Source organism: Superficieibacter electus (assembly GCF_002915575.1).
Lineage (GTDB): Bacteria > Pseudomonadota > Gammaproteobacteria > Enterobacterales > Enterobacteriaceae > Superficieibacter > Superficieibacter electus.
This window is the reverse complement of sequence record NZ_PQGD01000017.1, coordinates 1-55,884: the sequence shown is the minus strand read 5'-3', so window position 1 is coordinate 55,884 and position 55,884 is coordinate 1. Positions and strand designations below refer to the sequence as shown.

The window sequence follows — 55,884 nt, the reverse complement described above, 5'->3', positions numbered from 1 at the left end:
TCACCTCGTGCCCGGCCTTTTTGTACGCTTCTGCCGGTGAGGTAAATTCTGAATCTTCAAACTCGTCGGTGATCAAGACCGCTATTTTCTTGCCCATGTTTCCTCCGTTGTCTGGCTTCAGATCATTTTCTCTGGATATGGTAAATACTTACCGTAGACGTTTAAGTGTGGTGCAGACCTGCGAGATTGCAACACGGACAAATCCGCATATCGGAAGGAGAGAACAATGAGTCAGGTTTTACTGACCGGTGCGACCGGGCTGGTGGGCGATCATCTGTTGCGTATGTTACTTCAGGAAGCGCGGGTCACCGGTATCGCTGCGCCGACGCGACGCCCGCTTAACGATATTTCCGGCGTTTTTAACCCGGTTGATCCCCAGTTGACCGATGCGCTGGCGCAGGTGACCACGCCGGTGGATATGGTGTTCTGCTGTCTGGGAACCACCCGACGGGAGGCAGGTTCAAAGGAAGCATTTATTCATGCGGATTATACATTAGTGGTGGATACCGCGCTTACCGGAAGACGTCTGGGGGCAACGCATATGCTGGTGGTCAGCGCGATGGGAGCCAGCGCCAGTTCACCGTTTTTCTACAATCGGGTGAAGGGGAAGATGGAGGAAGCCCTGATTGCGCAACAGTGGCCGCGCCTGACCATCGCCCGTCCCTCCATGCTGCTGGGCGATCGTGAAAAACATCGGGTGAATGAATCATTGTTGGCCCCGATCTTTAAACTGCTGCCGGGTAATTTGAAATCGATTAACGCCAGAGATGTCGCGCGGGCCTTGCTTTCTGAGGCCCTGACGGAGGAAGGTGAGCCGGTGCGCATTCTCTCGTCGTCCGCATTACGGGAAATTGCTGCACGTAATAACGATTAATAATTTCCATAAATATTTTGACCAGCGTACTATGCCCCGGTTTCTGTAAAACCATAATTATCTCCGGGGAATGTTATGACTGGTCAGTCTTCATCTCAATCGGCATCATCACATCAGTGGTGGAAGCCCGCGCTTTTCTTTCTCGTTGTTATCGTCGGCCTGTGGTATGTGAAATGGCAGCCTTACTATGGCAAAGCCTTCACGGCGGCTGAAACGCACAGTATCGGTAAATCTATTCTTGCCCAGGCGGATGCCAGCCCATTACGCGCGGCATGGGATTACGCGCTGGTCTATTTCCTCGCCGTATGGAAAGCGGCTGTGCTGGGCGTCATTCTGGGTTCGCTGGTACAGGTGCTGATCCCGCGTAACTGGCTGCTGCGTACCCTGGGCCAGCCGCGCTTTCAGGGCACGCTGCTGGGGACGATTTTTTCTCTGCCCGGCATGATGTGCTCCTGCTGCGCGGCACCGGTCACGGTCGGGCTGCGCCGTCAGCAGGTATCAATGGGCGGTGCGCTGGCGTTCTGGATGGGTAACCCGCTGTTGAACCCGGCCACGCTGGTGTTTATGGGGTTTGTGCTCGGCTGGCAGTTTGCGCTGGTGCGGCTGGTCGCCGGGGTGGCGATGGTATTGATTGTCGCCACGCTGGTGCAGCGTCTGGTGAAGGACTCCGTACCACCGGCAGCGGTGGATATGGTTGAAACGCCGGTGCAGGGGAGTTTCTTCTCCCGCTGGGGGCGGGCGTTGTGGACGCTATTCTGGAATACGATCCCGGTTTATATTCTGGCGGTGCTGGTCCTCGGCGCAGCCCGGGTCTGGCTGTTCCCGCATGCTGATGGTGTGGTAGGTAATACCTTCTTCTGGGTGGCAGCGATGGCCGTTGCAGGCTGTCTGTTTGTGATCCCAACCGCCGCTGAAATCCCGATTGTGCAGACCATGATGCTGGCGGGTATGGGAACCGCTCCCGCGCTGGCGCTGCTGATGACGCTACCGGCGGTCAGTCTGCCGTCGCTGGTGATGCTGCATAAAGCGTTTCCGGCACAGGCGCTGTGGCTGACCGGTGGATTGGTGGCCATAGGCGGGATCATTGTCGGAAGTATTGCGCTGGCATAAGAGGGGCGGCTGACTGTCGCCGCGACGGCGTCGTTGTAATGCCGGGTGGCGCTGCGCTTACCCGGCCTGCATTCTGGCGTTATTCGACCTTCCAGGCCCGGTAAGCGCAGCGCCACCGGGCAGGGAGGGCACGGCGCATCATACATTCGCCGTGCTACAACTTACTTAATAAACGTAAACGCGGTGGTAACGTGTTTCACGCCACTGACCCGGCTGGCCATATCCGCCGCCGCTTTGGCTTCGGTATCCGTCACCAGACCCATCAGGAACACCTCGCCATTTTCCGTCGTCACCTTCACATTCGACGATTTCACCTGATCGCTTGCCAGCAACTGGGAGCGGACTTTGGTGGTGATCCACGTATCGTTGGACGCGGTGCCTAAACCAATCGGGCTTCCCTGACGGATTTCATTAAACACTTCGGTTGCGCCATCGACGCCCATGGCAATCTGCTTCGCACGGGAAGACAAATCGCTGTTCGGTGCCTGACCGACCAGCAGTACCTTGCCCTGGTAAGCGGTGACGTTAATGCGCGTCTCTTTCTTAATTTGCGCGTCTTTAGCCAGCGCGCTGTTGACGCGGAGTTCGAGCGTTCCATCGTCCACCTGAGTGCCCACGGTGCGAGGATCGGTTGCCGCTTTGGTGCCTACCGCTGCTGTACCGACAACCGCCGCAGCAACGCAACCCTGCAAGAGCAGTGCGGAAATAAGGACTGCGAGGGGCGAAAATGCCTTCATGTGTACTCCTTAATCGTCCTGGTGAGGAAATAGCGTGTTATCAATCAGATCGCATAAACAGTTGACCGTTAACATATGCATTTCATGGATGCGCGCGCTGCGATGAGAAGGGATGCGGATCTCAACGTCCTGTGGCCCCAGTAGGCCAGCCAGTTCGCCGCCGTCATAGCCGGTCAGTGCAACAATGGTCATATCACGGGTGACTGCCGCTTCTACCGCTTTCACGATGTCCCGGCTATTACCACGCGTTGAAATCGCCAGCAACACATCACCGGCATGGCCCAGCGCCCGCACCTGTTTGGCATAAATCTCATCATGCAAACGATCGTTAGCAATCGCGGTTAAGACCACGTTATCGGTATTAAGTGCCATTGCCGGTAAACCCGGACGCTCGGTCTCGAAACGGTTAATCATGCTGGCAGCAAAATGCTGTGCGTTGGCGGCAGAGGTTCCATTGCCACAGCAGAGAATTTTGTTACCGTTAAGCAGCGACTGCACCAGCGTCATTGCCGCACGGGAAATGGCATCTGGCAGCGCTTCCGCCGCAGCGATTTGCGTCTGGATGCTTTCGGTGAAGCACACTTTAATTCGTTCGAGCACAGTATCCCTTAACTATCAGGTTTATTCGCCAAAGGCGTTTTTAAGCCATTCGATGTGGCTGCCGTCGCAGGCTACCACATCAAACCGGCAATCCACAGTATCAAAACTCCCATTCTGACGGGCGAGCCACCAGCGGGCAGTCTGTAATAATTTATGTTGCTTACTTCGGCTCACGCTGGCCGCCGCCCCGCCATAGCGTGTGCTGCGGCGGTAACGGACTTCGATAAACACCGTTACCGCCCCGTCACGCATGATAAGGTCAATCTCACCGCCGCGCATCCTGACGTTGGCCGCGACAAAACGCAGCCCTCTGTTTTCAAGCCAGCGACGCGCGTTTTGCTCCCACGCGTCGCCGGTTTGCTTACGGGTTAATTCGCCGGAACAACCTGTCCTTGTTGGTATTTGAGCCATGATAACTTCCTGTTAATCACACAATCGCTGTTGGCGGTCAGATCGCCGGTGTTGCCGCTGATTTCAAAACCTGGCATCTGGCGCATCTGCGAGAAATGATTTGCCAGTGACCAGGCGTCTGCGCCCATGGCATACAGGCGCGCCAGCGAGTAATCATTACGCACCGAAGCCAGCGCTTGCTGCATCAATGCCGGATTACTGCCTGCCAGCATTGGGATTTCGCTATATTGCAGACCTTCCATTTCCAGACGGAAATCCGGCCCGGCCGTTCCCTGGGCGCTGCGCGAACTGGCGTACAGCGTAACGCCACTCTGGCTACCGTTACGCATGGCAATCATTGGTTTGATAAAGCCAATTTCTTCCGGGGTGGCGAGGATATAAGCCGCGTCCACGCGACCGCCGGAGATTTCTGCATCCGTCGGCGGCGTCGGGATAGCTAATCCGGCAGCCGCGACGTTCTGCGGCTGAGGCTGGCTGACGTTCACCGGGCTACCAGTTAACGCAATGCCCGATCCGCCGTTGATGCCGCCACGCAGCTCGGAGGCAGAGCCAAATTTCTGTTCCAGTACCGTGCCGCCACCCTGTTTTTGCCACTCATCGGCAAAGGCATTTGCTACCCGGTCGCCCAGCCCGCTACGCGGGATCAGCACCAGCGGAGACAACTTGCCCTGCTGGTGGATAAAGCGTGCAGCATCACGCGCTTCATCTTCCGGCGAAAGCGCGAAATAACAGATATTAGGACGGTTTTCTACCGCTTCAGGCTGGTTGAGTGCCAGCACATTGAGTGCGGTATTGCTCTTTACCACCTCATCAACATCATTCTTCAGCAGCGGCCCGACCACGATGCTGGCCCCGTCCTGCTGAACCTGCGTCAGGATCTGGCTGAGCGGCTGTGAGGTGGTGTCATAGATTTTCAGCTCAGCTGAAGGACTGGCCGGGGTGGTAACCGTTTGTGGTGCAGTAGCTGGCTGGGCAGGTACTGCATCGGGAGCCTGAACCGGCGCGTTCTGCTGCGCCGCTGGTGTCGGGGCAGGCGCTGCGCTTTCTGCCGTCGGAGCCTGAGTCGCTGCAGCGGCCTCATTACCGGGTGCCTGAACCGGCGCGGCGGCCTCGTTGCCGGGAGCCTGTACCGGTGCCTGCTGTGCCGTTGTCAGATCGTTAACCTCCGCCTGTGACGGGCTGACAACACCGTTATCTGTTGAGGCTGCCTGAGCAACCTGCTGGGGTACCGCGCTTCCATCGACCTGGGTTGCTCCATTTTTTGCGGCCTCAAATCCCTGCTGAATCGTACGGCCATAGATAGCCGCCTGCCCGTTTAACGGCAGCAGCAGAGCGATGCGGTTGACCGAAGCCGGTTTAAAATTCTGCACATTCGCCAGCTGAGACGGTAGCATTTTGGCTCCCGGATTCTGCGGGTAGCGCTTCTGCCAGTCAGCAATCCCGGCTTTCATCATGTCCGGATCGTTACGGTTGTCAAACCAGACGCGCTGTAAATCCAGCCAGCCTTGCAACACATTTTCATCCGCGTTGATCACCAGCGCCTGTGCCTGGTCCGGCGTCATTGAAGAGAGCGCCTGCCAGGTCGCGTCGATATTGGCCTGCTTTTCTTTTGCGGCCAGCAACGGCTCCTGCGCAATTAACGCGCGCAGTAATTCCAGCGAAGGCCGTCCCTGCAGAGCAATAATCTTCATCTGCCAGATCCGCGCCTGCTGGTTTTTATCAAAATCTGCCGGGTTTAGTTTACTGAGCATCGCCTGCGCGCCCGGGTAATCCTTCTGTGCCAGCTTCACATCGACTTCCAGTAAAGACTGCTCGCGACGCTGTGCATCGCTGAGCTGCTGCGGTAGCTGGTTAAACAGTTCCATCGCCTGCTGGCTCTTGCCCTCTTTTAGCAGGGCACGAATGGCGAGTAATTGCCAGTTGGTCTTGCTATCATCTGAGCTTTGCTGCATCTGCTGCAGGTAATAGCCGGAATCAGCCTGCGCTGTCCCCTCAAGGTGGGCCGTGCTCTGATCGGGCGTTTGAGTGCCACAACCAGCGAAAATCAGGGCTGCCAGAATGACCGGCAGGCCGCGTGCGGCTTTCGAACGAAGAAGCGTTGACAGTACCATACTGTATCCAGTGATATTTTTATTCGATGCTCAATATTAAATCGGCAATACGGACTAAACAATGAAACAACACCAATCGGCGGATAATTCTCACGGTCAGCTCTATATTGTACCGACTCCCATCGGTAATTTAGCTGATATTACGCAACGTGCGCTCGCCGTGTTGCAGGACGTTGACCTGATTGCCGCAGAAGATACGCGCCATACCGGCCTGCTGTTACAGCATTTTGCGATAAACGCCCGGCTTTTTGCCCTGCACGATCACAATGAGCAGCAAAAAGCCGAGACGCTGGTCGCGAAGCTCAAAGAAGGGCAAAACATCGCGCTGGTCTCTGACGCCGGAACGCCGCTGATAAACGACCCCGGCTATCACCTGGTGCGTACCTGCCGCGAGGCGGGTATCCGCGTGGTGCCGTTGCCCGGCCCGTGTGCCGCCATCGCTGCGTTAAGCGCGGCAGGCTTGCCTTCCGACCGTTTCTGCTATGAAGGATTTCTGCCCGCTAAATCAAAAGGTCGTCGGGATGCATTAAAGGCGCTGGAAGAAGAGACCCGCACGCTGATTTTTTATGAATCCACTCACCGTCTGCTGGAAAGTCTGGAAGATATCGTGGCCGTTCTGGGCGAATCCCGTTATGTGGTGCTGGCACGCGAGCTGACCAAAACCTGGGAGTCCATCTATGGTGCTCCGGTCGGTGAATTGCTGGCATGGGTAAAAGAAGACGAAAACCGCCGCAAAGGTGAAATGGTGCTGATTGTCGAAGGGCATAAGGCCCAGGAAGATGCGTTACCTGCTGACGCGCTGCGCACCCTGGCGCTGTTGCAGGCCGAGCTACCGCTGAAAAAGGCGGCGGCGCTGGCGGCTGAGATTCACGGCGTGAAGAAGAATGCGTTGTATAAGTATGCGCTGGAGCAGCAGGAAGGGTGAGTTCGTTTTAATAATGGATGTCATATCGTGATTTCTGGTCGGGCAGCGCTGCCCGACCAAAAGACGTTACACTACCTTCAATTCCACGTGAGTGTTTTCCAGCGCCAGACGGTCTTGTGCACTGATGCTCTCATCGGTGATCACGCAGTCAATTTTCTCCATCGGCAGGACCTGGTTAAATCCGCGACGATTAAACTTGGTTGCGTCAAGTACCGCTACGACCTTGTGTGCCGCTGCCGCCATTACGCCGCTGATAGAATAACCTTCGTTAAACGTCGTAATGCCGTTGGTGGCGTCAATGCCGTCGGCTCCCACAAACATCAGATCGGCGCTAATCCCCTGTAACGACCGCTCCGCAATGGTCCCATGCATGGAATGCGTTTTATGACGTACCGTGCCGCCACACACCACCAGCGTAATATCTTTATTATCTGAAAGGGTAAACGCCGCAGGCAGGTTATTCGTAATCACAGTGATGTTAGTATTTTTTGCCAGCGCTTCCGCTACCAGTAGAGTGGTACTCCCGCTATCAAGTAGGACTGTCATCCCTTCTTCAATCATCGCCGCGGCAGCCTGAGCAATACGTTTTTTTGGATCGCTTGCAAGTTGATAACGCTCCTCCAGAATCACTTCCTGATTGTCGCTTTCAATTAAATTGCTACCAGCTCTGGCCGCACCACCATGAAAGCGCGTGACTAAGCCTTTATCTTCCAGTAAACGCAAATCGGCACGGATGGTGACTTCAGAAATACCAAAGGTATTCGAAAGATCCAACACCAGCACGCTGCCTTGCGTATTAACCAGATCGACGATTTTATTCCTTCGCTCAAATGAGTTCATATTAATTTGCCTGATGATTAGCTGACTTTATTTTAATCGAAGGGTAGTGAAAGGTGAACGCCAATCTTCGAAAGTAAATGTGAGCCAGCTCAGGTTGCTGGCTCGTATTGTTTAAGCGAAATTAAGAATAATCTTACCCTGCATAGGTGCTCCATTAAGTGCCTGTACTTCTTTGGCGAAACTTTCCGCATTTCCAGCATGTGCTATCAATGGCTGAAGTTTGAGTTTTTTCTCGCTCAACAGGCGTGCAGCCGTTTCCCATTCTTCACCGGGCCATGGGCCGGAGTAATTCATCCAGCTACCCAGTACGGTAAGCTCTTTACGCAAAATTTGCCCGAATACCACCGACGCGAGCGTAAGGTCATGATGCAAGGTTCCCACCAGCGCCAGCTGTGCGCGTGGGCCTGCAATTTCAATCCCCAGCGAAACCGTTTGTGGCGTACCTGCTGTTTCCAGAACCAACTGATCAAATTGCTTTTCTGTCAGTGCAGACTGGATTTCTGCGCCGCTCATCTCCCGGCTGTTAAATACCTGATCCGCACCTAATTCTTTTGCCAGCGCCAGCTTCTGCGGGTTGATATCAATCGCCGTCACGCTTTTAGCACCTAATTCGCGCGCGCACTGGAGTGCCAGCAGGCCGATGGTTCCTGCCCCTACAATAATTACGTTTTTACCTTCACAGCCTTGTGCCAGATGAAACGCATGTAGCCCGACGGTAATGGGTTCAATAAACGCCCCATCAGCAATAGGCACAGAGGCCGGAAGACGGAACAAATTAGCACGCTTCACTACCACATACTCCGCATTCCCCCCTTCGCTACGCGATCCGACAAACTGGTACTGTTTGCACAGTGAAAAATAGTGCCGCTGGCATTGTGGACAGTTAAAACAAGGCAGTAGTGGGACACAGGCTACCGCATCGCCCGGAGCCAGATCGGTAATACCTGCTCCGCAGGATTCGACGTAGCCGCTAAATTCATGGCCCAGGGTTATAGGATAATAGTGCGCACCGTGGGCGAAAATACGCGGAATATCTGAACCGCATAAACCTGAGCTGGCGACTTTTACCAGAACGTCGTCATCGGCTTCTGGCTGCGGCACGGGACGTTCTTCAACGCGTACGTCTCCCTCAGCGTGGATCACCACTGATTTCATAAAATCCTCCAGAAATGTAAAGGGGAGCGAAGGCTCCCCATAAGATTAAGAAGCGGTTGGACTCTGTTGTTGCGCGGCAGCGGCTTTTTCTGCCGTGGCAAAGTTGCGTGCTCTGCGCCAGGTAAGCAGAACGCCAAGGACATAAATAATGGCGATGACGGTGAAGCCCACAATATTCTGCCAGGTGAAAAGCTGGATCAGCAGCCAGGTAATCGGCGAGCCGCCCTGGTCCATGGACGCCACCATACCCCCTGCTTTCAGCGCACCCGCGTTAGCAGCAAGCTGAGTATGCAAACCGATAGTCTGAGTGGCGATCCACAGCGTGATGCCCATAATAATGACGCCAGAGATCAGCGTGCGGAACAGGTTGCCCTGGTGGACTGCTACTGCCATTGCCACAAAGAATCCGATGGTCGCCAGATCGCCGAACGGTAACACCTGGTTGCCTGGTACCACGACCGCCACCAGAATGGTTAGCGGAATAAAGATCAGGCTGGCAGAGACGACGGAGGTATGGCCGAGCAACAATGCCGGGTCCAGACCAATCAGGAATTCCTGGCTACCAAACTTAGCCTGTAGACGTTTACGCGCCTGCTTCGCGATAGGAGTAAGGCCATCCATAATGGGTTTAATCACGCGCGGCATTAACAGCATGACCGCCGCTGTTTTCACCGCCAGTTGCAGAACACCTTTCACGTCGTAGCCCGCTAAGAGACCAATAACAATCCCCATAATAAAGCCAACGGTTACGGGTTCGCCAAATGGACCAAAGCGTTTCTGCACGTCATCAGCACTGAAGTGAATACGGTTAAGGCCCGGGATCTTATCAATGATAAGATCGACCAATACGGCAATTGGACCAAGATAAGCCGAGCTACCGTGCGGTATGGCGATCCCCTCAAGACCAAAGTAATCCCGCGTGTCTTTGGCAAACCAGTCGCCCAATTTGTAGACAAAGGCCGCATGAAGAACCACGCCCAGAATGCCAATCCAATACGATCCGGTTGCCAGGTGCAGCATGGCTCCGGTGAAGGTCATGTGCCAGATATTCCAGATATCAACGTTGACTACGCGGGTCATTCGCGTGACCAGCATCAGGACGTTAACGCCAATAGCAATAGGGATCGCGACCAGCGCAATTTGTGACGCCCAGGTCATCGGAGACGAACCCGGCCAGCCGATATCAACGACGTGCAGGTTAATCTGGAACTGCTCCGCCATGGCTTTTGCAGCTGGTCCGATGGAATCAAGCATCAGGCCGATAACCAGCCCTATCCCTACAAAACCAATCCCGATGTGTAAACCGCCTTTAAAACAGTCCCCGAGTTTCATTCCCAGTAGCTTTGAGAAAATAATGATCACAATCGGCAGCATTACCGTTGGACCTAAGTCGAGGATATAACGCATTATTTCGCTAAACATAACGTTACCCCACGAGGATGCTCAGGATTTTTTGCTGCAGCGCTTCAATCCCTACGCCAGAGATAAAAGGCATACCGTGAACTACCGGAATATCACCAAACGTGCGATCAACTTTTGCCGTTGTGCAAATAAGATCCACGCCATCCATATAGGTTTCAATTTCATTAACCCGGCACTGGACCAGATCCAGCGTAATATTATTGGCTTCACATAATTCTTTAATTTCTTCCGCAGCCATTGTTGAGGTTGCAACCGCACCGCCACACGCCACAATTACTTTACGTTTCATAGGGTATTCCTTTTATTATCAGTATGTTGTTAGACCTGAGCGCAGGGCTCAGATTCCAGGATCGTTTTCCGAAATAACTCACCAAGTTCGCTATCTGAAGCAGCGAGCAGACCGTCAAGCGTTTTCGGATTTTGCAGTTCACTAAATAATCGACGCAGCAGTTTCAACTGTGCATTCGGGTTTTCAACAATCAGCGCGATGATCAACGAAACGGCAATTTCTCCGTCATCATCCGCGCGTTGAAACAGCACCGGCGTATCCGGTCGAATCAGGTAAATAGCAGGTGACTTTGCATGCACCGCCTCGCAGTGGGGGATCGCAACGGCATGGCTTTCCAGTGCAATGCCAGTCGGGAAATTCGCCTCCCGCTCAATTAGCGCAGACGGGTAGGTTTCATGTACGACGCCTTTCGCAAGCATCTCTTGCCCAATATGTTCCAGTGCCTGCTGACAGGAACTGAAATTAATGGCGGTGCGAACAAACAATTGGCTCATAAATCCTCTTTATGGCGGTCAGGCAACTTCAGAAGAACAACCGTAGCGGTAAGCACGTAGGACATCCTGGATCTTGTCGAGGATGAGAGCGTGCGGCGTAGCGGTAAGTTCGCTCATAGCCAGGCGATCAAATTGCACTGGCATATACTGGCTAATAAGGCCCAGCGGTAGGGTGGTAGCGCTGAGATTTGCCACTAATTTTTCTACGCTCTGGCGGATACGTGGATGCGGCCAGTAGTAACGAATACGGTCAGAAAGGCTAAAGTGAATATCGACCATCGCCTGACTCCAGGTGGGGCGATAATATTTTTTCCAGTAGCCCGGCTCGTTCAGCATCACTTCATCAATCACATCGAGCACCTGGCTGCGGTTTTCCGGCGCGATCAGTTCGTTTTCCATTTGCGCAAGGGCGAAGATGGCTTCTCGTAACGCGAACGTCAGGGCGGGTCCAACTTTCAGGATGGCGAAGTGATCGTGAACCAGTGCACGATAGGCATAGCGCGTCTGATAGTCCGTTGAGTGGGCCTCATAAACCATCGGCGTGTCTTTAACCCAGCGGGACAATGCCTGCGCATCTTGCGGGCGATAATGAATAATCTGGGTATGATCGAACTCGACGCCAGGCTGAACTACAATCGCGATGACCCGCTCAAGGGCTTCATCAAGACCCAGTGCTCTGAATGCTATCTGATGGGTTTCGAGCGTGCGGGCTGCATCTTCGGCACGCGTAACGTGGACGGTACCAATGGTGCTTGCTTCACCGCCGGGGACAGGAACTTCTGTACCAATGACATAGGTCAGATGACGTTTTTGCTCGGCGGTAGCAGTTTGTTCAGCGACCAGGCAAAGCCGTGCGGCACGTTCTGCGACAACCACCGGGTCCAGTGGTACAGGGTCATCGGCACAGGACATTGAAGCATCAAGATGAATTTTGCTGAAGCCAGCCGCCACGTAAGCGCGAATCAATTCAAGCGATTTTTCCATCGCTGTCTCGGCGCTTTCACTTTGCCAGCAGTTGGGGCCGAGATGATCTCCTCCAAGGATAATGCGTTCATGCGGGAACCCTACTTCATCCGCAATTTTATATACAAAGTCCCTGAAGTCAGCAGGTTGCATGCCAGTATAACCACCGAACTGGTTAACCTGATTGGATGTTGCTTCGATTAACACTTTATTTGACGTCTGTAAGTCGAAGCGTAGAGCCGCTTCAATCACCAGCGGATGCGCAGAGCAAACGGAACAGATACCTGTATGCTTACCCGCTTTATGGTTAGAAATAATTTCTTTCATTTTTATCTCCGTTTACTTATTTTTATTTTCATAATCTTTTGAAAGCTGAGCAAAGAGAAAGTACAGCATTCGTGATCGTGGTCGTAAAAAATCGCTGCAGTCCTTCTTCTTGCCGTACGGTTTACAGTTTTCCTTCACAACCGCAGTCGGCGATGACCTTCTTCACTACCGCTTTCATGGCTGTTTTTGCTGGAACCATGTAATGGCGCGGGTCGCTGGCTTCGGGATGGGCGAGGAAATACGTTTTTAGCGCGTCAGAAAAGGCGATTTTGAGTTCAGTAGCGACGTTAACTTTGCAGACGCCGCGGGAGATGGCTTGCCTGATATCACTCGTGGGAAGGCCGGATGCGCCATGCAGTACTAGCGGCACATCCACAATGCTGCGGATTTCCGATAATCGTTCAAAATCGAGTTTGGGTTCTGCACAATAGAGACCGTGAGCGGTCCCAATTGCCACCGCCAGTGAATCAATACCGGTTCTCTCTACAAACTCCCGCGCCTGCTGCGGGTTGGTATAAAGAGCATCTTTACCGTCTACCATCAGGTCATCTTCCTGACCCCCCAGACGTCCCAATTCGGCTTCAACGCTGACATCGTATCGGTGGCAGTAATCCACAACACGTTTAACCAGCGCCACGTTCTCGTCAAAGGGCAAATGAGAACCGTCAATCATCACCGACCGTACACCAGCAAGAACTTTCGTTTCGATGTCAGTAATTTTTTCGTGATGATCCAGATGGATCGCCAGCGGCTGATTAAATTGACCAGCCAGCGCACCCGCGATAGCGACAATGTTTTCGCTCCCCGCGTAGCTAAACGTGCCAGGTGTACCCGCGACAATCAAGGGAGAATGCAGCTCGGCTGCTGTCTCAACAACCACCTGCAATGTCTCAAGGTTGTGGATATTAAATGCCGGTACTGCATAGCCTTCACACTGCGCTTTTTGCAGCATCGCTTTGGTTGATATGACGTACATCTTGCCTCCGAAAACTTTCGTTTTATCGATGTGAAAGAAAATATAGGGTTTTGAAGATCTTTTTTGTGATAAAGATCTAATAACGAAAATTATCGAAAGTAAAAGTAATGATGTGAAGATATGGCGAGATGACGTTAGACGCTGGCGTATCAGCAGAATAGATGCCTGAAGGAAGAGGTAGGAGAGCGCTGGCAGGATAATGGGAACAGGAGAAGAATATGGTTTCCAGAAGATGGCGACTACGCATCTATGATTTAAAATATGCTCCGTCAGCCTAAAAGGTCACAAGCAATGACAGATCAGAAAGAAACCTACTGGAACCGAATGGTTCCTGAACTGACCGTAACAGATTTTCCCGCCTCCTTGCGCTTCTATGTCGATGTGCTCGGTTTTACCGTCATGATAAGGCGCAGCGTACCTGATTTTGCTTATATCTGCCTTGGCGAGGCGCAACTGATGCTTGAGGCGTATCACACTCAAGGATGGAACACAGCAGAGCTGGTCAGGCCGTTGGGAAGAGGGATTAATTTCCAGATTGAAGTGGATGATGTTGAGGAGATTCGGGCGCGCCTGGCTGCACATGATGTCCCGCTTTACCGGGAACTTCAGGATAATCACTACAGCGTTGGTGAAACAGTCGCCTGCCAGAGAGAATTACTGGTGCAAGATCCTGATGGCTATCTATTGCGGTTCAGTCAGTATATTGAGTGACAGAACGTCGCCTGGCTGGCGCAGACTGGCAAGATGTTTTAACGAATTCATTAGACCACGATATGCTGGAACAGAGTTTTCTTTATGAGATTGAAGGCTTCATTATCATTGTCTTTCCGATGAATAATATACATATGATTTGATAAATTCTGTTCTGTCTCTAATGGAATATATTTAACGTTATCAAGTTTAAATGCCGAGGCGCTTTGGGGAACCACCGCCAGCCCGAATCCGACATTGACCAGAGAAAGGATATTGACGGTATTAGATTCATATTGCACATATTCAGGCTTTACCTGCTCAACCTCAAAAGCATGAGTCAGTAAATCATAGAATGGCTTCCAGGCGACTGAGTACATTATGGTCGACTGGTTATCAAAATCCTTCAGCCGAAGCGACGCTCGTGAAGCCAGTGGATGCTGTCGTGGCACCGCAGCGACAAAGGTTTCATCTACGCAAAGCGTACTATCCAGCGCATCGTTATCCGGAACAACGCGTACAATACCAAGGTCGATCTGGTGATTAATAACCGCTTCGACCTGCTGAAAAGTGGTTGATTGTTGTAGCGAAATATTAATAAAAGGGAATTCATCTTTCAGTATAGAAAGTATCGGCGGTAAGAAATGATAGAATGCGTTGGCAACAAAGCCGATAGTAACCGATCCCACCTCGCCACTGGCGACCCGCCTGGTATATTGTTCAATGCGATGAATATGCTCAATCAATTCCAACGCTTCCTGATAAAATGCTTTTCCTGCTGCGGTTAGCGTGACGCTGCGTTTATCTCTGATCAGTAATATAGTGTCTAAATATTGCTCCAGCAGTTGTATTTGCCGTGTTAATGGGGGCTGACTCATATGCAGTGAATGTGCCGCGCGACGGAAACTTAATTCAGTCGCGACAGCAATAAAACATCTTACCTGATTTAAGTTTAACATAGCTGCTCCGGACAAAATTCTTTTGCATGTGGCCAATATTCTGCTGAGTAGCGTAAAAATTTGCACGGAATTTTTACGTGCAGGAAAATAAAACTACAATAATGTGATTGATGTCATAAAAAGTGTAAAAGACCCGATGCATAGCAGAATCTGGTAGTTCTTTGATTTTTTAATTTTTTTTGCCCGGGTTTAACAGCGCTGAAAATTTTTATGTGAGTCAGGTTTGCTTTTTAGCATAAAATTATTATCGACTGATATCTTTTTTATATCAGGTAATGCTTTCTCTAAAATTGACACTAAATATCATCAGAATCATTCTACATCGTAACCGGTGGATGACATTATTCACCTGATGTTTAAGCTATATTTATTCGGGGAAAAAAGATGCCAGTAATTGAACGCGTAGAAGTTATTGATTTTAAATATGACGTAAAAGATATGGGTTCTTCTTTTACTAATGCTCATAATCACGTCGGATATGTGAAAGGTTCAACGCTTTCATTATCAAAATACGCCATTGTCGTGGAATGTTCCGACGGCTCACGAGGTGAATATGTCGCATTATGGGGTGGTACCCGACCTGCGCTGGCACAGACGCTCATGCTGGCAGGCGATTTAACCGGTCGTGATTCGGATCAACGAGAAGCGTTCTATACCGAATGGAATCGTCGTCTTTGCCATATGGATCATATGGGGCAGGGTCCGGTCGATATTGTGCTTTGGGATCTTGCTGGTAAGCAGGCAGGCAAATCCATTTCCCGGATGATTGGTCAATACCGTAATAAGTTACCTACCTATGCCAGCACCTATCATGGCGATGAGGGCATGCTGAACGATAATAAAGCCTTTACTGATTTTGCGCTGCAATGTTACGAGATGGGCTACCGCGCGTTTAAACACCATGGCTGGTTTGATGGCGACGCGCAGAAAGAAGCGTCGCTAATCCTGGCCCTTGGCGAAACGGTAGGCGATAAGATGAAGTTAATGTACGATGCGGCCTCCGATCTGAAAACCTTTGCGGATGCGCTTTATGTAGGTAAAGCCTGTGACGATGCCGGGTTCTTTTGGTATGAAGATCCTTATCGGGATAATTCGCTTTCCGCTTTTTCGCATAAAAAGCTGCGCTCAATGATCAAAACGCCGTTGCTCATTACTGAACATGTTCGGGCACTGGAAGCAAAATGCGATTTTATCATGGCAGGGGGGACGGATTTTGTTCGCGTCGACCCGGAATATGACATGGGGATCACAGGCGCATTAAAAACCGCTCATATGGCGGAAGCATTTGGTCTGGATGTTGAAATTCACGCCCCGGGTCCTGCGCATCGCCAGCTCATGGCCAGTATCAGGAATACCAATTTTTATGAAATGGCCGAGGTCGGACCCAAACTGGGTAATATCTTACCGCATTGTTATGCCTGTGGTTACCAGGACGAACTGGATTCCATCGATGAAAACGGCTGCGTAACGGTTCCGGATGGCCCGGGTCTGGGGGTCACCTATGACTGGGACTGGATTAATTATCACGCTACCGATCGTTTTGTGTTTGGCAAAAAGTAAATGGTACTCGTGACATATTTTGGCTTACTCCGCCAGAGTGTCGTTATTCTGGCGGCGAGGAATATTAAATGCAGAATGCTTTATATGCTGGCGTTAACGCCGCGGCGTTAACCTCATTTAACCGCGATTTGACGCTAAATTACGATAACACGATCGCGCATTGCCATTATTTACTTAATAACGGCTGTGACAGCCTGGCCGTGTTAGGCACGACGTCGGAAACCAATTCCCTGAGTATACAGGAACGAGAAACGCTTTTAGAACGTCTGGCTGAAAGCGGCATCCCTGCTCAAAAAATGCTGCCTGGAACCGGCGTCTGTGACATTCCCGGTGTGGTTCGCCTTTCCCGGCATGCGGCAAAAATAGGTTGCCCCGGCGTATTAATCCTCCCTCCGTTTTACTATAAATCTCCCTCGGAAGAGGGGTTGTATCACTTTTATAGCGCGCTGGCGGAACAGCTCGGCGACGTGGTAAAACTCTATTTCTATAACTTTCCGCAGCAGACCACTATTACCTTAAGCTGTAATCTTATTGGCCGATTGCTGGAAAGTTTTCCCGGCGTGTTTCAGGGAATAAAAGATAGCAGCGGCGACTTCGCCAATTCGCTGTCTTATATTGAAGCTTTCTCTGCGCAGGGCTTTGAAGTTTATTCCGGGGCGGATGCCACCTTTGCCCGCTTTATGCAAGCGGGCGGAGCCGGATGTATTACCGCGACGACCAATATTGCTTCGCCGCTGACCGCATTTATCTACCGCAACTATGGCAATGCGCAAGGCATGGCGGCACAGGAAAAGCTCAGCAATCTGCGCCACGTAGTGGCAACAGGTGACACCATCCCTGTCGTGAAAACGTTGCTGGCCTACCATACCCGGGATCCTTCCTGGGAAATAGTGCGCCCCCCGCTATGCGCACTTTCTTCCGACGCCCGACGAATTCTCATTGAAAAATATCAGACCCTTTTGCTGCGGTAATTAAGTGATTTCTGGAGAATGTGAAATGAAAAATTCAGATAAAAAAACACACATCCGCTATTTGATGTTGGTATTTATGGGCGTGGCGATGCTGGTTAATTTTATCGACCGTGCGACGTTATCGGTTGCCGCTCCCGTTATGAGCAAAGAACTCAACTTCAGTGCCGCAGATATGGGATGGGCGTTTTCTGCATTTGGCTGGGCATATATGCTTTTTCAGATCCCTGGCGGAATTCTGCTGGATAAATTTGGGTCCCGGCTGGTCTATGGTCTGGCGATGATTGTATGGTCGATATTCACCTTTCTTCAGGGCGGCGTTTATCTTTTTCCGTCTGTATTTATGGCACTGTTTATTCTTCGTTTTCTGATGGGGATGGCAGAAGCGCCTGCAACACCCGCCAGTAGCCGCTTGTCGGTACAATGGTTTCCGGACAGAGAACGTGGTTTTGCGACCTCTATTTACCAGACGGCACCTTATGTTGCGTTAGGTGTTTTCACACCGGTGCTGTCGTGGGTTATCAGTATTTATAGCTGGCATTACGTTTTTTATAGTGCGGGTCTGTTAGGGATAGTTTTCGGTGCGTTCTGGCTAATGTTTGTACGTGATCCGCTGAAACATAAATCAATCAATCAGCAGGAGCTTGATTATATAAGGGAGGGGGGCGGTATTCCGGAGTTGGGATCGGCGCAGCGTCAGTCGCAGCAGAAAGTGAGCTGGGCACAAATTAAAACAATGTGTTCAAACCGCATGATGATCGGGGTTTATATTGGCCAGTTCTGCCTGACGTCGATTACCTGGTTCTTCTTTACCTGGTTTCCGACCTATCTGTACCAGGAGAAAGGATTATCGATTATAAAAGTAGGGCTTGTTGCCGCGATCCCTGCGATTGCAGGATTCGTTGGCGGAATTATTGGCGGTATGCTTTCAGATTATTTATTAAGGAAAGGCTATAGCCTGACTTTTTCCCGTAAGTTGCCGATTGTTTCTGGCATGCTGCTATCCTGCTCAATTATCGTGGCGAATTATACTCAGTCAATTCCGGTCGTGATTTTTGTTATGAGTCTGGCGTTTTTTTCCAAAGGCTTTAGTAACCTGGGCTGGTGTGTACTGAGCGACACGTCGCCAAAAGAGGTGCTTGGCCTTGCCGGAGGGATCTTTAATACCTTTGGCAATGTAGCCGGAATTCTCACCCCGTTAGTTATTGGTTTTATCATTCAGGCGACGGGATCGTTCGACTGGGCCATTATTTACGTCGGATCGATGGGGATCGTGGGGGTTATTTCTTATCTCTTTATTGTCGGCAAGCTACAGCGATTAACGCTGAGTCCTGCCCCGGATCTTACCGCCAGTAAAACAGCAGTACATAACTAACTCCTGAAGCGCTCAGGAAGATTTTTCTGAGCCAGCCATGCTGAGATCTTCCGGCATGGCTTTTTTTCCTGCTATAACCCTCTGACGATAGCAATCGGCAGGATCCAGTTTATGCCCCTGCGATGAAAGCACCTCTATCGGCAACACCGGCTCGCCATTGACATTATCCAGCAACACAGAATGCGTTTCGCCATTTTCAAACATATAACGCTCGCCCCATTGCCGCATGGCTACCATGACTGGAAAGACAGAGCGGCCTTTTTCAGTCAGGACATATTCCTTGTATGCACTGCCATCTGAAGCAGGGCAAACCTCAAACACACCTATTTCAACCAAATGTCTCAGGCGTGATGCCAGGATATTTTTTGCCAGCTTCAGGTTTTTCTGGAACTCGCTGAATCTGCGCACGCCATCGAACGCTTCACGAATAATCATGAAGCACCAGCGTTCGCCTATCGACTCTAATGTCCTCGCCACGGGACATTCACTGGTTCTGAGCGATTCCTGTTTTGCCATCTCTTCTTTCACCTCACTCAATCATGGGTATTAGCTTAACGCCTGGAAAAAGAAGTTGCAAAATAAAACCACAATTGCTACTTCTATTAACAAACTAGTTTCAAAAAAAAACCAGAAAGGGTGGTGATATGAATGGCATTGCAGGTAAGGATTCTGGCTGCGTGGGAAAAGCGTCGTCAGGGGAGGCTTTGACGCTGTCACCTCGCATCATATTTCTGTTTTCATGCACGTGTGCGCTGGCGGTGGCAAATGTTTATACGGCTCAGCCTTTACTGGAATCTATAGCCGTCAGCCTGCATGTTGCGCCCGGCGCGATTGGCATCGTGGTCACCGCGACACAAACAGGCTACGCGCTGGGACTACTCTTTCTGGTACCGCTGGGCGATCGCTTTGATCGGAAAAAGCTGGTTATTGTTCAGTTATTGCTTTCCGTACTGGCATTAACCGCATCGGCATTAGCAGCGAATTTACTGATGCTATTGTGCGCAATGCTGCTGGTGGGATTGATGGCCGTCGTGGCACAGCTCGTTGTGGCATGGGCGGCAATAGCGGCAGCGCCTTCACAGCGAGGGCAGGTCGTGGGCAGCGTTACCAGCGGCATCGTGCTGGGCATACTGTTAGCCCGGGTTATATCAGGTACCATCGCTGATATCGCTGGCTGGAGAGCGGTTTATCTTATTGCCGCCTGCCTGTTGTTGCTTCTCTCGCTGGTTCTGGCAAATACGATGCATACGACGCCAAAGCCGCCGGTGCGCACCTCATATCCTTCCCTCGTACTGTCTGTTTTTCAACTTTTCATCACTGAACCGCAGTTACGTAAACGTGGAGTACTGGCGTTGCTGGTTTTTGCCGCCTTCAGTATGTTGTGGACATCAATGGTTCTGCCGCTCAATGCCATGTCGGTGTCGCAAACCGGGACAGGCATGTTTGGCCTGGCCGGGGTGGCCGGTGCGCTGGCGGCTACAAAAGGAGGCGTCTGGGCGGACAACGGGATGGGCCAACGCGCCAGCGGTTTAGCGCTGGCTTTACTGACGCTTTCATGGTTACCCATCGCTTATCTCCATACCACTTTATGGTTGCTGCTTCTCGGCGTAGTGATGTTGGATTTTGCTGTTCAGACGGTTCACGTAATAAATCAAAGTCTGATCATTGCAGCCAGACCTGATGCAGCAAGCCGTCTGGTCGGAGCCTATATGTGTTTTTACTGTCTGGGAAGCGCGCTGGGCGCAATAAGCGCAACCCACCTTTATGCGCTTTGGGGATGGTATGCCGTTTGCTGCGCAGGGGCACTGATTAGTGCTGGTGCTTTTCTCTTCTGGTCTGGAATACGTCACTCATGAAATTACATCATCTGCTACTTGCCGTATTGATCACGGCAGTCTGGGGCATTAACTTTTCAGTCATCAAATTAGGGCTGCACTCGGTCGATGCTTTTATTCTGGCGGGGATCCGCTTTACGCTGTGTGCCCTTCCGGCGATTTTCTTTATTAAAAAACCGGATGTACCGTGGCGTTATATTATCGGCTATGGGCTGATATTTGGTATTGGCCTGTGGGGGCTGGTGAATCTGGGTATCAACGCCGGGCTGTCTGCCGGTATTGCGTCACTGGTGCTTCAGTTCAGCGCCTTTTTCACTCTCCTGATAGGTAGCTGGGTATTCAGTGAGCGATGCAGTCGCTATCAGATTGCAGGTTTCATTATTTCAGGCGCAGGTCTGTTGAGCATTTTTTTTATCACGGATGGTTCTGTCACTCTCTCCGGCATACTGCTGGTGCTTGCGGGCGCGCTGGCGTGGAGTATTGCCAATATCATTAATAAAAAAGCCGGGACCCGACAGGTTTTTGCTTTTCTGGTCTGGTCGAGCGTATTTTCTCCCATCCCGCTTTTCCTGCTGGCGTGGCTGGTAAATGGTACCGCTGGCTATAGTGTGCTGATAAGCCACATTGATGCTCGTGCTATATTATCTATTTTGTTTCAGGTCTATCCCAATACCCTGTTTGGTTACTGGATATGGAATTTACTGCTGAAAAAATATCCTGTTTCCACGGTAGCCCCATTATCATTACTGGTGCCGGTTTTCGGTATCCTCGGCTCAGTGGCAATATTTGGCGAAAACGTGTCGTTTGAAAAGATTATGGCGCTGTTACTGATTATTACCGGCCTGGTAACAGGCGTATATGGTCAGCGAATTAAGCAGTTTGTCGGGCAGCGCACCGGGTAAAGGGTGTGAGGGAGTAACATCACGATACGTCTGCTGCTGTGATGTTAAATGCAAGCTTTTTGCCATGTTATCTTCTTTTTATCAATAGTTAGTAAAAATAGTGAAAATGAAACCCGGGGCAGTGGATTGCACATTATTATATATGCCGTAGCATGGCTAAATCCTTAAATAAATAATATCCCGGAAGGGATGCTGCATGATGGAATTCTCCGATGCTGGCGATTAAATCTCCGGATACCTATTACCACGAACCAGGGCTGCGCCACGAGGCAGGAAAAATCATCGCCACGCTAAGCCAGAATATTTTACTGATCGCCAGCCCGCGCGCCTGGGCGCAGATTGGCCCGGATCTGGAAGTCAGCCTGCGCCAGCATAACGTGCGCTGGCGGGTAGAGATGATGAACGGTGAATGTTCCGATACGGTGATTGCCCATTTCATCGACAGAGCGAAGCTGGCTGGTGCTGGCCTGATACTGGGCGTCGGCGGCGGGCGGGTGCTCGACACGGCTAAAGCGGTGGCCAATGGTCTGGAACAGGTTATGTCGGTTACCTTTCCCACTATTGCTGCAACCTGTGCGGCCTGGTCGCCGCTGACCATTATTTATGATGACGCCGGGCGCTATCAACGCCGCCTGCTGCTGGATAGACTGCCGAAAGCGGTGCTGGTGGACAGCGAGATTATCGCCAAATCCAGTGTACGTTATTTGAAGGCCGGTATCGTTGATGCGTTGGCCAAGTGGTATGAGTTTGCTCCTTATCAGCGCCTGGAGCCTGCCAGCCTGGCGCTAAATCTGAAAGTGCAAACCGCCCGTCAGGCGCTGGATACCTTCCGTCAGTACGGGACCCAGGCTCTGCTGGATAATGAGCAGGGCCTGGTCAGTGAAGCCCTGATTCGGGTGATCGACGCCAGTATTGCTATAGCCGGAATGGCGAACAGTATCCGGGAAGATAATCCCACGCCGGGCGTGGCTCACGCAATCCATAACCGCCTGACCTGGGAACCTGAACTGCATCACTGGCTGCATGGAGAAAAGGTCGGCTTCTGCCTGTTGGTGCAGTCGCTGCTGGAGCGCGGCGATATCGGACCGGATCCGGAGCTGTTGGCGTTTTTGCGGCAGTACGAGATGCCGCTGACACTTGCGCCGCTCAGCGCGCCGGACCCGACAGTGTTCAGGGCGATTGCTGAAGGGGTGACTATTCCGGACTCGGCAGCAAAACGGTTGCCATTTGATGTATCAACTGCCGCGCTGGAGCAGGCGCTACACGCCAGCAGCGTACAGTTCTGACAGGTAATCCGGGCCTTCAAAACGGCTGGTTTGGATCCAGTTCAAGAAACTGCTGCCAGCTGACTTCATCAACATGAATCCCGTTTTCGCTGCGTTGTGCGTAGTGTCGGGCCTCAGGTTCACCGGGGATCTGTACCTCGTCACTGGATGAGCGCAACCAGGCCAGTTGCGCTTCCATTTCCTGCTGCCAGGCATCACCTGCACCGAGACGCAGCGGGTCGAAGAGGATCGACAACATATTATTAATAATGCCGGGGCGTGGCGGGAAGCGGTGACTTTCAGTCTGTCCGCCGGTGAGCGCAGCCCCGAGCAGGGTGCAGATTAATGACAGTCCGGCCCCTTTATGCCCCCCGAAGGCCAGCAGGGAACCGCGTGGCTCCTGCATCAGGCTGCCGGCATCAGTGGTCGGGTTGCCAAGGTGATCCACCGCGCAGCCTTCCGGTAACGGTCGACCCTCATTCCAGGCTATCCTGGCTTTATTGCCGGCAATCGCGCTGGTGGCAAAATCAAGGATCACCGGGTTATGGCTGGCACGTGGTATCCCCACACACAGCGGGTTGGTGCCAAGTCTTGGCTGCTTGCCGCCAAACGGCAGCACCGCTGACGGGGCGCTGACATTGGCAAAGTGCAGCGACACCAGACCAGCTTCTGCGGCCTGTTCCGCCCAGGCACCGATACGCCCCAGATGGTGGGCTTCATGAATACCGATAATTGCTACCCCATAGTCACGCGCCCGGCTGATACCGACGCTCATTGCCTGCTGGCCCAACAACTGACCGAAACCGCACTGTCCGTGAAAGGAGACCAGCGGGCCTTCATCGCGCACCAGACGCAGTTCGGCGTACGGGTTTAAATCTCCGGCCTGAATGGCGTTGATATAACGGGGCAGCAGGGTAACGCCATGGGAATCATGGCCTTTCAAAGAGGCCTCGACCAGATTATTCGCCACCAGGCGAGCGGTATCGACAGGGGTATTTACCCGTAAAAGATGGTGTTGTAACAGATGACGAAGTGTTTGCGCACTGAGTACAGGCATAACGCGTCCTTAGCAATCAGGATTGCACACGGATATTTAAAAGCGAAGCCCGACTATATACAGAATGGTTTTTTAACATAACCATAAAAAATAACTTAGCTATTCCGCTGACTGGCAAAGGGATAATACAGCGGAAAATTTCGCATTGCCGGATATGATATAAGCAATGCCAGTTAAATCATTTCTTTTTTGCAGGCAATATCGCCAATCATTTATCTTTCGTGACAGACCTCGAGGGAATATAAATGAAAAAGCGTCCTCATCTTTTAGCCGGGATGGCTATTGCCATAACCCTTGCTGCCGTTAGCGGCGAGGCGCAGGCAGAAGGTAAAATCAGTATTGCGCAGCAATTTGGCATTGGCTATTTGATCCTCGACGTGGTGCGGGATCAACATCTAATCGAAAAAGAAGGTAAAAAAGAGGGGCTGGATATTGAGGTGGACTGGCGCACCTTATCCGGTGCCACCGCCATGAATGAAGCACTGCTCTCCGGTGCCCTGGACGTCGCTTCTGCGGGTGTGCCGCCGCTGCTGACCCTCTGGGATCGCACCCGCGGCAAACAGAACGTTAAGGCCATCGCCTCGCTGGGGTCAATGCCCAACTATCTGTTAAGCAATAATCCGGCGGTCAAAAGCGTGCGCGACCTGAGCGATAAAGACCGCATTGCGGTGCCCGCCGCCGGCGTCGGATTCCAGTCGCGAACGTTGCAAATTGAAACCGCAAAGTTGTTCGGCAACGCCGACTTTAAGCGCTTTGACCGAATTAGCGTCAGTCTGCCGCATCCGGATGCCAGTGCAGCGTTAATCGCTGGTGGTTCGGAGATCAGCACGCATTTCTCCAGCCCGCCGTTCCAGTACCAGGCTCTGGAGCACAGCAACGTACATAAAATTCTCAGTTCCTATGATGTGCTGGGCGGTCAGGCGACCTTTAACGTGCTGTATACCACCCAGAAATTCCATGATGAAAACCCGAAAACATACCGTGCTTTTTATCGGGCACTGAGTGAAGCAGCGAAGATAATCAACGCCGATAAAAATGCGGCGGCGGAAACCTATATCCGGGTTGAGAAATCGCGTCTGCCGCTACCGCTGGTGCAGAAAATCGTTAACGATCCGGAAATCAGTTTTACCGTTTCGCCAGAGCGCACCTTTGTATATGCGCAGAAACTTCATGAGCTGGGTGTCCTGAAAAATAAGGCAGACACCTGGAAAGACTATTTCTTCACTGAAGCCGGAGAGAATCCCGGCAGCTAACGCAAGACAGGAGAGCACTATGTCACAGCTCACCACAGCGGAGCCGTTGCTACAGGTCAACGCGCTCGATATTGAATACCGCACCCGTGAACGCCGGGTGCGTGCGACCCATGATGTCAGCTTTGACGTCTGGCCGGGAGACCGTTTTATCCTGCTGGGTCCCTCCGGCTGCGGAAAGTCGAGTCTGCTAAAATCGGTTGGCGGGTTTATCAAACCGTTGCGCGGTGAGATTACGCTGGCAGGCAGTCGTATTAGCGCGCCGGGACCGGATCGGATGATGGTGTTTCAGGAGTTTGATCAGCTGCCGCCGTGGAAGACGGTGCTACAAAACGTCATGTTTCCACTGATTGCCAGCCGCAAGGCAACGCGGGCAGAAGCGCGCGACCAGGCGCTGTATTTTCTCGATAAGGTCGGGCTGGCTAACTTTGCCAATGCCTTACCGCATACGCTTTCCGGCGGCATGAAACAGCGGGTGGCAATTGCCCGCGCGCTGGCAATGCGCCCGCGGATGCTACTGATGGATGAGCCGTTTGCCGCCCTTGATGCCCTGACCCGACGCACCATGCAGGAAGAACTGCTCTCCCTGTGGGACGAGGAGCGCTTTACCCTGCTGTTCGTGACCCATTCTATTGAGGAAGCGCTGGTGGTCGGCAGCCGTATACTGGTGCTGTCGCCGCATCCGGGGCGGGTGCGGGCAGAGTTGAACTGCCACCAGTACAGCCTTAATGATTTCGGCAGCCCTGCCTTCCAGGCGGCGGCGAGCCATATTCACCATCTTTTGTTCCCACCTGCGGTGAACGTCCCTTCATCGTCTGCCATCCAGGAGCTGGATCATGTCACAGCCACCGTTTATTCGTCCTGAATATGAGCGGGCGCTGCCCCCGCTGCGCGATATCACTGTTGATGAGGTGCTGCCGCTGTCCCGGCGGTTGTGGAATCAGACCTGGCTGCGCAAAGGCGTGGTGGTCCTGCTGGTGTTGGCGTTGTGGGAGGCGGCAGCGCGCTATCAGCAAAACGATCTGATGCTTCCTGGCGTGCTCGATACGCTGCATGCCTTTATAGACGACATGCGCAGCGGCGAGTTGCCGGAAAAGATTGTTAACTCACTGAGTACATTACTGAAAGGTTATCTAATCGGTAGCGTGCTGGCGCTGGTGGCCAGCGCGCTGGCAATCACCACCCGCTTTGGCCGCGACCTGCTCAGTACACTGACCGCGATGCTTAACCCACTGCCTGCTATAGCCCTTTTGCCGCTGGCGCTGCTATGGTTTGGGCTGGGCAATGTGAGCCTGGTGTTTGTGCTGGTGCATTCGGTAATGTGGCCGATTGCGCTGAATACCTGGTCAGGGTTTAGCAGCGTGCCGGAAACCCTGCGTATGGCCGGACGCAATTATGGACTGAGCGGCCCACGCTATGTGATGACGATCCTGATCCCGGCATCGCTACCCTCGATCCTCTCCGGTCTGAAAATTGGTTGGGCTTTTGCGTGGCGTACGCTGATTGCAGCCGAGCTGGTGTTTGGCGCATCAAGCGGCGAAGGCGGGCTTGGCTGGTACATATTCCAGAGCCGCAACGAGCTGTTTACTGACCGGGTCTTCGCCGGACTGGCGACGGTGATTATTATCGGTCTGCTGGTCGAAGGAGTGGTGTTCTCTACCCTGGAAAAAGCGACGGTAAAACGCTGGGGGATGCAGCGCTGAGTGAGGTTTTCGCCATCCTCCGTCAAGCCACTGCGCCAGCAGAAGGTGATTATCGACGTTGATAATCACCTCGCTGATGCCCGGAGCTTGTACGTTGTTTTTTTAGCGTGAATTCTATCTATTTTTTATAATCAACCCATCTGGCCAGTTATGCTTTTTTATAACAAATTTACCAGACTAAGAAATCTGCCGTAATGACAGGTTTCTTTAATTCCCGATTAGAGATTCGCAACGTTATGATATACTTTTTGAACATCATCGTCATCTTCAAGGGCATCAACAAGTCCTTCAAAGATTTCTAAATCTTCTGGTGAAAGTTCAATTTCTGATTGCGCAATCAATTCTAATTCTGTTGTTGAGAACTTAGTAATTCCCGCTGCTTTTAGCGCTGAAATGCCTTTATGAAGATCTGTAGGTTCAGTATAAATAACGATGCTTCCTTCTTCTTCGGTTACATCACGGACATCAACTTCAGCATCCAGTAAAATTTCAAAAATATGGTCAGGGTCTGTGCCTTCAAATACAATCACGCCAGTATTGTCAAACATATAGCTGACAGCCCCTGCCGCTCCGATATTCCCGCCTTTTTTATTAAAAACAGTGCGGACATTAGCAATTGTACGGTTAACATTGGAAGTTAATGTTTCAGCGATAACCATGGAACCATTTGGTCCAAAGCCTTCATAACGCCCTTGCACGAACGTTTCATCGCCGCCGCCTTTCGCTTTATCAATTGCTTTATCAATAACATGTTTTGGAACTTGCGCTTGTTTCGCACGTTCAATAACGAATTTTAAAGATGAGTTTGATTCTGGGTCTGGTTCACCCTGTTTAGCGGCAGCATAGATTTCTACACCGAATTTTGCATATACTTTAGATGTTGCACCGTCTTTAGCCGTTTTTTTAGCAACAATATTGGCCCATTTACGTCCCACTGGAATGGTCTCCTCGAAAATTTATTTACATTATTCTCAGGTTGACAACCTGAGAATTTCTCTTTTTATATTATATCACAATATGTAAATACTCGTCTATGATAAATAAAAATATCAAAACTTCACGGGTTGTAACTTTAATTTTATCAAGGATTAACATTATGGCTAAGCTATTACCGGATTTTCTTTTGAATTTTTTATTTTTATTGTTAATAATTGAGCTATAGCAATAATAAATAAGATGAGAGAAAAAAGTAATAATCCAGGTAATACGCCTGCTATTACGCACCACCTTCGCATTTTATATAGAGCTTTACGCCTGATGTTGGCCAGCAGACACAGCGGGAATAGCGTTTTTGGGGGAGGATGATAAAGGCGTTTTATAAATTGTTTCGTGTGACGTAGGCATTTCCTGATTATCCGGGCAACATCGTTTCTGCCAGTCGGCGATTTGTTCCGGCGACGAGTCCTGATGCAACTTTCTGCAATGCTTCTATACCATGTGGAGCTTTCAATGAGCTTGCGTTAAAAAGTCTGCTTCCGGCACGAAGCGGCCAGCCCCGAGGAACATGACGTCTGCTGAGAAGCGGACATTCGGCATGAGTTCTTTCTGGTGAAGAGTAATGCTAATCAAGAGAGCAAGCATGTAGACGCTCGTCTTGACGGCCATACTACCAGATGATTATCGCTGAGGTTTGGCTCAGCAATTAAGTGCAGCCCGCGTTCTTCATCCTCCCACTTCCGTCATTTCTGCTGTCTCAAGCCGTTCATCTATACTGACGATTGTAGTGGTCATGTGCATACGAGGCCACGCAACCTTAAATACCTTATACCCTGATGAAGCTTAAAGAATAAAAAACCTTTATTTATCCAGGAGATAATTAATGAAAATAACCGATTTCGTTTATTCCGCCTTAATTGGTCTTGTTGCCAGTTGCCGTTCCATGACGCCGATGGCGGCCATCGCTGCGGCACGTATTACCAGACGCGACACACCGGGCAGTCTCTTGCTGCTGGACCGTCCGCTATTCAAATACGGCGCGTTAGCGATGGGTGCAGGTGAGCTGTTTGGCGACAAGATGAAGTCAGCGCCAGACCGCACCGTGTTTTTGGGCTTGTCAGCACGTGTGGCCAGTGCTGGTATTGCGGGTGCCGCGTTAGCACCTGGCGGAAAAGAAAAAACAGGGGCAGCGATCGCTATCTCTGCCGCTGTACCCCTTGCATATGTAACGCTTGCGGCACGCAAAAAGGCCATGGTAGAGGTGGGGCAAACCAGGAGCGGCCTGATTGAAGATACGCTCATCGTCGCTATCGGAGCGGCGGTTGTCTTCTTCGCAACGCGCCCAAAGCGAATTTAAACGCACCCAGTCTTCAAAGGGGTGATCTTGGCGAGCAATCAGGAAAGAGGCAGTACCTGCTTCAGGCACATAGCCGAACATTCAGCTGAGACGGTTAGTGGTTTAATCATCTATGATGCTAAAACAAGAACCTGAGCATAAACGCGTTGCTATACCTGTCGAGCTGGCACCAGCCTGGTAACTGGTTTATTACTGTCGTTCAGAGCGAAATGAAAAGTGCTCTCTACGTTGTCGATTGGATGGCCCGCTTCAAAACGCCATTTACGCATCACTATTAATACTTCACGGTCGAATACGGCTGGTGGGTTTGCTTTAACGATCTGTACATTATCCACTCGTCCTGTTGCCGTGATGCTATAGCGCACGGTAATAGTACCTGTTAGCCTTAATGCAGCTGCCTCTACCGGATACGGTGGTATAGGTTGTTCAATAGCTGGCGGAGGCGATACCGCGGGGGGTAAGTTTGCACTTTGTACTGTCGGTGACGGTGACTTATATACGCAGTCATCCAGGGCTCGGGTCTTCTGACAACTACTCGACTTCATCGGCGTACAACCGATCAGGGCAATAGATGCAGCGGTTACCAGAATGAAATATTGGGCAATAATTTTCATTAAAAATATGAGCTTTTTATCGTTTTCAATTTGGTAGCCAACATAGTACCTTTGAATTTAAAGTAGTGAACAAAAAGTTGACCCTATATCACCAAAGAACGGCCTGAAGGCTGGCTTCTCATATGGGAGCCGCTAGCCACTGTTTGCTGAGCCAGACCGGAATCCTCCGTACCTGGAAGGTAGCTGTCTGGGGCTGAAAGCCGCTGTGAGCGTAAAGCAGCCTCACTCTTTTCGCTCACAGAAGGTATTTTACTCATCTAAGCCCGGTTACCGATCACCCGCTAAACCTGCCGTCTAAACGTATTCAACAAAGCTTCCATGATTTATAGGATCGGTAATCCCAGCCCTTGTTTCACTTCCCTTAACGTATTCTGTGTGACTTCATGTGCCCGCTCGCTACCTTTTTTTAAAATCCCCATCAGCATGCCTTTATCCTGAATGTAAGTTGCACGACGCTCGCGCATCGGCGCAATCAGTTCCTGCAGGCAAACCTCCAGTTCATTCTTGCAGATCCTGTCGCCCAGGCCACCTCGCTGATAGTGTGCTTTCATCTCCGCCACCAGGGTTTTGTTCGGGTGAAATGCGTCCAGATAGGTGAACACGATATTACCCTTTACCTGTCCCGGATCGCTTACCTTCAGATGGTTAGCATCTGTGTACATCGAGTTAACTGCACGATGAATAGTTTCTTCGTCAGCGGACAGAAGCAATGTATTACCAAGAGATTTAGACATCTTCGCGTTGCCATCAATACCCGGGAGTCGGCTGGTTTCACTGAGCAGCGCTTTGCAATGATTCAGAACAGGTTCCGGTAACAGGCTGTTCATCTTATGAACGATTTCATTGGTTTGCTCGATCATTGGCAACTGATCGCTGCCGACGGGAACCATGCTCGCCTTAAATGCTGTGATATCTGCCGCCTGACTAATGGGATAGGCCAGAAAACCGACCGGCAGGGAGCGCGCAAATCCTTTCTGGACAATTTCGTGTTTAACCGTTGGGTTACGTTCGACGCGCGCCACAGTAACAATGTTCATATAGAACATGGTCAGTTCGGCCAACGCAGGCAATGAAGATTGCAGACAAATGGTGGTCAGCGATGGATCAATACCTGCGGCGAGATAATCGGCCAGAACTTCGGGGATATTGTTACTGATTTTTTGCGGGTCACTACCGTTATCCGTCATGCCTTGCAGATCTGCGACCAGTACATATTGCTGACAGTCATTCTGTAGCGCAACGCGCTGACGTAATGAGCCGGCAAAGTGTCCAAGGTGTAGCGGCCCTGTTGGGCGATCGCCGGTCAGAATAGTTGTTTTCATGCTCATAAGTATCCCTTAAAGATGTAACCGAAAGGGGGCGTATAAAAGCAAATAACCGCCTTTCGGCGGTTATTGAAAATGGAAATACATATTCATGCCGCCTTTAAGAAGGCAGCCACAACAGAGTGAGTTGTAAAGACTGGGTGATATGTTCTGTAATCATTTAAAGAAAGTAGCATGGTCAGAATGGGGAGTAAAGCAGCGCTCAGCCTCTCAGTTCGGTGATACCGGCTGGATCGATGTGCCTGGATGCCCGTTGATTGTAACGGGCTGAAGGTCCGCTGTGAGCGATCTGCGGACATTACTAACAGCGTTCTGTGTGAATCAGCGGGGAGCAGGTCACGGTTTCCCAGTTAATATCTTCAGGCAGCGAGAATTGCAGAATGCTGACGAAGATGATTTTGGAAAAGTTCTGCATAATCTGATGATACAGCGGCTTTTACGCTTTCCCTTTTCGCAAGTGCAGCTTTCCATGCGCAAACATGCGGAAGCCCCTCAAAAATCGCCTCAGAGACTGATGCATCGATAATGGAGAAGTAACGGAAAACAGGAGCGTAGACCGCATCAACCATACTGAATTCGGCACCAGAGAAATAAGGCCCCAGGCTCAATTCAGATTCAATACGTTCAAGCTGCTCACGGAACACCGCGCGTTTGCTGCCTGCAACGGCCTGATCAGTCGCATTCAAAAATTGCCATGCATTTCCAAGCATTGATGTAGAGAATTCGATCCATGCGCGCTGTCTGGCTCTTACTAATGCATCGTCAGCATACATCGAATCACCGTCTTGCGTTTCATTAAGGTACTCGCAGATCACCATGCTCTCGAAAATAATGGCATCTTCACCCTTTGACTGACGCACTTTCAGCATCGGCACCTTGCCAGTGGGTGACAGAGCAAGAAACCAGTCAGGCTTTGCCGATAAATCTACATTTACGCGTTCAAATGGCACATTTTTCTCAAGAAGAACGATCGCTGAACGCTGCACAAAGGGACATAGTGGGTGGCTAATAAGTGTCAGGTCACTGGTAGACATCTCAACCTCCAGATAAAAGGATAGCCCGCCGCTGTAAAAGATGGCGGGCTTGATGAATTGTAAATCTTATTTTGGTGGCTTAGATTGAAACGCCGCCGTCGATGATGATTTCTGAGCCCACCGTCCAGGCAGACGCATCAGATGCAAAGTAAAGAACCGCTTGTGCAACTTCCTGAGGCTTACCAAAACGACCGGCAGGGATGGTTGCAACGATATCTTTCATCACTTGATCATGATATTCCACTGGGATCCCCGCCTTATCGTAAAGCGGAGTATCAACAGGGCCAGGGCTCACTGCGTTGATACGGATCCCACGAGAAAGTAACTCGTTGGAAAGCGTTTTCGACATGTTCAGTAATGCTGCTTTGGTGGAGCCATAAACTGAAGAGTTCACGGGTCCCGTGTGAGCATTTATAGAGGTATTAAATACCACTGATGCAGAGCTCGCGAACACTGGCAGCAGCGCCTGCATCAGGAAGTAAGGACCTTTAACGTTGATATCATAAATGCGGTCGAACTGCTCTTCTGTCCATACCTCAATTGGCATATACATTGATATACCCGCATTCAGGAAAGCGATATCCAGTTGTCCAAAGTGTTCCTGAACTGTCTGAGCCAGCGCTTTCTGTGCGTTCACATCAGCGGAATCAGCACTCACGACTAACACGTCATTACCCAGTTCTACTTTTGCCCTTGCGACAGAATCAGGGTTAACACCCGTAACAATTACACGTGCACCTTCTGCAACAAACAGCTTCGCTGTTTCAAGACCAATACCACTTGTTCCACCCGTGATCAGTGCGCGTTTACCTTGTAATCTAGCCATATAACTATCTCCTGTTAGTTTTAACTACTGATCGGCGAATGACCGATTTGATAGCCACTGTATGCTCATGCTCAGATAGTGATAAGATTGTATTTCTAAATATGTTTCATGCATTAAATGCATAAATAGGTTTCAGGATGGATAGATTACTTTTGATGACATGCTTTGTCCGTACCGCTGAAACAGGCAGCTTTTCCTCAGCCGGTAGGGTTTTAGGCTTAGGGCAACCGAACGTGAGTCGTCATGTTGCAACCCTCGAAGAGCATTTGCAGACCAGATTACTTCACAGAACAACCCGCAAGCTTTCCCTGACTCCTGAAGGAGAACGTTATTATTTGGAAGCAAGACGTATTCTGGAAGCTGTCGAAGAGTCAGAGTCTTCTTTCAGAGAAAATGTTACACCCACAGGGCTATTACGCGTTGCCTGCCCCACAGCATTGACTCATACATTCTTAGTCCCGCACATCCCCGATTTTTTAGAACGCTACCCTGAGCTGATACTCGATCTACAGATTAATGACCGCTATATCAATCTCGTGGATGAAGGGGCTGAGCTGGCAATCCGCATTGGACACCTGGAGGACAGTGCTATGCGTGCCCGCAGACTTGGCATGTTTGAGCGAGTCTGTGTTGCCAGTAACAAGTACTTAGCTAAACACGGAACCCCTGATACCCCAGAGGATTTAAAAAAACATGATTGTTTGATCTATACCTTGCTGACAACAGGAGCTACCTGGAGATTTCAGGATATCAATGTTCCTGTTTCTGGTCGGCTCAGGGTCAATTCACCCGAAGCAGTACAGAAATTTGTCAATGCAGGGATTGGGATCGCACAGGGCCCGGAATGGCTGTTCGAGGAGGGACTGAAAAGTGGCAATTTACAATTATTACTGACTGATTACACTGCATCGCCCGTCCCCATTCAGGCCGTTTATGTTGCTAATCGACTTTTACCAAAACGGGCGATTGTGTTCATGGATTTTGTTGCTGAGATTTTTGAAAAAAATCCCGGCTTCAAAGTTCAGAACTCAATGAAATGAGCCTGAGATAACGAACTGACATGTTCCCCAATAATTAATGCAGTGTAGAGCTAGCAATGTCTGCTTTTGGCACTGAGCTGCCAAAGTAGTATGCTGAGCCCGCTTCTGGCACAAAGCTGAAGCTAGCCTTACACCGCCATGATTAGTGTGTCGAAAGACATCCAAAAGTGACTGGTCTGGTTTAGCGGGATATTTACAGATGCACTCTAAGCCTGGTTCTCAGGTTTTAGTCTGACTTATACATCATGCTTGTTAAAGAGTTACTGTCCCGGACAGGCAATGTGTCACCTCGCCGACTTATACCCCAGTAATGTAATGATCTGATCCTAACCGGAGCCAAAGATCGATTTATTGAAAGCCTATAGATGGCTGTTTTTCACAAAAAACTGAGTGATTTGTGATAATAAAATAATAAATTTGTAACAAGAAATAAACAAAGCGCTTCTATATTGACCCCTTCAATTTTTGGGGGGGAGTGCCATGCGTAACTGGAGTGAGCCTAAAAAGAATAAAGCCCATATCGAACTGATCCCGATGATCGATGTGATGATGTTTTTACTGGTTTTTTTTGTCCTGATTAGCCTGAATGTGATCCCGGCTCTGGGCTTGAAAACCCAGCTGCCGTCGGCCAGTAGCGCCCAACAGCTTAAACCACAAAAAAAAGCCATTATCACCCTCGGTGCCGATGAACAGCTGCAGTTGGACGGCCAACCGCTGGTCCTTGATACGTTGGTGCAGACCCTGAAGCAACAGCAGCAGGAAAACCAAACCACCACCATTATCGTGAACAGCGATAAAAACGTTGCGGTGGAACGCCTGGTCGCAGTGATGGATACCTTACGTCAGGGCGGCTTCTTCTCCATTTCCATCGCCACACGGAAGCAGTGATATGTATCTGCTTTATCGCTCACGTCACGTCGTTAGCTGGCTACCCGCGATAGTTATCGCCGGATGCTTACTGCTCGCCAGCCAGCATGCAGTGCTGCAGGTTAAACCGCATTATGACGATACGGTAATGGAACTGTCGCTGGCCGAACCCGAGCCGCCGCAGCCGGAGCCCGTCCCGGAACCGCAGCCAGAACCGCCGCCGGAACCTCAACCTGAGCCGGAACCGATTGCTGACCCCGTCGTTCCTGCCCCGGACCCCATTATCCAGGCCAAACCGATTATTAAGCCGAAACCTAAACCGAAGCCTAAACCGAAGCCAAAACCGGTCCATGAGAAATCGCCCAGGCCGCAGGAGCGCGTGGCTCAGCAGCCCACCGCCGTTCGCAGCCCGGTGAGTAAACCAACTGCGCCACCTTCTCCTCCGGCACCGAAAGCGAACGCACAGGCGGTAGAAAACGGCTATCTGCAGGCGCTGCGCCGCGAGCTGGAGCAGCGTAAACGCTACCCGAGCGGCCGTCAGGCTTCACTGGAGCGCCCGCAGGGCAACGTTGAGGTCTGGCTGGAAGTCGACCGCAGCGGCAGAGTGTTGTCTTCCGGTATTGCCAGCAAGGCCCCGAGCATGTTGCTCAATCGCGCAGCGCTTAGCTCTTTACAAAGTATCCGACAGCTTAAGCCCTTTCCTGAAGAGGCTTTTGCCGGGCAAAGAAGCAAAAAATTTACCGCAACGTTTAATTATCAGGCTCCATAAAACCTAATTAATCATTTGTTTTTTATAGGAAAGGACATGAAGAACTTTAATTATTCTGGGATTGCGTTAGCCGTGGTGTCGGTATTGTTATCAGGTTCCTCGCTGGCGGCAGAAAGCAGCGATGTGGGAGAGATTAACGTCAAAGGGCAGTCGCTCGGCGGCGGTCTGATGGTGCAGGAAGACAGCAGTAAAGCGCGTTCTACTCTCACTAAAGAAGCCATGGACAAAGCTTCCGGTGCCAGCAATGCCATCGACATGTTGAAATATACGCCGGGTATGAACGTCAACAGTAATGACGCCAGCGGCCTGAGCGGTATCGACTACACCATGCGAGGGATGAACTCCGATCAAATAGGCCTGTCGATGGACGGCATTCCGATTAACGACTCGGGCAACTACGCGGTTTATCCGAACCTGCTGGGCGATGCGGAAAACCTTGAGCAGATCTTCGTGACCCAGGGCTCTTCCGAAGCTGATGGTCCGCACATCGGTTCCAGCGGCGGTAACATTGGTCTCGTTACAAAGCGTCCGGCAAAAGAGTTCGGCGGCTTCGTCAAGCAAACGCTGGGAAGCAATAATCTCAGCAAAACCTTTGCCCGCCTGGAGACCGGTGAGTATAACGGCTTCAGCAACTGGCTCTCTTACTCGCATACCGAGGCCAAAAAATGGCGCGGAGAAGGACGCCTCTATTCTGATAAGTTCGAAATGAACTCACTGTACGAGGACGGGAACGGCAACAGCAGTAACCTGATCATGAAGTATAACCGCCAGGATAACAGCAACTACAACACCCTCAGCAAAGCGCAGTTTGAAGAAGACCCGCGTCAGGACTACTCAACTACTCCGGTCTATAACAACAAAGGTCAGCTGAGTAAATATTACAAAATTAACCGTAACCCGTTTGAAACCTTCACCCTCTCTTTTTCACAAAGACTGCAGCTGCGGGACAATCTCGCATTGACCGTTCAGCCCTATTACTACTGGGGTAACGGCGGCAGCTTTACCGGTCAAACGGCCTCGGTGCTGTCTAATACCTCCGATAAAGCCGGGCAATACGACCTGAGCAATTTAAGTTCCAATACCTACTACCGGCCTTCGTGGACCCAGACCTGGCGACCGGGCGTCACCACCAAATTGAAGTGGGATATTAACGACGAGCACAGCATGGATATCGGCTACTGGTATGAACGTGCGCGCCAGTCGCAGACCCAGCCGTTTATCAGCATTCAGGATGATGGCAACCCGGCAAATGTCTCCGGTAAACCAGGCGAATCCGATCAGGTGAAAGACGCCAACGGCAACACGGTACAGGGCCGTAACCAGTACACCATCACTCCGGCGCAAAAAGTATGGCTTCAGGATACCTGGTTCGTGACGCCGGACTGGACGCTGGTGGGTGGGCTGGCGTATCAGTACGTCGAGCGCATTGGTGATAACAAAGGCAGCCTGTATAACGCCCCGGAAAAACGTAAGGCGACCTACCATGAATTCCTGCCGAACTTTAGCATCAGCTACAAGCCGGATATGGAAAACCAGCTGTTCTATAACCTGACGCGCAACATGCGTACGCCGCCAAACTACGTGCTCTATAACGTGGGCGATTCAATCAGCACCAAGCCGGAGCTGAGCTGGAACCACGAGCTGGGCTGGCGTTTCCAGCGTGAAGATATGCTGCTGAGCACGACGCTTTTCTATATGCGCTATACCGACCGTCAGATCTCGACCACCAATGCTGACGGCGACTACGAAATGATGAATATCGGCAGCGTCGAAAGTAAAGGCGTGGAGCTGGAGTGGAGCGGTAAGCTGCCGTACAACTTCAACTACTACACCTCTTATACCTACACCCATTCCGAACAAAAAGATGACATTGTCAGCAACGGCGGTAATCCACTGCCAACGGAGGGCAAAACGGTACCGAACGTCCCGAAAAACATGCTTAACATGTCGCTGGGCTATGACGATGGTCTCTATTACGGCAGCTTCGGCGGTAAATACGTCAGCTCGTTCTATGGCGATTTGACCAACGATGAAAAAATCGGCGGGCGCACGGTCTTTGATGTTGCCGCGGGCATTCATCTGCCGGTGGACAAAAAGATTGTTAAAAGCGCCGCCCTGCGGTTTGGCATCGATAACCTGTTCGATAAACAGTACCTGACCTCCGTACGCTCGACGACCTTTAACGCGGCTCCTTACGATGGCGTGAAGGCCAGCACCCCGTATTACAACGTCGGCGAAGAGCGCACCTTTAGCGTTTCGCTGGAAGCAACCTTTTAATTAACCGGAGGGCACTTTGATGGATGCCAACCTGATTCACGACATTATTTTCTACGTTATGTATGCCGCGCTGGCGATCGCCGTGGTGATACTGGTCGAACGCGGTCTCTATTTTTCGTGGGCCCAGCGTCAGGCTCAGCGCTTTGAGAAGGCGCTGACGCCGGACGTCCGCCGGGTGTCGGACCTGCCGGAATCGCTAATCGGGCGCAATAGCCTTCCGCTGACCGTTATTTTGCCGGTACTGGAGAAAAAACAGATGGCAGAAGACCGGGAGGCGATGAGCGATTTGATTGACGCCCAATATCTGCTGAGTAAACCACAGATGTCGCGCGGGCTGTGGATGCTCGAAACCGTGGTAACCGCCGCGCCGTTGCTGGGTCTGCTGGGTACGATACTGGGGATTATGGATACCTTTAAGGCGCTCTCCGCCTCTGGCATTTCTGATGCCAGTATGGTTTCCGCCGGGATGGGCACCGCGCTATACGCTACCGGCCTGGGGATTGCGATAGCGCTGCTGTGCCTGGTGGGTAATAACTACCTGCAAAGCCGCATGGAACGCATTAACGAGCTGCTGAAGGTGCTGCTGATCCGTGCCGGAAGCCCGGTCAGTCGTCCGGAACAGGACGGTAATCGCTGGGAAGGACGCGAGGCGCAGCGGTATGCCTGATTATCGTCGATACGGGTGGCCAGGAGGCCGCCTGATGGGTCTGGTCGCGGGTGCCTGGATGCTGTTAAACCCACCCGCGCAGGCGGAATTCTCGATACCGGGCTACGAGCTGGTATATAACGCGCCGCAGGAAACCACGCTACAGGATGATGATTTGCGCAATGCTGCCGAGGTCTGGCAGCAGATGTTTGACTCGGCGCGCAGCCATATCGATCTGGCGCAGTTTTATGTGGCAAATGAAAAAGGCTCTCTGCTGGACGGCGTGCTGAACCATCTACGGGCCGCCGGGGAACGGGGAGTGAAGATTCGTTTTCTGATGGAGGAGAAGGGCGTTGGCCTTTCGACGCCGGAAACGCTGGCGGCGCTGAAAACGATCCCGAACCTCGAACTGCGGATTATTCCGTTCCATCGGCTGACCGGGGGGATTGTCCACGCCAAGTATCTGCTGGTGGATGGCAAAGAAGCCTTTGTCGGTAGCCAGAATTTTGACTGGCGCGCGCTGGAACAGATTCAGGAAACCGGCTTGCGAATCAGCGATGCGCAAGCGGTGCGGCAAATTCAGGCTATTTTCGATCAGGACTGGCAGGCGCAGGCCCTGCTTGAGGAGAATAAGCCGGTACCGAAGCTGGCGTGGCAGGCTCCGGAGTCGGCTCCGCAGGGCAATTATCTGGTTGCCAGCCCGCGCGATTATAACCCGAGCGGGGTGATTGACTCACAGGTTGAACTGCCGCGTCTGTTGGCCAACGCCAAATCGCGGGTCCGGGTACAGGTGATGGATTATGCGCCGCTATCATGGGGAGAAAAGGGGACGCGTCCCTTTTACGCCCCCATTGATAACGCCCTGCGCAGCGCGGCAGCGCGTGGTGTACAGGTTGAACTGATGGTTGCCAGCTGGAATCTGAAGAAGCCGGATGTGTTCTGGTTAAAGAGCCTGTCGCTGGTGCCTAACGTTCAGCTGAAGGTGGTGACGATCCCTCCCGCAAGCCGTGGATTTATCCCGTTTGCGAGGGTGGTTCACAGTAAGCTGATGACTATCGACGGCTCGACGGCTTGGGTGGGAACCAGCAACTGGAGCGGGGGCTATTTTGATAACTCACGCAACCTTGAGCTGGTGCTGAATAGTGTGCCAATGGCCGAGCGTGTAGATGAGCTATACAGCCAGCTGTGGAACAGCCGCTATGCGGAGCCGATCAAGGTTGATTTTGATTATCCGCTCCCTCACCCTAACCGCGAACACTAATAGAAACGTAGCTGATGATTCAGGCGAGTACTCTGTGATTACACAGCCCGTCTTACCTGAACATAACGGAACACAGAGGATTTGAATCACGTTATCAAAGAGGGCAATGTCTGCTTCCGCCACGAACCAGGCAAGTTATTTGAGCTGAAGGTCCGCTGTGAGCGATCTGCGGACATTGGTAACAACCTTCTGCGTGAATCACCGGGGAGTAAGTAAGGTTAAGGTCACACATTCTGATCACCGGTTAAGCACGACGTGTGCCCGGCTGATAAAAATACTCCGTCCTGCATACCCGACATAAGCTCATGGCAAATTATCCGGTCAGATAGCTGGCGAGCTCACGCTTTATCGCTGGTTTTAAAGCTTCATTTCAATGACGTCTTTGAAGAGGTCAGTTTGGATAAAGAAAATTATTGTACGTTAAGGCGATTTTTTGTACCTATGAGCGATGATAAGGGGACTTGACCACGTTTACAGGCAGCATTGAGTGAGTAACTGACTTCGATTTAAATAAATTATAAGGGCTTCAAATGTTACTGGCACAACTTTCTGGGATGCATACAGTCACTCTAAGTGTTTAAACAAGGTTCTGGACTATAGCTAACCCATCAGTTAAGTTTGTTTCCGACCTGTCGATTCCCCCCTGTTAGGGACCACTTATTTCCGTGTTATGTTTTAAGGATAATTCATGAGTAATGAAGCACAATCATTTTTTAGTCAATTGTTAATTGCCGTAATTTCCATATCTTTAGGGTCATTTCTTTTTGCTGGGGTTCTAGAGAGCTATAAAAAAGACCAAGGTCTTCAAGAGGAGTTTATAAAGGATTACTTCAGGCCAATGATGGAATTACAAAGTTCTTGTTCATCTTCACACAATGAACTATTTCTAAAGTATGGGGAGTTATCTGGTTCTTATCAGCTCATGTCTAATGAAATAGTACATATGATAGTGACCCCTGATTCAAAATTAGGCCAGTATTATGAAGCCATTCCAATGTCTATTATTAAATCAAATACAGAGTTAAAAAAAGGAGTTGAAGATCTTGAAATAACGGTAAAAAAATACAAAGCCAATTTATTTCTCAAGTATGAAGAGCTTGCATTAGTTACTGGTTCATATCCAGAGTTTAGGGGTTTAGCAAAAAAATATACAAATGCGGTTAATGCCATCTATTCAGAAAGACAAAAAAAAGTTAAGGAAAATACAAAGAATACAGACCCTAATCAGCTAATGCCATTAATGCGTAAATTTATTGCTATGGATCTATCTACCGATGCAAATAAATCCATGATTGTCAATGAAATGGAGGAAATATCTAAAATAACAGCGCAGCATAGTTTGATAATGGCTGAGTATGAGGAGTTAATATTCAAAGAAGATAATAATTTCTTTCTAAGTCTTCATGATCTCTATGCAGTCAAAATTAGTAAGAAGTATTCAGGTGGATTTATCAGCTGGATATTTTAAATAATGATAATTCATCAACTACGACGTTTACTGTGTAGAACGCGTAAACCTGTGAAGGTTATTAATGTGTTAGGTAATGCCCGCTCCTGTCACAAGGCGGACAGCCTTAGAAGTATGATGTCCGCTGTGAGCGATGAGCGGACATCGTCCAGTTTAAACAGATGCCCGCAATACATACAGCAAGCTTGCCAGAGGTAACTCTGCTCTCCTACAAATAAAGTGTCCGCTTTGAGTAGGCAATCTGAGGGAGCGCTAATATGAAAAAGACCACAAGGATAAAATATCTCTGTGGTCATGGCTTCTTGATTCGAAAAATCTTTATCAGGCGAGCAATTTCATTGCCCTTCATTGATAACGGTGGATAGATTTTACTTAATCTAACAAGCTGGAGTTTTTAAGGGCATGAGAAACGTCCGGTAGCATGGGAAAAGAGTTTTGCCCGCCATATTTCTGTATTGAACAAGAGCTAATTTCAGCAGCAAAGGGGATCGCGTCCGTCAGCGAAAAACCATTAACAATGCAGTAGGCAATACCTCCAATAAATGAATCGCCGGCACCGGTGGTATCAACAACATCCGGACAGAATACAGCCGGGAAATGTCGAGTGCCATGTTCCTGGGACAATACCGCCCCTTTTTCACCGAGGGTAATGATTACCTGTCCCTTCACTCGTTTATGCAGTCCGGTTGCACAAGAATGAGCGTCATCAATCGAAGATACATCGGCACCGCTCATGAAGGCGGCTTCTGTCTCATTAACAACCAGGTAGTCCACCAGACTCAGGGCGTGGGCGGAGACATCCCGTGCCGGGGCGTTATTAAGGATAATGCGGCAATGGTGGGTGCTGGCAACGCCGATAATATACTCAACAACGGGGGCCGGAATTTCTGACTGAAGAATAACCAGTGGCTGTCCTTCGAAGAGTGACTCAGTGATGTCATCTTCACTGATAAGGTAATTAGCGCCTTTGATAATGGTGCTGCAGTAGTCACCTGATTCAAGGATCTGGACGATACCGATACCTGTGGTGGTACCCCGCTTGTTTACATTCTCTACCGATACATTATTCTCACGTAAAGAGTTGATCAGCTCGCTACCATAAATGTCATTTCCGACACACCCAACCATGCTGACGTTCAGTCCAAGTCTAGAACACTGCACCGCCTGATTAGCCCCCTTCCCACCTGGCATGAGCATTAACTCATTGCCAGTAAATGTTTCGCCCAGTTCCGGAAGCCGATCCTGCTGGACTAGAATGTCATAGTTCAGACTACCAATAACGACTACATCACTTTTCATCTTTTCAACCTTTAACTGGCGGTACGCTTGGACGCTACCGCATTTCTGGTGCTGAGTAAGCTATTTTTACTTTTGTCACTGGTTTTACTGGCAATAATGGTAAAAATAGCGTCAAGAATATTCAGATGTACTATTCGGGTGGTAGCATTCTCGCCCGTGATCGGGTTATTTTTTACTGCCGAAATAATTGAATGTCGGGCAATAAGGCTAAGCGGACTGTTCGGATAATTAGTTAAACAAATCGTTTCTGCGCCGCTCTCATTTGCCATATTTACCATCTGGATAATATCCGACGTTTGTCCGGAGTGGGACACGGCCAGAAGAATATCACCTTGCCGCATCAGCGATGCAGTCATCAGCTGTTTATGACTATCACTAAATACTGATGAGAAGATACCAATTTTTAGTAGCTTATGATTGAAATCATCACAGATTGCACTTGAACCGCCACAGCCAGCAATAAATATTCTGGCTTCTTCAGGCTTATTAATGAATAGATATGCAACCGATTTGATGACGGCACAATCAATGACATTTAACGATTCTTGCAGGGCAAGAACAGAATTAAGAAAAGTACTTTCAAGAACACTTTCAACATACTTTTCCGAATCGGGAACAACCGGAATGTCAACAGTGTTTTCAACGGCGTTCATGTTATTAGAGACGCTTAACTTCAAATCATGAAACCCGGTAAATCCCAGTTTTTTGGAGACTTTGGTTATACTCGATACGCTAACCTTCAAATAATTAGCAATTTCTGTGATTGACATACGTGCCAGGGACTGAGGGTTATCATCTATAAAGCGGGCGATAGCTCTCTCTTTTTTACCTAGTTCAGGAGCCAGCGTTCTCGCAAGTAAAAATACTTCATTACCCTTCAGCCTGCTGTGCATAACCCCTCCTGTAAATGTGAAAACGAAATTAGCACGACAAAATGATATGAAATGTTATCTGGGTCACATTCTATAAAATACTTTACTAATGTATTTTACTCTCAGTAAAATATTCATCTGGTTAATTGGTATGAAATTTTACAGTCAGTAAAATTAAATTTTAATGCGTTGATTTTAAATGATTTTACTGGAAATGAAGTTTTTATGTCTGAGCGGTATAATTTTATTTATTTGCAGTAATATTTTCCCGCTTCTATTTACTGAGATGAAATTCAATCTTATAAAAACACTTGGAATACAAAACAAGGTGACTGCAATGAAATTTTCCTCCCGAATTAATTCTTTCCGTTCAAGACCTGAACTATTCGATGCGAAAAACAAAATGGATACGTGTGATCTCATTACCCGTATGGGTAGTGTGGAAGGATTAACACATATCGAACTTAACTATCCTGAGCATTTTATTGGCCAGGATAAAGAACTGATTAAAAAATGTATTGCTGATAATGGTCTGCAGGTAGGTGGTATTGCGCTGCGCTACAATAAAGACTTTATTGATGGCGAGTTTACCAACCCGAATCCTGCGTTGCGCAGTAAAGCCATTGAGACGACGCTGGAAGCCGCTGAGATGTGTAAATTTCTCGAGGGCAATACCGTCACCTTATGGTTTGGATATGACGGCTATGATTACCCGTTCCAGCAAGATTACTTCCGCGCGTATGAGCTGCTCGTTGATGCCTTACGCATCGTGACCCAGGCACATGGGGATATGCAGTTCAGCTTTGAATACAAACCTTATGAGCCGCGTACTTTCTCCTTTATTGGGGATGTTTCCTCAACCTTGATGTTGATTGATGATGTTGGCAGTGACAATCTGGGTATCACCCTCGATTTCTGCCATATGATAATGAAGAAGGAAAATCCGGCCTTCTCCCTGTTCCAGTCAGCTCGTAAAAACCGCCTCGTCGGTTTCCATCTTAATGACGGCTACGGTCATTTCGATGATGGCCTGATGCTGGGTTCCGTACATCTCCTCCAGACTCTGGAATATATCTACTACGCGAAACGCGTTGGTTTTAGTGGACTGATTTATTTCGATACCTTCCCGAGCCGCGAAGATCCGGTCGCGGAGTGCGCTCAGAATATCCGTATGTACAAAGCACTGTCTGACTTTATTGACCGTCTCAGCATTCCTGAAATTGAGCAAATGATCCAAAGCCAGGACGCCCTGAAAGTACAGGGTATGTTACTGAAAATGATCGCCGAATAATTAAAACAACCCGAACCTTACCTCGTATCCGCGACCAGTCAGTGTCTGACACTGGAGGAAAATATGTTTGAAAAGATAGGTTTACCCAGGAATTTATTATGGGGATATATCGGCCTGACCATCTTTATGATTGGCGATGGTGTTGAGCAGGCGTGGATCTCAATCTGGCTTGTAGAGAAGGGGCTGTCTGTTGCACAGGCATCCTACCTGATCACCGCGTATGATGTTACTGTTACGCTGGCAGCCTGGGTTACTGGCGTTCTGGTTCAGACGCTAGGCCCGCGTAAAGTCATGTTTTACGGTCTGGTAACCTTTATCATTGGCAGTATCGGTTTTATCAGTGTTGGCCTTAAACACATGGAAATGGCGTGGATGCTTCCTTTCTACGCATTACGCGGGATTGGATATCCTCTGTTCGCTTACTCATTCCTGATATGGATTAACTACAGCACGCCTGTTGCGCGCAGGGCGACTGCAGTTGGCTGGTTCTGGTTTACGTTCTCATTAGGGCTGAGTGTGATTGGGCCCTTCTTCTCTTCGATGGCGTTACCGGTGCTGGGTGAGATCCACGTGCTCTGGGTCGGCTTACTGTTTGTCCTGGTCGGGTCTGTTCTCGGGATCTGGGTCAACCGTGATGTTGTTCCTGCTTCAGAAATTCACCCATTCAGCGCGGGTGAATTACTGAAAGGGATCACCATTCTGCAGCGGCCGGTCATCGCGATGGGCCTGGTGGTGAAATCCGTAAACGGTATCGCGCAGTACGGGCTGGCCACCTTCCTGCCTCTGTACCTGATCAGTTATGGCTACAGTAAAACAGAGTGGCTGCATATGTGGTCTGCAGTATTCCTGGTGGCTATTTTTGCCAATCTGTTCTTTGGGTTCTTTGGTGACAAATTTGGCTGGCGGAAAACCATTATGTGGGTCGGGGGATTTGGTTATGCCGCTGTTCTCATTCTGGTGTGGGCGGTCCCCCAGGTACTGGGTCATAATTTCTATGTGATGGCATTTGTACTTTGCCTTTGCGGCGTGACCATGGCGGGCTATGTTCCTTTGTCAGCGTTATTTCCGATGCTTGCCCCGGACAGTAAAGGAGCCGCTATGTCAGTACTGAACCTTGGTGCAGGCCTGGGAGCCTTCATCGCTCCCGCTATTACAGCATTGTTCTATTCATCTCTTGGCGCAGGTGGTGTTCTAGGCATCTATGCCGGTTTATATATCCTCAGTGGCGTGCTTACACCTTTCCTCAAAACGCCGGAGGAGCTTAATCAGCAGGCTGAACTGAAAGATAAGGTCGCATAATCGGGTGTAACTTTACTACAAGGTCCGGGTAATCCCGGGCCTTAGTGAATCGCCACGGGTTTAACCGACATCCAGCCAGCTTTTGAACCGTTATGACTTCTTTAAGATTATTTATAATTTTTTAGTTGACCAGGCACTCAAAATTTAACGTTATTGGGTTAGACGGAAGGTCTGCTTTTGGCACGGAGCAGACCTTTTTACTTACGCGAAATGGGTATGTAAAACGAGGGCATCTTAAGTCTCTTGATCAGAGCAACCTGTACAGGACTCAAGATCAGGTAATTTTCAGCTCAAAAAGCCGATACATTGCAACCTTGCCTGAATCTGTCAGGTTCACCTCACGATATCCCGGCGTACGTGTTACCCATTCTTTTTGAAGGAAAAACGTAAACAATGCCGAGCCAGCATTACCGCCAAGGTGAAAACGTCGTTCACTCCAGTCCAGACAGGGGCAGCAGGGCTTACGGCGTGTATGTGAGTCAAGCAAGATACCCATTCTTTCAAAATGCATTTTGCCGACTAATGTCAGTTCCGAGCCATCTGCCGCAAGCCATTTTTCCCGCAGCATAAACTCATAAATGTTGACTGCAAGCTCGCCTGCCAGATGGTCATAGCAGGTGCGTGCGTAACGCAGATTTACCGGAGTACTTGAAGTGTGGGTTTTAGAAGGATGCATAGAAACTCCCATCAGGTTTTCCAGCAGTTCCGCGATATGATGACCCGCAAGGCTGTAATACCGATGACGCCCCTGCGTCAGGCAAATGACCAGACCGTTGCTGAGAAGTCGGTTCAGATGCCCGCTGGTTGTCGAGGCTGCAATGCCGGCCACTACGCTGAGTTCGGTTGCAGTCCAGGCGCGCCCGTCCATCAGGGCGCAAAGGATGCTGACCCTTGAAGGGTCAGACAGCGCCGAAGCTACCATGGCCATTGATGTTTCAAGAACATCATCCTGCTCATTGTCGCGCTGTGTTTTAAGGAGCTTCATTCAGAAGGTATTGCCCATTTTTGGGTTACTTCAGCTGCCCGAATATCATCATCTGTAATAAGAATGAGCCGGTTGCTGTGATCGCTGTACTGTACCAGAATATTAATGCCGTTCCGGGCAATTGTTTCAGCTATTTCTCCCAACTCACCCGGTCGTTCCTGAGATAATTTTCTTACCAGGGGACGACACAGGTTGCAGATTTCAAAACCGGCCTCAGTCAGTACCCTGCGGGCTTTTTCGCCATCTTCAACCAGAAAGTGTGCATGTCCGTCCCCAGACATTGTGAATACACCACCGCCTTCAAGCCCCACTCCGTTTTCGCCCAGCACACTGCCCAGTGAACCAAGGGACCCCGGGCTATTTTTGAGAATAACGTGAATGTCATACATGCTGATTTGTTCCCTTATCCGAAGAGTAATCACGGAATACGCTGGCTATCCGTATTCTGTAGAATGAAAAAATCGACTGCCTGCCTTCTTTCTGCGCGGCCTGATGCATCACATTTTGCTTCCATCCGGCTACAGACTCCTCATCTTCCCACCAGGACAGAGAAAGGATCTTTCCGGGCGTAGTCAGGCTCTGATAACGCTCAATCGAAATAAACCCGGGCGTGTGGGATAAAAGAGGCTTCAGCTCCGAAGCAAGTTGAAGATATCTTTCCTGAGCTTCTGGCAGAGCATCTGCCTCAAAAAGTACTGCAATCATGGTTCACTCCATCAATGACTTTCGGACAGTTTATTGATGACAAAGGCTCGTTGCTTCGGCCGATGCCGAAGTATGCATGTGCATTAGTGAAGTCATCGATATGAGTAAGCAAGTTATGAGTGAAAAATCACATGCGAAAATACAGCCAGAATAACGGCCATAAAGGGAAACGAAGCGATAACACCGCTGATACCAGCACCCAGATAAGGTGCAGCCATGGTTACGCGCATTACCAGTAAGACGATGATAAGTGTCCTTAGCGGAATATCCCAGCGCAGCTCTTATTCGGAGAGCTACCAGAATAAGAGCCTCACTGCTGGTGCGTTAATACCGTTTGCAGATATTCAATTTATTAACGACTTACTCATATTGATGCCCGTCACGCCAAAACCGACAGTCTCATAAACGTGCCGGGCCCGGGGATTATCAAAAGCAACCCGAAGCCTGATATGTTCAAAATGCTTATTCCGCAGATCCTGCTCAAAAGCGCGTAAAGCTTGTTTACCCAGACCTTGTCCCTGACAGGTATTGAAGATATGAAAATCATAAATAAACACGGTCCGTCTGGCAGTATCCGGCTTATACCACAGGTAACCTACGTGACGGGTCTTGTTATCTTCCTGAACAATAAGACACAGCAAAACGTGGCATGGTGTATTTACTCCATCAGGAAGATCGTCTGCGATTTCTTGCTGTGCTCTGGCAAGAGCATCATTGTCAGAAAGCCGATAATTGCTCGCAATTTCCCGTGAGTAATCGGCAATAAAGTATTCCAGAAAAGCAGGATATTCATCCTCATGCATGGGGCGGAGCATTATCATTATGTGGTCCTGGCGGGGGCAGTAATGCGGGGGGAAATAGTCATTTCAGGATTTACTCATACAGCCCCGCACGAGCATTGAATGGTATATCAAGGATATGTTGTCCGGGTCGCCCTGTCAGTAAAAAATAGAGTCAGGCGAGCGGTGTCTCACGATAAATCACCCGACAGGACGCGCTTTTAACAAGACAGTCAAAGTTGGTAGCTTGAACACTACTGTCGTACTCACCTAAGCTGATGTTCGGGGATATTTTATAGGGATTTTACTATGTCATTATCAAGGCATCTTAGCTATGCCGGAATGGTTGTGCTTGGCGTTACATTATTAAGTGGATGTATTCCATACCCACGGGAAAGGCCAGGTTATATCGACCTTTGCGAAAGCGAGCATACATTCAGCGTCGACAGCCCGACAGGAAAGCAAGACATCGTTCTGGAAACCTATCTCTACGATCACGATATTCCTGGCAACTATCTTTCTGAGAAGCGAGGCTATTTTACTATCCCCTATGTACAAGGGCCTGAAGCGGAACCGGAATTTTACGTTCAGTTGATCGCCTATAACAAAGGGCGGCAGCGTCCTTCGCGTCCGGGAAGCAAAGGGCTGCCAGCGGTGCCCATTATGCTGGACGCCCGTCAAGCCTATATCGACATGGGGGACGGGAAGCGCTTCAGCGCACGCCCTGAAATTTTCCTCGGCACTACCTCGTTCCCCTACGATTTTCCGGAAGATAATATGGCATATGCAAGGCCTTCACCTTATGACATCAACAGTGATGAGGTGCACCGTAATGTCCCCAGAATCACCAACAATGATGACTATGGTTCAGCCTATGTCGTTTTTAAAATTTACTACAAATACGCGAATACCAAATGGGCCATTCACCTCGGTGAGCTTGACGTTGCCGGGCAGAAAGTCGCCGTACCGCCGCTGAAACTGTGCTATCAGCCGACGCGGAAATGGATCGGAATTGAACCACTGATGCGCCCATAAAACCGTGGCTAAGGCGTGATGGAGATGGTGGCGGACAATCCTGCCACTAACTCCACGCCCTCGGGGAGCGTGTCCAGATGAATGCGTACCGGGACGCGCTGCGCAAGCCGCACCCAGCTAAATGTCGGTTCAACATCCGGCAGGCCCAGGCCACCCGTCTCGTCATTCGTATCGCCGATCCCATGCCCGATACTTTCAACATGACCGGTGATGGTGGACTCCGACCCCATCAACGCGATATGTGCCGTATTTCCTGGATGAATATGGCGGAGTTTGGTTTCCTCAAAATAGCCAACAACCCAGAAACTATGGGCATCAATGATGGCGACCTTAGTTTCTCCGGCGGTGGCATAGTCACCGGGACGAAGCCTGAGATGGGTGACATACCCCGCGACCGGCGCGCGCACGGTGGCGTGGGCTAAATTAAGCTGCGCCAGCTCCAGCGCCGCGAGCGCCGCGTGATAATTGGCCGCGGCGATGCTGGCGGCGCTGCCTGTCTGCTGTAAATCCTCGCTGGAGATGGCGCTTTTGATCTGCGCGCGCCGTCTGGCTGCGTCCTGGCGCATTAGCATCTCATGACGTTTAGCATCGACATCCGCCTGCGCACTCGCCACCGCCAGCTTCAGCCATTGCGGATCTATCGCATAGAGGATATCGCCGCGTTCAACCCACTGATTATCAGTGACCGCCACACTGCTCACTGGCCCGGAAACATCCGGCGCAATTTGCACCACATCCGCACGCACCCGGCCATCGCGGGTCCAGGGCGTTTGCGCATAATGTTTCCACATCATGAAAGCCAGAAGGGCTGCTACGACGACTGCGCTTAACGTCAGCACATAGCGACCTAAGAGTGAGACAAATGATTTCATGCTAATAACCCCAGCGCGTTCAGGCCCTGCAACAGCAGGAAATACGTAACGATATAAGTTGAAAAATTAATCAGCGGGCGACCGGGCAAGCGTCGGTAAAGCCTGCTGAAAGAGAAAAGCGGTACCAATAACAGCGTGCAGACCAGGGTAAAAAGCGCAACGATCAGCAAACCCGGAATAAAGACGCCGCCTATATTGATGTCATTAATCATCAGGCTGCTGCTCCTGTTCATGTAATGTGCAGTAAAGATCGACCAGCTTGTCTGTTATCTGGCGCGAATGTTCGTCAGGTGCGGGCAATCGCTGGTCAACTATTGAAGCAATATGCTGACGCAGGGCATCAAAATGGGTCGTCCGGGAAAGTTGGTAAAGCACGTCATCGATCTCTTTGTCTGCCAGCGTGTTATCACGGCGTAAGCGCATAACGCATAAGCCGGTACGCAGAGCGTGCAACATGTGATTAAGCGCCTGTCTGGATGACGGTCCGCTTCGCTGCAAACGGGGTATCAGTAACGCGGCCCTGTCCATCATCAGGTTGGTCCAGAGCTTTTCATCGGGAGTAAATACACCCTGCACGCTGCGCCGAATATCGCGCTGGCAGATGGCCAGCAGACGATTGATGGCCGCGTCTGCCTGCACGGTTTGCAGTAAGCTCATGCCGATCACGGCGAACCCCGTCGCGGAAAATAACGCGATGGCGGTGTTGACCGCCACGGCAAAGTCACCGCTGTAGTGAGCGCCCAGCTCACACAAAACAGGCAGGGTCAGGGTGATCCCCATGGCCATAAATGTGGTGGGTGGGCGCGCCTGTAGCGATCCGGCCAGCAGATATGCCGGAGCAAGCACCGCAACCAGCACAGCGAAATCCGTCACCTGAGGAAGCAGGGCAAAGCTATAGAGCAGGCTTATCAGCACGCCCCAGGCCGAGCCAATAATGTATTTTATGATGTGCGGGGCGGGCGTATCGAAACTGCCAAACAGTGTGCAACAGACGCCAAGGATAGACACTGCCGTCGCGCCATCAGGCCAGGCGGAATAAATCCACAGCAGGCAGCCACTCAGGATGATCACGAAGGCACCCAGCGCAGTGCGAAAAGCGGCAAAATAATCGCGATGGAAAACATATCCTTGCACCGCGTCATCTTTCATTTTCCCCGACGCGTGCCTGCTGTGGTGAATCATGTCGGACAGGTGCTCGCATTGTTGCAGGAGAGTGATGGCCTCCGTCAGATGGCGCGTAAAACTCACCAGCAGCGCATCGTCAAACGTCAGCGCATGTGCCGCGAGGCGCTGCGTTAAGTGCTCAGCGCATTTTTTTAGCGCTTCCGCCATGCTTTTCTGTGCCTTTGCATCCTCACCGGTAAGCCAGGCCTGAACATTGTCCAGCAGACTTTCCAGCTCGGCAGGCATCACCGCTATCTTTTGTAAACGATCGCGCAATTCACTGTTCACGATGAGTAATCGTGCCAGCCGGTCATGGAGAGCTTTTCTGGCCTGTCGGGCCGGGGCTGAGAGGGCAAAGTCATAGGGAATGTGATGACTTATGCCCTGGAGAAATTGCAGCGCCAGCGCCTTGTGCAGGCTGGCCGAAACCTCCGCAGGCTTGCCTGCTAACGTGTCGGCAATCTCCTGGCGCGACGAGTGCAGCATTTTTGCTAACGTACTGTTAAACAGGCCTGATATCCGCGTGGGCAAAACATAGCGGTGAATAAGCGCGGCACAGAAAATACCAATCATGATCTCCTGTACCCGGATAATGGCGATAGTAAAAATCGCGCCAGGGTCGGATACCGCCGGAAAGCCAATCAGGCTTGCGGTGTAACCTGCCAGCACAAAAGCGTAGGCGCGAGGTGTGCGTTCAAGGAGAGACAAATAGAGGCAGAAGGTGATCCAGACGCTGAGTACTACGCTGCAAAAGATCGGCACATTCACGAATGTCGGGACAATTAAAACGGTTGCCCCCGCTCCGATTACCGTCCCTGCCAGACGGTAGAGGCTTCGGCTGAGTGACGCGCCGACCGAAGTTTGTGAAACAATATAAACGGTAATGATTGCCCAGGATGGCCTTTCAAGACCAATCGATAAGGCAATGTACCAGGCGAGCATGGCCGCAGCAAAACTTCTGACCGAATACAGCAGGGCATGTGCATCGTTCAGCAGATTGAATGAGGCCAGCGCCGCACCCGCACGGCGTAATATGTCGCCAGCCGCCCGCAGGGGACGAAGATGAAAAACGGTATATTTGTGCATGCCGGAATTATTACCGGCTTGCAGATGCTATTAAATACTCTATTCTGTCAAAAAATACCTAAATGTGGTCAATAATATGAAAGCACAGAATGCCACGCTGCTGTTTGATCCGGACGCCACATCATCCGCAGCGGTCGCGCGTCACCTCGATTTCGTTGATTATGAAGCTGAAGTTCCGGTTCATACGCACCGTAAAGGGCAATTGATTATTGCGCTTTATGGCGCGGTGATCTGCCGTGCAGAAAATGAAATATGGATAGTGCCGCCTCACTGTGCAGTATGGGTACCGGGCGGCGTCCCTCATAGCGCCAGAGCAACATGGAACGCCCATCTCAATTATTTGTTTATTGAACCCGGAGCCGCCGCGCTCCCGGAGAAATGTTGTACCCTGGCGATTTCCCCCTTAATCAGAGAATTAGTCGATCGTCTGACCCACGAGAAGGGGGAGGGACCAGTGGATGATCATGTGGCGAGGCTGACCCGCGTAACCCTTGACGAGCTGGCCGCGATGCCGCAGCAAAAGTTGAGTTTGCCGGTCTCTGCCCATCCTAAAATACGGGCCATGGCCGATACTCTGGTAAGCCATCCGGAAGATCGGAGCACCATTAAAGAATGGGCGAAGCGACTGGCGCTGAGTGAACGTTCATTAACGCGGCTGATGACGCGGGAAACCGGCCTGACCTTTGGCCGGTGGCGTCAACAATTGCATTTAATCATTGCGCTCAGAGAGCTGGCCAGTGGCGTATCGGTACAGAATGTGGCGATAACATTGGGGTATGAATCGGTTAATGCCTTTATCACCATGTTCAGAAAAACCATGGGCAGCACTCCCGCGCACTATTTTGCCGAACAAAAGATAAATACTCGCTAAGAAACTATGCTTTGATCCACATCCCCCACCCGAACATGAAGATAGCTCATGATGTAATGAAATTTAGTCGCTTCCACTCCTCCCATGGCTCTGGCATAACATAACCAATGTTAACTTATTTGTAACATGAAAGCTGAAAGCCAGTCACGACGGTAAAAATATCAGGCGATATCAGCGTTTATGTCAAAACCTGGGTGCGGGATTTCAATGAATAGCGGCTTTACATTTACTGTTAAGAACAGTGTCTTCGACGAAAATTATAACCCGTCGGAAAATACGCGTATTACGACTAATTTTGCCAACCTGGCGCGTGGAACCGATCGTCAGAAGAATTTACGTAATACATTAGTCATGATTGATAATCGTTTCAATAGCTTAGCGCATTGGGATAACCCGAAAGGCGATCGCTATTCCGTCGCGCTTGAGATCGTTTCTGTTGCCATGAATATAGAAGCCGGGGGCGACAGCTTCCCGGTAATCGAAATATTGAAAACCAGTATCATCGACAAAAAAACGGATGAGCGCCTTGACGGCATTGTCGGGAACAATTTCTCTTCTTATGTGCGCGATTATGACTTTAGCGTGGTGTTATTAGAACACAATAAAAATCAGCCCGGCTTTAGCATTCCAGATAACTTTGGAACCTTACATGGCAATATATTCAAGCATTTCATTCGTTCTGATGAGTATAAAAAGAATTTTAGCAAGTCGCCGGTAATATGCCTGAGTGTATCCAGTAAAGATACCTACCAGCGTACCGGGAATCTGCATCCTGTATTGGGTGTTGAATACCATCCGGGTCATTCTTCATTGACTGAAGAATATTTCAAGAAGATGGGTCTGCAGGTTCGCTATTTTATGCCTGCGGGCAGCGTTGCACCGCTGGCATTTTACTTCTCTGGCGATCTCCTTAGTGATTATACGAATCTTGAGCTTATTAGCACCATTAGCACGATGGAGACCTTCCAGAAGATTTATCGACCGGAAATTTACAATGCTAATTCTGCGGCAGGTCAATACTATCAACCGGATCTGAATAATCAGGACCACTCATTAACAAAGATTGTTTATGACCGGGAAGAGCGTAGCCAGTTAGCGATTGAGCAGGGACGATTTACTGAGCAGCATTTTATTAAACGTTATCACACTATTCTTGAACAGTGGTCTGAAAACTACCCGCGTTGATTTACCGATAAAAAAGGTTATTTGCTATGAAAAAATTGCTACCTACTTCCACCGCAGGCAGTTTACCCAAGCCTTCATGGCTTGCACAGCCTGAGACCCTGTGGTCGCCCTGGAAATTGCAAAACGAGGAGCTCGCCGAGGGGAAACAGGATGCATTGCGGCTGGCGCTGGACGAGCAACTGCGGGCAGGTATTGATATTGTGAGTGATGGCGAGCAGACGCGTCAGCACTTTGTGACGACGTTTATTGAACATCTCAGCGGCGTTGATTTTGAAAAACGCGAGGTGGTTAAAATTCGTAATCGCTATGATGCGAGCGTACCGACAGTGGTGGGTGCCGTGGCGCGTCAAAAGCCTGTATTTGTTGAGGACGCGCGGTTTTTACGTCAGCTCACCAGCCAACCGATTAAATGGGCATTGCCAGGCCCGATGACGATGATCGATACGCTGTATGATAATCATTATAAAAGCCGCGAAAAACTGGCCTGGGAATTTGCCAAAATTCTTAATCAGGAAGCCAAAGAATTAGAGGCGGCGGGTGTCGATATTATTCAGTTTGACGAACCTGCGTTTAATGTTTTTTTTGATGAGGTTAATGACTGGGGAATCGCTACTTTAGAAAGGGCCATTGAAGGGCTTAAATGCGAAACGGCTGTGCATATTTGTTATGGATATGGCATTAAAGCCAACACAGACTGGAAAAAGACGCTGGGGTCAGAGTGGCGACAATATGAAGAAGCGTTCCCCAAACTGCAAACGTCGGGTATCGATATTATCTCCCTGGAATGCCATAACTCGCGTGTGCCGATGGATCTGCTTGAACTTATCCGGGGTAAAAAAGTGATGGTGGGGGCCATTGACGTGGCGACCAATAGTATAGAGTCGCCCGAGGATGTCGCTAACACACTACGCAAAGCGCTTCAGTTTGTTGATGCCGATAAACTCTATCCGGCGACCAACTGTGGCATGGCACCCTTATCTCGTCAGGTCGCCAGCGGCAAACTTAATGCCTTAAGCGCAGGCGCAGAAATTATCCGCCGGGAGCTGGCAGGTAAATAACGCCATACGGTCGCTTAATTCACCTGAACTCGCCCCGGTTTTTGGGGGGGGGGCCCGCGCCCCCCCCCCCCCCCCCCAAATTGGCGGGGGGCAACACAGAGGGGGGGCGGGGGGGACGGGGGGGGGGGGGGTGGGGGGGGGGGGGGGTGGACGACCGGGAGGCAC

The 55,884-nt window shown here is 50.4% G+C and carries 56 protein-coding genes and 1 pseudogene (1 of these 57 only partly in view); 27 read left to right on the top strand and 30 right to left on the bottom strand.

Annotated features, from left to right (window positions below):
* Positions 1–97, bottom strand: the start of a protein-coding gene (locus tag CHU32_RS19685) for a type 1 glutamine amidotransferase domain-containing protein (RefSeq protein WP_103676693.1). It extends 422 nt beyond the left edge of the window; only the first 97 of its 519 coding nucleotides appear in the window; the start codon lies at positions 95–97; its stop codon lies off the left edge, out of view.
* 129 nt (positions 98–226) lie between these two features.
* Here CHU32_RS19685 and CHU32_RS19680 point away from each other — a divergent pair, with 129 nt between their 5' ends.
* Together CHU32_RS19680 and CHU32_RS19675 are read left to right on the top strand one after the other, a co-directional pair.
* Positions 227–874, top strand: a complete 648-nt coding sequence (locus CHU32_RS19680) for an NAD(P)H-binding protein (protein WP_103676692.1) — start codon at positions 227–229, stop codon at positions 872–874.
* A gap of 75 nt (positions 875–949) precedes the next feature.
* On the top strand, positions 950–1,984 hold the full coding sequence (locus CHU32_RS19675; protein ID WP_103676691.1) for a permease: 1,035 nt from the start codon (positions 950–952) through the stop codon (positions 1,982–1,984).
* A gap of 161 nt (positions 1,985–2,145) precedes the next feature.
* On the opposite strand, the gene dolP is transcribed toward CHU32_RS19675, so the two are convergent.
* The 4 genes from dolP to CHU32_RS19655 are packed head-to-tail and all read right to left on the bottom strand — an operon-like array spanning position 2,146 to position 5,843.
* Positions 2,146–2,721, bottom strand: coding sequence for a division/outer membrane stress-associated lipid-binding lipoprotein (gene dolP, locus CHU32_RS19670; protein WP_103676690.1), 576 nt, complete (start codon positions 2,719–2,721; stop codon positions 2,146–2,148).
* A gap of 9 nt (positions 2,722–2,730) precedes the next feature.
* Positions 2,731–3,321 (bottom strand): DnaA initiator-associating protein DiaA, encoded by a 591-nt coding sequence (gene diaA, locus CHU32_RS19665; protein ID WP_103676689.1) that lies wholly within the window; start codon positions 3,319–3,321, stop codon positions 2,731–2,733.
* A gap of 21 nt (positions 3,322–3,342) precedes the next feature.
* Positions 3,343–3,732, bottom strand: a complete 390-nt coding sequence (locus tag CHU32_RS19660) for a YraN family protein (RefSeq protein ID WP_103676688.1) — start codon at positions 3,730–3,732, stop codon at positions 3,343–3,345.
* Positions 3,690–5,843: a penicillin-binding protein activator gene (locus CHU32_RS19655; protein ID WP_103750916.1), complete on the bottom strand. Its 2,154-nt coding sequence runs from the start codon at positions 5,841–5,843 to the stop codon at positions 3,690–3,692. Before CHU32_RS19655 ends, CHU32_RS19660 begins: the two co-directional genes overlap by 43 nt.
* A gap of 61 nt (positions 5,844–5,904) precedes the next feature.
* Here CHU32_RS19655 and rsmI point away from each other — a divergent pair, with 61 nt between their 5' ends.
* On the top strand, positions 5,905–6,768 hold the full coding sequence (gene rsmI / locus CHU32_RS19645; protein ID WP_103676686.1) for a 16S rRNA (cytidine(1402)-2'-O)-methyltransferase: 864 nt from the start codon (positions 5,905–5,907) through the stop codon (positions 6,766–6,768).
* A gap of 66 nt (positions 6,769–6,834) precedes the next feature.
* Here the strand turns inward: rsmI and CHU32_RS19640 are convergent, their stop codons facing one another.
* The 7 genes from CHU32_RS19640 to CHU32_RS19610 all read right to left on the bottom strand — a co-directional run bounded on the left by CHU32_RS19640 (position 6,835) and on the right by CHU32_RS19610 (position 13,234).
* Positions 6,835–7,608, bottom strand: coding sequence for a DeoR/GlpR family DNA-binding transcription regulator (locus CHU32_RS19640; protein ID WP_103676685.1), 774 nt, complete (start codon positions 7,606–7,608; stop codon positions 6,835–6,837).
* 111 nt (positions 7,609–7,719) lie between these two features.
* A complete protein-coding gene (gene gatD, locus CHU32_RS19635; RefSeq protein ID WP_103676684.1) occupies positions 7,720–8,763 on the bottom strand; it encodes a galactitol-1-phosphate 5-dehydrogenase in 1,044 nt (347 codons plus the stop codon).
* A gap of 45 nt (positions 8,764–8,808) precedes the next feature.
* Positions 8,809–10,185 carry a galactitol-specific PTS transporter subunit IIC gene (locus tag CHU32_RS19630; RefSeq protein WP_103676683.1) on the bottom strand — a complete coding sequence of 459 codons (1,377 nt, stop codon included), beginning with the start codon at positions 10,183–10,185 and terminating at the stop codon, positions 8,809–8,811.
* Between the two features lie 4 nt (positions 10,186–10,189).
* Complete coding sequence (gene gatB, locus CHU32_RS19625) at positions 10,190–10,474, bottom strand: PTS galactitol transporter subunit IIB (RefSeq protein WP_103676682.1); 285 nt, start codon at positions 10,472–10,474, stop codon at positions 10,190–10,192.
* A 29-nt stretch (positions 10,475–10,503) separates the two neighbouring features.
* On the bottom strand, positions 10,504–10,968 hold the full coding sequence (gene gatA / locus CHU32_RS19620; protein WP_103676681.1) for a PTS galactitol transporter subunit IIA: 465 nt from the start codon (positions 10,966–10,968) through the stop codon (positions 10,504–10,506).
* Positions 10,969–10,986: 18 nt separating this feature from the next.
* On the bottom strand, positions 10,987–12,258 hold the full coding sequence (gene gatZ, locus CHU32_RS19615) for a tagatose-bisphosphate aldolase subunit GatZ (protein WP_103676680.1): 1,272 nt from the start codon (positions 12,256–12,258) through the stop codon (positions 10,987–10,989).
* A gap of 121 nt (positions 12,259–12,379) precedes the next feature.
* Entirely contained in the window at positions 12,380–13,234 is an 855-nt protein-coding gene (locus tag CHU32_RS19610) for a tagatose bisphosphate family class II aldolase (protein ID WP_103676679.1), read from the bottom strand.
* 291 nt (positions 13,235–13,525) lie between these two features.
* Here CHU32_RS19610 and CHU32_RS19605 point away from each other — a divergent pair, with 291 nt between their 5' ends.
* Positions 13,526–13,945, top strand: a complete 420-nt coding sequence (locus CHU32_RS19605) for a bleomycin resistance protein (protein ID WP_103676678.1) — start codon at positions 13,526–13,528, stop codon at positions 13,943–13,945.
* 50 nt (positions 13,946–13,995) lie between these two features.
* Here CHU32_RS19605 and CHU32_RS19600 read toward each other — a convergent pair whose 3' ends face one another.
* Positions 13,996–14,883: a LysR family transcriptional regulator gene (locus CHU32_RS19600; RefSeq protein WP_103676677.1), complete on the bottom strand. Its 888-nt coding sequence runs from the start codon at positions 14,881–14,883 to the stop codon at positions 13,996–13,998.
* Positions 14,884–15,267: 384 nt separating this feature from the next.
* Here CHU32_RS19600 and CHU32_RS19595 point away from each other — a divergent pair, with 384 nt between their 5' ends.
* The 3 genes from CHU32_RS19595 (at position 15,268) to CHU32_RS19585 (ending at position 18,786) form a co-directional block, all read left to right on the top strand.
* Positions 15,268–16,443 (top strand): enolase C-terminal domain-like protein, encoded by a 1,176-nt coding sequence (locus tag CHU32_RS19595; RefSeq protein ID WP_103676676.1) that lies wholly within the window; start codon positions 15,268–15,270, stop codon positions 16,441–16,443.
* A 68-nt stretch (positions 16,444–16,511) separates the two neighbouring features.
* Entirely contained in the window at positions 16,512–17,414 is a 903-nt protein-coding gene (locus tag CHU32_RS19590) for a dihydrodipicolinate synthase family protein (protein ID WP_103676675.1), read from the top strand.
* A gap of 25 nt (positions 17,415–17,439) precedes the next feature.
* Positions 17,440–18,786 carry an MFS transporter gene (locus CHU32_RS19585; protein WP_103750915.1) on the top strand — a complete coding sequence of 449 codons (1,347 nt, stop codon included), beginning with the start codon at positions 17,440–17,442 and terminating at the stop codon, positions 18,784–18,786.
* Positions 18,787–18,798: 12 nt separating this feature from the next.
* On the opposite strand, the gene CHU32_RS19580 is transcribed toward CHU32_RS19585, so the two are convergent.
* Positions 18,799–19,302: a winged helix-turn-helix transcriptional regulator gene (locus CHU32_RS19580; protein ID WP_103676758.1), complete on the bottom strand. Its 504-nt coding sequence runs from the start codon at positions 19,300–19,302 to the stop codon at positions 18,799–18,801.
* A gap of 128 nt (positions 19,303–19,430) precedes the next feature.
* Here CHU32_RS19580 and CHU32_RS19575 point away from each other — a divergent pair, with 128 nt between their 5' ends.
* The 3 genes from CHU32_RS19575 to CHU32_RS19565 all read left to right on the top strand — a co-directional run bounded on the left by CHU32_RS19575 (position 19,431) and on the right by CHU32_RS19565 (position 22,809).
* The gene (locus CHU32_RS19575) at positions 19,431–20,642 is read left to right on the top strand and encodes an MFS transporter (RefSeq protein WP_103676673.1); all 1,212 of its coding nucleotides are present in this window, start codon (positions 19,431–19,433) and stop codon (positions 20,640–20,642) included.
* Complete coding sequence (locus CHU32_RS19570; RefSeq protein WP_103676672.1) at positions 20,639–21,523, top strand: EamA family transporter; 885 nt, start codon at positions 20,639–20,641, stop codon at positions 21,521–21,523. Before CHU32_RS19575 ends, CHU32_RS19570 begins: the two co-directional genes overlap by 4 nt.
* Positions 21,524–21,735: 212 nt before the next feature.
* Complete coding sequence (locus CHU32_RS19565; RefSeq protein WP_103676671.1) at positions 21,736–22,809, top strand: iron-containing alcohol dehydrogenase family protein; 1,074 nt, start codon at positions 21,736–21,738, stop codon at positions 22,807–22,809.
* Positions 22,810–22,825: 16 nt separating this feature from the next.
* Here the strand turns inward: CHU32_RS19565 and CHU32_RS19560 are convergent, their stop codons facing one another.
* Positions 22,826–23,845, bottom strand: a complete 1,020-nt coding sequence (locus CHU32_RS19560) for a malate/lactate/ureidoglycolate dehydrogenase (protein ID WP_103676670.1) — start codon at positions 23,843–23,845, stop codon at positions 22,826–22,828.
* A 275-nt stretch (positions 23,846–24,120) separates the two neighbouring features.
* On the opposite strand from CHU32_RS19560, the gene CHU32_RS19555 reads away from it, so the two are divergent.
* Genes CHU32_RS19555 through CHU32_RS19545 form a run of 3 tightly spaced genes read left to right on the top strand, consistent with a single transcriptional unit; the run spans position 24,121 to position 26,798 of the window.
* Positions 24,121–25,098, top strand: coding sequence for an ABC transporter substrate-binding protein (locus tag CHU32_RS19555; protein ID WP_176691668.1), 978 nt, complete (start codon positions 24,121–24,123; stop codon positions 25,096–25,098).
* Between the two features lie 19 nt (positions 25,099–25,117).
* Positions 25,118–25,960 carry an ABC transporter ATP-binding protein gene (locus CHU32_RS19550; RefSeq protein WP_103676668.1) on the top strand — a complete coding sequence of 281 codons (843 nt, stop codon included), beginning with the start codon at positions 25,118–25,120 and terminating at the stop codon, positions 25,958–25,960.
* Entirely contained in the window at positions 25,932–26,798 is an 867-nt protein-coding gene (locus CHU32_RS19545) for an ABC transporter permease (RefSeq protein ID WP_103676667.1), read from the top strand. Before CHU32_RS19550 ends, CHU32_RS19545 begins: the two co-directional genes overlap by 29 nt.
* A 218-nt stretch (positions 26,799–27,016) precedes the next feature.
* Here the strand turns inward: CHU32_RS19545 and CHU32_RS19540 are convergent, their stop codons facing one another.
* Both CHU32_RS19540 and CHU32_RS19530 read right to left on the bottom strand, forming a co-directional pair.
* A complete protein-coding gene (locus tag CHU32_RS19540; protein WP_103676666.1) occupies positions 27,017–27,733 on the bottom strand; it encodes a YebC/PmpR family DNA-binding transcriptional regulator in 717 nt (238 codons plus the stop codon).
* A 376-nt stretch (positions 27,734–28,109) separates the two neighbouring features.
* A pseudogene (locus tag CHU32_RS19530) lies at positions 28,110–28,255 on the bottom strand (IS30 family transposase); the annotation flags it as partial.
* A 362-nt stretch (positions 28,256–28,617) separates the two neighbouring features.
* Between CHU32_RS19530 and CHU32_RS19525 the strand changes: the two are divergent.
* Positions 28,618–29,091 carry a hypothetical protein gene (locus CHU32_RS19525; protein WP_103676664.1) on the top strand — a complete coding sequence of 158 codons (474 nt, stop codon included), beginning with the start codon at positions 28,618–28,620 and terminating at the stop codon, positions 29,089–29,091.
* Between the two features lie 149 nt (positions 29,092–29,240).
* Here CHU32_RS19525 and CHU32_RS19520 read toward each other — a convergent pair whose 3' ends face one another.
* The 4 genes from CHU32_RS19520 to CHU32_RS19505 form a co-directional block, all read right to left on the bottom strand.
* Positions 29,241–29,705, bottom strand: coding sequence for a TonB family protein (locus CHU32_RS19520; protein ID WP_103676663.1), 465 nt, complete (start codon positions 29,703–29,705; stop codon positions 29,241–29,243).
* Positions 29,706–30,028: 323 nt separating this feature from the next.
* Positions 30,029–31,033, bottom strand: a complete 1,005-nt coding sequence (gene trpS / locus CHU32_RS19515) for a tryptophan--tRNA ligase (protein WP_103676662.1) — start codon at positions 31,031–31,033, stop codon at positions 30,029–30,031.
* Between the two features lie 356 nt (positions 31,034–31,389).
* Positions 31,390–32,064 carry a glutathione S-transferase family protein gene (locus CHU32_RS19510; protein ID WP_103676661.1) on the bottom strand — a complete coding sequence of 225 codons (675 nt, stop codon included), beginning with the start codon at positions 32,062–32,064 and terminating at the stop codon, positions 31,390–31,392.
* A 79-nt stretch (positions 32,065–32,143) separates the two neighbouring features.
* The gene (locus tag CHU32_RS19505) at positions 32,144–32,890 is read right to left on the bottom strand and encodes an SDR family oxidoreductase (protein WP_103676660.1); all 747 of its coding nucleotides are present in this window, start codon (positions 32,888–32,890) and stop codon (positions 32,144–32,146) included.
* A 137-nt stretch (positions 32,891–33,027) separates the two neighbouring features.
* Between CHU32_RS19505 and CHU32_RS19500 the strand changes: the two genes are divergently transcribed.
* From CHU32_RS19500 to CHU32_RS19470, 7 genes are all read left to right on the top strand, one after another.
* Positions 33,028–33,930 carry a LysR family transcriptional regulator gene (locus CHU32_RS19500; RefSeq protein ID WP_103676659.1) on the top strand — a complete coding sequence of 301 codons (903 nt, stop codon included), beginning with the start codon at positions 33,028–33,030 and terminating at the stop codon, positions 33,928–33,930.
* A gap of 480 nt (positions 33,931–34,410) precedes the next feature.
* Positions 34,411–34,818, top strand: a complete 408-nt coding sequence (locus tag CHU32_RS19495; protein ID WP_103676658.1) for an ExbD/TolR family protein — start codon at positions 34,411–34,413, stop codon at positions 34,816–34,818.
* Position 34,819: 1 nt separating this feature from the next.
* Positions 34,820–35,566 carry an energy transducer TonB family protein gene (locus CHU32_RS19490; RefSeq protein WP_103676657.1) on the top strand — a complete coding sequence of 249 codons (747 nt, stop codon included), beginning with the start codon at positions 34,820–34,822 and terminating at the stop codon, positions 35,564–35,566.
* A gap of 36 nt (positions 35,567–35,602) precedes the next feature.
* Positions 35,603–37,843, top strand: coding sequence for a TonB-dependent receptor family protein (locus CHU32_RS19485; protein WP_103676656.1), 2,241 nt, complete (start codon positions 35,603–35,605; stop codon positions 37,841–37,843).
* 19 nt (positions 37,844–37,862) lie between these two features.
* Positions 37,863–38,510 carry a MotA/TolQ/ExbB proton channel family protein gene (locus tag CHU32_RS19480; protein ID WP_103676655.1) on the top strand — a complete coding sequence of 216 codons (648 nt, stop codon included), beginning with the start codon at positions 37,863–37,865 and terminating at the stop codon, positions 38,508–38,510.
* A 34-nt stretch (positions 38,511–38,544) separates the two neighbouring features.
* Positions 38,545–39,750 (top strand): phospholipase D-like domain-containing protein, encoded by a 1,206-nt coding sequence (locus tag CHU32_RS19475; RefSeq protein ID WP_425444901.1) that lies wholly within the window; start codon positions 38,545–38,547, stop codon positions 39,748–39,750.
* 688 nt (positions 39,751–40,438) lie between these two features.
* Positions 40,439–41,218 carry a hypothetical protein gene (locus CHU32_RS19470; RefSeq protein WP_103676653.1) on the top strand — a complete coding sequence of 260 codons (780 nt, stop codon included), beginning with the start codon at positions 40,439–40,441 and terminating at the stop codon, positions 41,216–41,218.
* 372 nt (positions 41,219–41,590) lie between these two features.
* Here CHU32_RS19470 and CHU32_RS19465 read toward each other — a convergent pair whose 3' ends face one another.
* Both CHU32_RS19465 and CHU32_RS19460 read right to left on the bottom strand, forming a co-directional pair.
* Positions 41,591–42,517 carry a ribokinase gene (locus CHU32_RS19465; protein WP_004180190.1) on the bottom strand — a complete coding sequence of 309 codons (927 nt, stop codon included), beginning with the start codon at positions 42,515–42,517 and terminating at the stop codon, positions 41,591–41,593.
* An 11-nt stretch (positions 42,518–42,528) separates the two neighbouring features.
* Entirely contained in the window at positions 42,529–43,410 is an 882-nt protein-coding gene (locus CHU32_RS19460; protein WP_040018980.1) for an SIS domain-containing protein, read from the bottom strand.
* A 316-nt stretch (positions 43,411–43,726) separates the two neighbouring features.
* Here CHU32_RS19460 and CHU32_RS19455 point away from each other — a divergent pair, with 316 nt between their 5' ends.
* Together CHU32_RS19455 and CHU32_RS19450 are read left to right on the top strand one after the other, a co-directional pair.
* Positions 43,727–44,680, top strand: coding sequence for a sugar phosphate isomerase/epimerase family protein (locus CHU32_RS19455; protein ID WP_040018981.1), 954 nt, complete (start codon positions 43,727–43,729; stop codon positions 44,678–44,680).
* 63 nt (positions 44,681–44,743) lie between these two features.
* Positions 44,744–45,979, top strand: a complete 1,236-nt coding sequence (locus CHU32_RS19450; RefSeq protein ID WP_103676652.1) for an MFS transporter — start codon at positions 44,744–44,746, stop codon at positions 45,977–45,979.
* A 274-nt stretch (positions 45,980–46,253) separates the two neighbouring features.
* On the opposite strand, the gene CHU32_RS19445 is transcribed toward CHU32_RS19450, so the two are convergent.
* The 4 genes from CHU32_RS19445 to CHU32_RS19430 all read right to left on the bottom strand — a co-directional run bounded on the left by CHU32_RS19445 (position 46,254) and on the right by CHU32_RS19430 (position 48,490).
* Positions 46,254–46,964: an ArsR/SmtB family transcription factor gene (locus tag CHU32_RS19445; protein ID WP_103676651.1), complete on the bottom strand. Its 711-nt coding sequence runs from the start codon at positions 46,962–46,964 to the stop codon at positions 46,254–46,256.
* Positions 46,961–47,353, bottom strand: coding sequence for an amino acid-binding protein (locus CHU32_RS19440; protein ID WP_103676650.1), 393 nt, complete (start codon positions 47,351–47,353; stop codon positions 46,961–46,963). Before CHU32_RS19440 ends, CHU32_RS19445 begins: the two co-directional genes overlap by 4 nt.
* Positions 47,346–47,669 (bottom strand): antibiotic biosynthesis monooxygenase family protein, encoded by a 324-nt coding sequence (locus CHU32_RS19435; protein WP_103676649.1) that lies wholly within the window; start codon positions 47,667–47,669, stop codon positions 47,346–47,348. Before CHU32_RS19435 ends, CHU32_RS19440 begins: the two co-directional genes overlap by 8 nt.
* 344 nt (positions 47,670–48,013) lie before the next feature.
* Positions 48,014–48,490, bottom strand: coding sequence for a GNAT family N-acetyltransferase (locus CHU32_RS19430; protein ID WP_103676648.1), 477 nt, complete (start codon positions 48,488–48,490; stop codon positions 48,014–48,016).
* A gap of 267 nt (positions 48,491–48,757) precedes the next feature.
* On the opposite strand from CHU32_RS19430, the gene CHU32_RS28625 reads away from it, so the two are divergent.
* Complete coding sequence (locus CHU32_RS28625; protein ID WP_245880243.1) at positions 48,758–49,483, top strand: hypothetical protein; 726 nt, start codon at positions 48,758–48,760, stop codon at positions 49,481–49,483.
* A gap of 8 nt (positions 49,484–49,491) precedes the next feature.
* Here the strand turns inward: CHU32_RS28625 and CHU32_RS19420 are convergent, their stop codons facing one another.
* From CHU32_RS19420 to CHU32_RS19410, 3 genes are read right to left on the bottom strand one after another with little or no spacing between them, the layout of a single operon-like run.
* Entirely contained in the window at positions 49,492–50,355 is an 864-nt protein-coding gene (locus tag CHU32_RS19420) for an efflux RND transporter periplasmic adaptor subunit (RefSeq protein WP_103676647.1), read from the bottom strand.
* Positions 50,352–50,567 (bottom strand): DUF1656 domain-containing protein, encoded by a 216-nt coding sequence (locus CHU32_RS19415; RefSeq protein WP_103676646.1) that lies wholly within the window; start codon positions 50,565–50,567, stop codon positions 50,352–50,354. The genes CHU32_RS19420 and CHU32_RS19415 overlap by 4 nt, the downstream gene beginning before the upstream one ends.
* Entirely contained in the window at positions 50,560–52,605 is a 2,046-nt protein-coding gene (locus CHU32_RS19410; RefSeq protein ID WP_103676645.1) for an FUSC family protein, read from the bottom strand. The genes CHU32_RS19415 and CHU32_RS19410 overlap by 8 nt, the downstream gene beginning before the upstream one ends.
* Positions 52,606–52,681: 76 nt before the next feature.
* On the opposite strand from CHU32_RS19410, the gene CHU32_RS19405 reads away from it, so the two are divergent.
* The 3 genes from CHU32_RS19405 (at position 52,682) to CHU32_RS19395 (ending at position 55,719) form a co-directional block, all read left to right on the top strand.
* Complete coding sequence (locus CHU32_RS19405) at positions 52,682–53,476, top strand: AraC family transcriptional regulator (protein ID WP_103676644.1); 795 nt, start codon at positions 52,682–52,684, stop codon at positions 53,474–53,476.
* Between the two features lie 207 nt (positions 53,477–53,683).
* Positions 53,684–54,661 carry a DUF1852 domain-containing protein gene (locus CHU32_RS19400; protein WP_103676643.1) on the top strand — a complete coding sequence of 326 codons (978 nt, stop codon included), beginning with the start codon at positions 53,684–53,686 and terminating at the stop codon, positions 54,659–54,661.
* Positions 54,662–54,687: 26 nt separating this feature from the next.
* Complete coding sequence (locus CHU32_RS19395) at positions 54,688–55,719, top strand: methionine synthase (RefSeq protein ID WP_103676642.1); 1,032 nt, start codon at positions 54,688–54,690, stop codon at positions 55,717–55,719.
* The last annotated feature ends 165 nt before the right edge of the window (positions 55,720–55,884 follow it).

Coding starts and splice junctions, on each gene's coding strand:
- CHU32_RS19680 (WP_103676692.1), top strand. CDS start 227: ATGAGTCAGGTTTTACTGACCGGTGCGACCGGGCTGGTGGGCGATCAT.
- CHU32_RS19675 (WP_103676691.1), top strand. CDS start 950: ATGACTGGTCAGTCTTCATCTCAATCGGCATCATCACATCAGTGGTGG.
- dolP (WP_103676690.1), bottom strand. CDS start 2,721: ATGAAGGCATTTTCGCCCCTCGCAGTCCTTATTTCCGCACTGCTCTTG.
- CHU32_RS19660 (WP_103676688.1), bottom strand. CDS start 3,732: ATGGCTCAAATACCAACAAGGACAGGTTGTTCCGGCGAATTAACCCGT.
- CHU32_RS19655 (WP_103750916.1), bottom strand. CDS start 5,843: ATGGTACTGTCAACGCTTCTTCGTTCGAAAGCCGCACGCGGCCTGCCG.
- rsmI (WP_103676686.1), top strand. CDS start 5,905: ATGAAACAACACCAATCGGCGGATAATTCTCACGGTCAGCTCTATATT.
- CHU32_RS19640 (WP_103676685.1), bottom strand. CDS start 7,608: ATGAACTCATTTGAGCGAAGGAATAAAATCGTCGATCTGGTTAATACG.
- gatD (WP_103676684.1), bottom strand. CDS start 8,763: ATGAAATCAGTGGTGATCCACGCTGAGGGAGACGTACGCGTTGAAGAA.
- CHU32_RS19630 (WP_103676683.1), bottom strand. CDS start 10,185: ATGTTTAGCGAAATAATGCGTTATATCCTCGACTTAGGTCCAACGGTA.
- gatB (WP_103676682.1), bottom strand. CDS start 10,474: ATGAAACGTAAAGTAATTGTGGCGTGTGGCGGTGCGGTTGCAACCTCA.
- gatA (WP_103676681.1), bottom strand. CDS start 10,968: ATGAGCCAATTGTTTGTTCGCACCGCCATTAATTTCAGTTCCTGTCAG.
- gatZ (WP_103676680.1), bottom strand. CDS start 12,258: ATGAAAGAAATTATTTCTAACCATAAAGCGGGTAAGCATACAGGTATC.
- CHU32_RS19610 (WP_103676679.1), bottom strand. CDS start 13,234: ATGTACGTCATATCAACCAAAGCGATGCTGCAAAAAGCGCAGTGTGAA.
- CHU32_RS19605 (WP_103676678.1), top strand. CDS start 13,526: ATGACAGATCAGAAAGAAACCTACTGGAACCGAATGGTTCCTGAACTG.
- CHU32_RS19600 (WP_103676677.1), bottom strand. CDS start 14,883: ATGTTAAACTTAAATCAGGTAAGATGTTTTATTGCTGTCGCGACTGAA.
- CHU32_RS19595 (WP_103676676.1), top strand. CDS start 15,268: ATGCCAGTAATTGAACGCGTAGAAGTTATTGATTTTAAATATGACGTA.
- CHU32_RS19590 (WP_103676675.1), top strand. CDS start 16,512: ATGCAGAATGCTTTATATGCTGGCGTTAACGCCGCGGCGTTAACCTCA.
- CHU32_RS19585 (WP_103750915.1), top strand. CDS start 17,440: ATGAAAAATTCAGATAAAAAAACACACATCCGCTATTTGATGTTGGTA.
- CHU32_RS19580 (WP_103676758.1), bottom strand. CDS start 19,302: ATGGCAAAACAGGAATCGCTCAGAACCAGTGAATGTCCCGTGGCGAGG.
- CHU32_RS19575 (WP_103676673.1), top strand. CDS start 19,431: ATGAATGGCATTGCAGGTAAGGATTCTGGCTGCGTGGGAAAAGCGTCG.
- CHU32_RS19570 (WP_103676672.1), top strand. CDS start 20,639: ATGAAATTACATCATCTGCTACTTGCCGTATTGATCACGGCAGTCTGG.
- CHU32_RS19565 (WP_103676671.1), top strand. CDS start 21,736: ATGCTGGCGATTAAATCTCCGGATACCTATTACCACGAACCAGGGCTG.
- CHU32_RS19560 (WP_103676670.1), bottom strand. CDS start 23,845: ATGCCTGTACTCAGTGCGCAAACACTTCGTCATCTGTTACAACACCAT.
- CHU32_RS19555 (WP_176691668.1), top strand. CDS start 24,121: ATGGCTATTGCCATAACCCTTGCTGCCGTTAGCGGCGAGGCGCAGGCA.
- CHU32_RS19550 (WP_103676668.1), top strand. CDS start 25,118: ATGTCACAGCTCACCACAGCGGAGCCGTTGCTACAGGTCAACGCGCTC.
- CHU32_RS19545 (WP_103676667.1), top strand. CDS start 25,932: ATGTCACAGCCACCGTTTATTCGTCCTGAATATGAGCGGGCGCTGCCC.
- CHU32_RS19525 (WP_103676664.1), top strand. CDS start 28,618: ATGAAAATAACCGATTTCGTTTATTCCGCCTTAATTGGTCTTGTTGCC.
- CHU32_RS19520 (WP_103676663.1), bottom strand. CDS start 29,705: ATGAAAATTATTGCCCAATATTTCATTCTGGTAACCGCTGCATCTATT.
- trpS (WP_103676662.1), bottom strand. CDS start 31,033: ATGAGCATGAAAACAACTATTCTGACCGGCGATCGCCCAACAGGGCCG.
- CHU32_RS19510 (WP_103676661.1), bottom strand. CDS start 32,064: ATGTCTACCAGTGACCTGACACTTATTAGCCACCCACTATGTCCCTTT.
- CHU32_RS19505 (WP_103676660.1), bottom strand. CDS start 32,890: ATGGCTAGATTACAAGGTAAACGCGCACTGATCACGGGTGGAACAAGT.
- CHU32_RS19500 (WP_103676659.1), top strand. CDS start 33,028: ATGGATAGATTACTTTTGATGACATGCTTTGTCCGTACCGCTGAAACA.
- CHU32_RS19495 (WP_103676658.1), top strand. CDS start 34,411: ATGCGTAACTGGAGTGAGCCTAAAAAGAATAAAGCCCATATCGAACTG.
- CHU32_RS19490 (WP_103676657.1), top strand. CDS start 34,820: ATGTATCTGCTTTATCGCTCACGTCACGTCGTTAGCTGGCTACCCGCG.
- CHU32_RS19485 (WP_103676656.1), top strand. CDS start 35,603: ATGAAGAACTTTAATTATTCTGGGATTGCGTTAGCCGTGGTGTCGGTA.
- CHU32_RS19480 (WP_103676655.1), top strand. CDS start 37,863: ATGGATGCCAACCTGATTCACGACATTATTTTCTACGTTATGTATGCC.
- CHU32_RS19475 (WP_425444901.1), top strand. CDS start 38,545: ATGGGTCTGGTCGCGGGTGCCTGGATGCTGTTAAACCCACCCGCGCAG.
- CHU32_RS19470 (WP_103676653.1), top strand. CDS start 40,439: ATGAGTAATGAAGCACAATCATTTTTTAGTCAATTGTTAATTGCCGTA.
- CHU32_RS19465 (WP_004180190.1), bottom strand. CDS start 42,517: ATGAAAAGTGATGTAGTCGTTATTGGTAGTCTGAACTATGACATTCTA.
- CHU32_RS19460 (WP_040018980.1), bottom strand. CDS start 43,410: ATGCACAGCAGGCTGAAGGGTAATGAAGTATTTTTACTTGCGAGAACG.
- CHU32_RS19455 (WP_040018981.1), top strand. CDS start 43,727: ATGAAATTTTCCTCCCGAATTAATTCTTTCCGTTCAAGACCTGAACTA.
- CHU32_RS19450 (WP_103676652.1), top strand. CDS start 44,744: ATGTTTGAAAAGATAGGTTTACCCAGGAATTTATTATGGGGATATATC.
- CHU32_RS19445 (WP_103676651.1), bottom strand. CDS start 46,964: ATGAAGCTCCTTAAAACACAGCGCGACAATGAGCAGGATGATGTTCTT.
- CHU32_RS19440 (WP_103676650.1), bottom strand. CDS start 47,353: ATGTATGACATTCACGTTATTCTCAAAAATAGCCCGGGGTCCCTTGGT.
- CHU32_RS19435 (WP_103676649.1), bottom strand. CDS start 47,669: ATGATTGCAGTACTTTTTGAGGCAGATGCTCTGCCAGAAGCTCAGGAA.
- CHU32_RS19430 (WP_103676648.1), bottom strand. CDS start 48,490: ATGATAATGCTCCGCCCCATGCATGAGGATGAATATCCTGCTTTTCTG.
- CHU32_RS28625 (WP_245880243.1), top strand. CDS start 48,758: ATGTCATTATCAAGGCATCTTAGCTATGCCGGAATGGTTGTGCTTGGC.
- CHU32_RS19420 (WP_103676647.1), bottom strand. CDS start 50,355: ATGAAATCATTTGTCTCACTCTTAGGTCGCTATGTGCTGACGTTAAGC.
- CHU32_RS19415 (WP_103676646.1), bottom strand. CDS start 50,567: ATGATTAATGACATCAATATAGGCGGCGTCTTTATTCCGGGTTTGCTG.
- CHU32_RS19410 (WP_103676645.1), bottom strand. CDS start 52,605: ATGCACAAATATACCGTTTTTCATCTTCGTCCCCTGCGGGCGGCTGGC.
- CHU32_RS19405 (WP_103676644.1), top strand. CDS start 52,682: ATGAAAGCACAGAATGCCACGCTGCTGTTTGATCCGGACGCCACATCA.
- CHU32_RS19400 (WP_103676643.1), top strand. CDS start 53,684: ATGAATAGCGGCTTTACATTTACTGTTAAGAACAGTGTCTTCGACGAA.
- CHU32_RS19395 (WP_103676642.1), top strand. CDS start 54,688: ATGAAAAAATTGCTACCTACTTCCACCGCAGGCAGTTTACCCAAGCCT.